Source organism: Streptomyces sp. NPDC021012 (assembly GCF_044333355.1).
GTDB lineage: Bacteria > Actinomycetota > Actinomycetes > Streptomycetales > Streptomycetaceae > Streptomyces.
The window spans coordinates 123326-180039 of the sequence record NZ_JBIRQU010000003.1; the positions used below are offsets into that span (position 1 = coordinate 123326).

Annotated in this window: 49 protein-coding genes and 2 pseudogenes (2 of these 51 running past the window's edge); 33 read left to right on the top strand and 18 right to left on the bottom strand. The window is 70.3% G+C overall.

Annotation, left to right across the window (positions count from 1 at the left end):
* Together ACH4TP_RS10350 and ACH4TP_RS10355 are read right to left on the bottom strand one after the other, a co-directional pair.
* Nucleotides 1-1383, bottom strand: the 5' portion of a protein-coding gene (locus ACH4TP_RS10350) for an APC family permease (protein ID WP_398436978.1). 573 nt of this gene lie to the left of the window's left edge; the window shows 1383 of its 1956 coding nt (coding positions 1-1383); the start codon lies at nucleotides 1381-1383; its stop codon lies off the left edge, out of view.
* A 177-nt stretch (nucleotides 1384-1560) separates the two neighbouring features.
* Complete coding sequence (locus tag ACH4TP_RS10355) at nucleotides 1561-3276, bottom strand: sigma-70 family RNA polymerase sigma factor (protein WP_398436980.1); 1716 nt, start codon at nucleotides 3274-3276, stop codon at nucleotides 1561-1563.
* Between the two features lie 245 nt (nucleotides 3277-3521).
* On the opposite strand from ACH4TP_RS10355, the gene ACH4TP_RS10360 reads away from it, so the two are divergent.
* From ACH4TP_RS10360 to ACH4TP_RS10370, 3 genes are all read left to right on the top strand, one after another.
* Nucleotides 3522-4262: a class I SAM-dependent methyltransferase gene (locus tag ACH4TP_RS10360; protein ID WP_398436983.1), complete on the top strand. Its 741-nt coding sequence runs from the start codon at nucleotides 3522-3524 to the stop codon at nucleotides 4260-4262.
* 94 nt (nucleotides 4263-4356) lie between these two features.
* A complete protein-coding gene (locus ACH4TP_RS10365) occupies nucleotides 4357-4506 on the top strand; it encodes a hypothetical protein (protein WP_389232636.1) in 150 nt (49 codons plus the stop codon).
* A 242-nt stretch (nucleotides 4507-4748) separates the two neighbouring features.
* Entirely contained in the window at nucleotides 4749-6089 is a 1341-nt protein-coding gene (locus tag ACH4TP_RS10370; protein WP_398436985.1) for a diacylglycerol/lipid kinase family protein, read from the top strand.
* A 54-nt stretch (nucleotides 6090-6143) separates the two neighbouring features.
* Here the strand turns inward: ACH4TP_RS10370 and ACH4TP_RS10375 are convergent, their stop codons facing one another.
* From ACH4TP_RS10375 to ACH4TP_RS10385, 3 genes are all read right to left on the bottom strand, one after another.
* Nucleotides 6144-6749 (bottom strand): histidine phosphatase family protein, encoded by a 606-nt coding sequence (locus tag ACH4TP_RS10375; protein ID WP_398436987.1) that lies wholly within the window; start codon nucleotides 6747-6749, stop codon nucleotides 6144-6146.
* A 26-nt stretch (nucleotides 6750-6775) separates the two neighbouring features.
* Nucleotides 6776-7936, bottom strand: coding sequence for an agmatine/peptidylarginine deiminase (locus ACH4TP_RS10380; RefSeq protein ID WP_398436989.1), 1161 nt, complete (start codon nucleotides 7934-7936; stop codon nucleotides 6776-6778).
* A gap of 212 nt (nucleotides 7937-8148) precedes the next feature.
* Nucleotides 8149-8757: a TetR/AcrR family transcriptional regulator gene (locus ACH4TP_RS10385; protein ID WP_398436991.1), complete on the bottom strand. Its 609-nt coding sequence runs from the start codon at nucleotides 8755-8757 to the stop codon at nucleotides 8149-8151.
* 139 nt (nucleotides 8758-8896) lie between these two features.
* Here ACH4TP_RS10385 and ACH4TP_RS10390 point away from each other — a divergent pair, with 139 nt between their 5' ends.
* The 22 genes from ACH4TP_RS10390 to ACH4TP_RS10495 all read left to right on the top strand — a co-directional run bounded on the left by ACH4TP_RS10390 (nucleotide 8897) and on the right by ACH4TP_RS10495 (nucleotide 36939).
* Nucleotides 8897-10534 carry a serine/threonine-protein kinase gene (locus ACH4TP_RS10390; protein WP_398436993.1) on the top strand — a complete coding sequence of 546 codons (1638 nt, stop codon included), beginning with the start codon at nucleotides 8897-8899 and terminating at the stop codon, nucleotides 10532-10534.
* A 90-nt stretch (nucleotides 10535-10624) separates the two neighbouring features.
* The gene (locus ACH4TP_RS10395; RefSeq protein ID WP_398436995.1) at nucleotides 10625-11788 is read left to right on the top strand and encodes an agmatine deiminase family protein; all 1164 of its coding nucleotides are present in this window, start codon (nucleotides 10625-10627) and stop codon (nucleotides 11786-11788) included.
* A gap of 117 nt (nucleotides 11789-11905) precedes the next feature.
* Nucleotides 11906-12487 (top strand): TetR/AcrR family transcriptional regulator, encoded by a 582-nt coding sequence (locus ACH4TP_RS10400; protein ID WP_389232653.1) that lies wholly within the window; start codon nucleotides 11906-11908, stop codon nucleotides 12485-12487.
* A gap of 216 nt (nucleotides 12488-12703) precedes the next feature.
* Complete coding sequence (ureA, locus tag ACH4TP_RS10405) at nucleotides 12704-13399, top strand: urease subunit gamma (protein WP_389232656.1); 696 nt, start codon at nucleotides 12704-12706, stop codon at nucleotides 13397-13399.
* Entirely contained in the window at nucleotides 13396-15147 is a 1752-nt protein-coding gene (locus ACH4TP_RS10410) for an urease subunit alpha (protein ID WP_398436997.1), read from the top strand. The genes ureA and ACH4TP_RS10410 overlap by 4 nt, the downstream gene beginning before the upstream one ends.
* Nucleotides 15148-15352: 205 nt before the next feature.
* A complete protein-coding gene (locus ACH4TP_RS10415) occupies nucleotides 15353-16354 on the top strand; it encodes an agmatine/peptidylarginine deiminase (RefSeq protein WP_389233248.1) in 1002 nt (333 codons plus the stop codon).
* Nucleotides 16355-16488: 134 nt separating this feature from the next.
* Nucleotides 16489-18168 (top strand): ABC transporter substrate-binding protein, encoded by a 1680-nt coding sequence (locus ACH4TP_RS10420; protein ID WP_398436999.1) that lies wholly within the window; start codon nucleotides 16489-16491, stop codon nucleotides 18166-18168.
* Nucleotides 18165-19124, top strand: a complete 960-nt coding sequence (locus tag ACH4TP_RS10425; protein ID WP_389232665.1) for an ABC transporter permease — start codon at nucleotides 18165-18167, stop codon at nucleotides 19122-19124. The genes ACH4TP_RS10420 and ACH4TP_RS10425 overlap by 4 nt, the downstream gene beginning before the upstream one ends.
* Nucleotides 19121-19975, top strand: coding sequence for an ABC transporter permease (locus ACH4TP_RS10430; RefSeq protein ID WP_398437002.1), 855 nt, complete (start codon nucleotides 19121-19123; stop codon nucleotides 19973-19975). The genes ACH4TP_RS10425 and ACH4TP_RS10430 overlap by 4 nt, the downstream gene beginning before the upstream one ends.
* Nucleotides 19972-20958 (top strand): ABC transporter ATP-binding protein, encoded by a 987-nt coding sequence (locus tag ACH4TP_RS10435; RefSeq protein ID WP_398437004.1) that lies wholly within the window; start codon nucleotides 19972-19974, stop codon nucleotides 20956-20958. The genes ACH4TP_RS10430 and ACH4TP_RS10435 overlap by 4 nt, the downstream gene beginning before the upstream one ends.
* A complete protein-coding gene (locus ACH4TP_RS10440) occupies nucleotides 20951-21748 on the top strand; it encodes an ABC transporter ATP-binding protein (protein WP_389232674.1) in 798 nt (265 codons plus the stop codon). Before ACH4TP_RS10435 ends, ACH4TP_RS10440 begins: the two co-directional genes overlap by 8 nt.
* Nucleotides 21749-21826: 78 nt before the next feature.
* Nucleotides 21827-22966, top strand: coding sequence for an agmatine/peptidylarginine deiminase (locus tag ACH4TP_RS10445; protein WP_398437006.1), 1140 nt, complete (start codon nucleotides 21827-21829; stop codon nucleotides 22964-22966).
* Between the two features lie 126 nt (nucleotides 22967-23092).
* Nucleotides 23093-24544 (top strand): purine-cytosine permease family protein, encoded by a 1452-nt coding sequence (locus ACH4TP_RS10450; protein WP_398437008.1) that lies wholly within the window; start codon nucleotides 23093-23095, stop codon nucleotides 24542-24544.
* A gap of 68 nt (nucleotides 24545-24612) precedes the next feature.
* Nucleotides 24613-25782, top strand: coding sequence for an agmatine/peptidylarginine deiminase (locus ACH4TP_RS10455; RefSeq protein ID WP_398437010.1), 1170 nt, complete (start codon nucleotides 24613-24615; stop codon nucleotides 25780-25782).
* A gap of 541 nt (nucleotides 25783-26323) precedes the next feature.
* Entirely contained in the window at nucleotides 26324-30802 is a 4479-nt protein-coding gene (locus tag ACH4TP_RS10460) for an NACHT domain-containing protein (protein WP_398437012.1), read from the top strand.
* 148 nt (nucleotides 30803-30950) lie between these two features.
* Nucleotides 30951-31658 (top strand): Crp/Fnr family transcriptional regulator, encoded by a 708-nt coding sequence (locus ACH4TP_RS10465; protein ID WP_398437826.1) that lies wholly within the window; start codon nucleotides 30951-30953, stop codon nucleotides 31656-31658.
* Between the two features lie 88 nt (nucleotides 31659-31746).
* A complete protein-coding gene (locus ACH4TP_RS10470) occupies nucleotides 31747-32532 on the top strand; it encodes a hypothetical protein (RefSeq protein ID WP_398437014.1) in 786 nt (261 codons plus the stop codon).
* 62 nt (nucleotides 32533-32594) lie between these two features.
* Nucleotides 32595-32822: a hypothetical protein gene (locus ACH4TP_RS10475; RefSeq protein WP_398437016.1), complete on the top strand. Its 228-nt coding sequence runs from the start codon at nucleotides 32595-32597 to the stop codon at nucleotides 32820-32822.
* A complete protein-coding gene (locus ACH4TP_RS10480; protein WP_398437018.1) occupies nucleotides 32809-33564 on the top strand; it encodes a hypothetical protein in 756 nt (251 codons plus the stop codon). Before ACH4TP_RS10475 ends, ACH4TP_RS10480 begins: the two co-directional genes overlap by 14 nt.
* Nucleotides 33561-33869, top strand: a complete 309-nt coding sequence (locus tag ACH4TP_RS10485; RefSeq protein WP_398437020.1) for a helix-turn-helix domain-containing protein — start codon at nucleotides 33561-33563, stop codon at nucleotides 33867-33869. Before ACH4TP_RS10480 ends, ACH4TP_RS10485 begins: the two co-directional genes overlap by 4 nt.
* On the top strand, nucleotides 33866-35002 hold the full coding sequence (locus tag ACH4TP_RS10490; protein ID WP_398437021.1) for a hypothetical protein: 1137 nt from the start codon (nucleotides 33866-33868) through the stop codon (nucleotides 35000-35002). The genes ACH4TP_RS10485 and ACH4TP_RS10490 overlap by 4 nt, the downstream gene beginning before the upstream one ends.
* Nucleotides 35003-35280: 278 nt before the next feature.
* The gene (locus tag ACH4TP_RS10495; protein ID WP_398437023.1) at nucleotides 35281-36939 is read left to right on the top strand and encodes a Shedu anti-phage system protein SduA domain-containing protein; all 1659 of its coding nucleotides are present in this window, start codon (nucleotides 35281-35283) and stop codon (nucleotides 36937-36939) included.
* A gap of 693 nt (nucleotides 36940-37632) precedes the next feature.
* Here the strand turns inward: ACH4TP_RS10495 and ACH4TP_RS10500 are convergent.
* The 3 genes and pseudogenes from ACH4TP_RS10500 to ACH4TP_RS10510 form a co-directional block, all read right to left on the bottom strand.
* Nucleotides 37633-37812, bottom strand: a pseudogene (locus ACH4TP_RS10500) (CorA family divalent cation transporter); the annotation flags it as partial.
* Between the two features lie 81 nt (nucleotides 37813-37893).
* Nucleotides 37894-38664 (bottom strand): IS3 family transposase, encoded by a 771-nt coding sequence (locus tag ACH4TP_RS10505; RefSeq protein WP_398437024.1) that lies wholly within the window; start codon nucleotides 38662-38664, stop codon nucleotides 37894-37896.
* On the bottom strand, nucleotides 38661-39002 hold the full coding sequence (locus ACH4TP_RS10510) for a transposase (protein ID WP_398437827.1): 342 nt from the start codon (nucleotides 39000-39002) through the stop codon (nucleotides 38661-38663). The genes ACH4TP_RS10505 and ACH4TP_RS10510 overlap by 4 nt, the downstream gene beginning before the upstream one ends.
* Before the next feature lie 350 nt (nucleotides 39003-39352).
* Here ACH4TP_RS10510 and ACH4TP_RS10515 point away from each other — a divergent pair, with 350 nt between their 5' ends.
* The 5 genes from ACH4TP_RS10515 to ACH4TP_RS10535 all read left to right on the top strand — a co-directional run bounded on the left by ACH4TP_RS10515 (nucleotide 39353) and on the right by ACH4TP_RS10535 (nucleotide 44551).
* Nucleotides 39353-39994, top strand: coding sequence for a Crp/Fnr family transcriptional regulator (locus ACH4TP_RS10515; protein WP_398437026.1), 642 nt, complete (start codon nucleotides 39353-39355; stop codon nucleotides 39992-39994).
* 129 nt (nucleotides 39995-40123) lie between these two features.
* Nucleotides 40124-41023 (top strand): hypothetical protein, encoded by a 900-nt coding sequence (locus ACH4TP_RS10520; RefSeq protein ID WP_398437028.1) that lies wholly within the window; start codon nucleotides 40124-40126, stop codon nucleotides 41021-41023.
* Nucleotides 41020-43092 carry a hypothetical protein gene (locus ACH4TP_RS10525; protein WP_398437030.1) on the top strand — a complete coding sequence of 691 codons (2073 nt, stop codon included), beginning with the start codon at nucleotides 41020-41022 and terminating at the stop codon, nucleotides 43090-43092. Before ACH4TP_RS10520 ends, ACH4TP_RS10525 begins: the two co-directional genes overlap by 4 nt.
* A 470-nt stretch (nucleotides 43093-43562) precedes the next feature.
* Nucleotides 43563-44012, top strand: coding sequence for a hypothetical protein (locus tag ACH4TP_RS10530; RefSeq protein ID WP_398437032.1), 450 nt, complete (start codon nucleotides 43563-43565; stop codon nucleotides 44010-44012).
* A 71-nt stretch (nucleotides 44013-44083) separates the two neighbouring features.
* A complete protein-coding gene (locus ACH4TP_RS10535) occupies nucleotides 44084-44551 on the top strand; it encodes a Pycsar system effector family protein (protein WP_398437034.1) in 468 nt (155 codons plus the stop codon).
* Between the two features lie 246 nt (nucleotides 44552-44797).
* Here ACH4TP_RS10535 and ACH4TP_RS10540 read toward each other — a convergent pair whose 3' ends face one another.
* The 4 genes and pseudogenes from ACH4TP_RS10540 to ACH4TP_RS10555 form a co-directional block, all read right to left on the bottom strand.
* Nucleotides 44798-44968 carry a hypothetical protein gene (locus ACH4TP_RS10540; protein ID WP_398437036.1) on the bottom strand — a complete coding sequence of 57 codons (171 nt, stop codon included), beginning with the start codon at nucleotides 44966-44968 and terminating at the stop codon, nucleotides 44798-44800.
* 176 nt (nucleotides 44969-45144) lie between these two features.
* A pseudogene (locus tag ACH4TP_RS10545) lies at nucleotides 45145-45330 on the bottom strand (CorA family divalent cation transporter); the annotation flags it as partial.
* Between the two features lie 398 nt (nucleotides 45331-45728).
* On the bottom strand, nucleotides 45729-46385 hold the full coding sequence (locus ACH4TP_RS10550; RefSeq protein WP_398437037.1) for a pyridoxal phosphate-dependent decarboxylase family protein: 657 nt from the start codon (nucleotides 46383-46385) through the stop codon (nucleotides 45729-45731).
* 572 nt (nucleotides 46386-46957) lie between these two features.
* Nucleotides 46958-47734, bottom strand: a complete 777-nt coding sequence (locus ACH4TP_RS10555) for a hypothetical protein (RefSeq protein WP_398437856.1) — start codon at nucleotides 47732-47734, stop codon at nucleotides 46958-46960.
* Between the two features lie 796 nt (nucleotides 47735-48530).
* Between ACH4TP_RS10555 and ACH4TP_RS10560 the strand changes: the two genes are divergently transcribed.
* Complete coding sequence (locus ACH4TP_RS10560) at nucleotides 48531-49052, top strand: hypothetical protein (protein WP_398437039.1); 522 nt, start codon at nucleotides 48531-48533, stop codon at nucleotides 49050-49052.
* On the opposite strand, the gene ACH4TP_RS10565 is transcribed toward ACH4TP_RS10560, so the two are convergent.
* Nucleotides 49025-49324, bottom strand: coding sequence for a hypothetical protein (locus ACH4TP_RS10565; RefSeq protein ID WP_398437041.1), 300 nt, complete (start codon nucleotides 49322-49324; stop codon nucleotides 49025-49027). The genes ACH4TP_RS10560 and ACH4TP_RS10565 overlap by 28 nt on opposite strands.
* Nucleotides 49325-49957: 633 nt before the next feature.
* A complete protein-coding gene (locus ACH4TP_RS10570) occupies nucleotides 49958-50119 on the bottom strand; it encodes a pyridoxal-dependent decarboxylase (RefSeq protein WP_398437829.1) in 162 nt (53 codons plus the stop codon).
* A 380-nt stretch (nucleotides 50120-50499) separates the two neighbouring features.
* On the opposite strand from ACH4TP_RS10570, the gene ACH4TP_RS10575 reads away from it, so the two are divergent.
* Nucleotides 50500-52335, top strand: coding sequence for an APC family permease (locus tag ACH4TP_RS10575; RefSeq protein ID WP_398437043.1), 1836 nt, complete (start codon nucleotides 50500-50502; stop codon nucleotides 52333-52335).
* Nucleotides 52336-52355: 20 nt separating this feature from the next.
* On the opposite strand, the gene ACH4TP_RS10580 is transcribed toward ACH4TP_RS10575, so the two are convergent.
* Entirely contained in the window at nucleotides 52356-54311 is a 1956-nt protein-coding gene (locus ACH4TP_RS10580; protein ID WP_398437045.1) for an amino acid transporter, read from the bottom strand.
* Between the two features lie 184 nt (nucleotides 54312-54495).
* Between ACH4TP_RS10580 and ACH4TP_RS10585 the strand changes: the two genes are divergently transcribed.
* On the top strand, nucleotides 54496-55254 hold the full coding sequence (locus tag ACH4TP_RS10585; RefSeq protein WP_398437047.1) for a DUF4118 domain-containing protein: 759 nt from the start codon (nucleotides 54496-54498) through the stop codon (nucleotides 55252-55254).
* Here the strand turns inward: ACH4TP_RS10585 and ACH4TP_RS10590 are convergent.
* The 3 genes from ACH4TP_RS10590 to ACH4TP_RS10600 all read right to left on the bottom strand — a co-directional run.
* Nucleotides 55240-55737 carry a hypothetical protein gene (locus ACH4TP_RS10590; protein ID WP_398437049.1) on the bottom strand — a complete coding sequence of 166 codons (498 nt, stop codon included), beginning with the start codon at nucleotides 55735-55737 and terminating at the stop codon, nucleotides 55240-55242. The two genes, ACH4TP_RS10585 and ACH4TP_RS10590, sit on opposite strands and share 15 nt — an antisense overlap.
* Nucleotides 55738-55842: 105 nt before the next feature.
* On the bottom strand, nucleotides 55843-56628 hold the full coding sequence (locus ACH4TP_RS10595) for a GNAT family N-acetyltransferase (RefSeq protein WP_398437051.1): 786 nt from the start codon (nucleotides 56626-56628) through the stop codon (nucleotides 55843-55845).
* A gap of 61 nt (nucleotides 56629-56689) precedes the next feature.
* Nucleotides 56690-56714 carry the 3' end of a 50S ribosomal protein bL37 gene (locus tag ACH4TP_RS10600; protein WP_371637667.1) on the bottom strand. Its footprint extends 53 nt past the window's final position, so the window shows 25 of its 78 coding nt (coding positions 54-78); the start codon falls outside the window, past its right edge; it ends in the stop codon at nucleotides 56690-56692.

The following is a 56714-nucleotide window of genomic DNA, read 5'->3' on the forward strand; positions in this document are numbered from 1 at the left end:
GCCGTCCGGGCGTTCGATGACGTTGACGACGGTGGTGTAGAGGAAGACGGCGGAGATGACGCCGAAGCCGATCGTCCAGCCGCGCTGGCCGGCCTTGCGGGCGGCGATGGTCACCGCGATGGCGGCGGAGCAGATAAGGACGAGGACGCCGGTGGCGTAGGCGCCGCCCTGGGCGTCGACGTCGGCGTCGAAGATCCAGGTCACGAGGAAGGCGACCAGGGTGAAGACGATGACCATGGGGCGCACGGCGCGGGCCCAGTGCGGGGCCATGCCGTACTTGGGCAGGTAGCGCGGCATCAGGTTGAGCAGACCGGCCATGGCGGAGGCGCCGGCGAACCACAGGATGGCGATGGTGGCGACGTCGTAGACGGTGCCGAAGGTGTTGCCGAGGTACTCGTGCGCCAGGTAGGCGAGCGCGCGGCCGTTGGCGTTGCCGCCGGACTCGAACTCCTTGGCGGGGATGAGGACGGTGGTGATGAAGCTGGTGCAGATCAGGAAGACGCTCATGATCAGCGCCGCGGTCGTGAGCAGCTTCTTGGTGTCGCGGATGCGGCCGGTGGGCTTGTCCTCGGTGTCGCCCTCGTCGCCCTTCACGTGCGGCATGACGGCGACGCCGGTCTCGAAGCCGGACAGGCCGAGCGCGAGCTTGGGGAAGACGATCAGGGCGACGCCGACCATGGCGAAGACGTTGCCGTGCTCGGCCGTCAGCGCGGCGGTCCAGTCGGTGACGACGTGGCCCTCGGTCAGGACGTGCCACAGGCCGGTGATCACGACGACCACGTTGAGCGCGAGGTAGACGCCGACGAGGACGACGGCGACGCCGATGGCCTCCAGGAAGCCCTTGAGGAACACCGCGCCGAGCAGCGCGATCAGCACCAGCGTGATGATCATCTGCTTGTCGTGCAGCGCCGCTTCCAGGTGCGGGTTCTCCACCAGGTGGGTGGAGGCGTCGGCCGCCGACAGGGTGATGGTGATCAGGAAGTCGGTGGCGGCGAAGCCCAGCAGGGTGAGAACGAAGAGCTTGCCCTTCCAGAAGGACAGCAGACGCGACAACATCGCGATCGAGCCCTCGCCGCGTGGGCTCTCTTCGGCCACGCGGCGATAGACGGGCAGGGCGCCGGCCAGGGTGACGATGACGAGGACGATCGTGGCGACGGGGGAGAGCAGCCCGGCGGCCAGGGCGGCGATGCCGGGCTGGTAGCCGAGGGTGGAGAAGTAGTCGACACCGGTCAGGCACATCACCCGCCACCAGCGCTGACCCTGGTGCCCGGCGTCCGGCGCCGTCTCCTTGGGCCGGGAGGGCTTGCCCTTGCCCATGTCGGACAGCCCTTCCAGCATCCACGCGCGCAATCGGGCGGAGCGGGCGTCGCTTGTGGTGGCCATCGGGTGTCCCTGGGGTGCTGTAGGTGTCGACTTTCGGCCATCAGTACGGATGGCCGGGCAAGCCTAAGCAGACGTCGGGCCGCCGATGGGGGGTCACGCGTCAGGGAAGCGTCAAGATCCCCCTGTCGGACGTCGTACTTGTCACACCGGAGGCCCTCGCCGGCCCCGGCCCCGGCCTCAGCGGCTGCCGAAGGCCTGCGTCCAGTAGGGGCCGCCGGAGGTGTGGAGGCCGATGCCGATCTCCTTGAACCCGCAGTTCAGGATGTTCGCCCGGTGGCCGGGACTGTTCATCCAGGAATCCATCACCTGCGCCGCGGTGGTCTGGCCCTTCGCGATGTTCTCGCCGTACGACGCCCACGCGTAGCCGGCGGCCGTGATCCGCTCGCCGGGGCCGTCGCCGTCGGGGTTGGTGTGGTCGAAGAAGTCCCGCGCGGCCATGTCGTCGGAATGCCCCTGGGCGGCCTTGGTCAGCAGGGGGTGCTCGGTCAGCGGCCCGCAGCCCGCTTTGGCCCGTTCCTGGTTGACCAGGCCGATCACCTGCTGCGCGGTCGAACCGGAACCGGAACCGGAACCGGTCGTCGCCTGCGTGCGGGTGGGGGTGGGCGCGGCCTTGGGGGCGGTCGTACGCGTCGGCCGGGGCGGCGGCGAGGTGCGGGAGGTGGCCGGCGTGGGGCGCGAAGGTCCGGGGGTCCTGTGGGCGGACGTGGACGCCGTCGGTGAAGGCGTGGCCGGGGAACGGGTGGCCGAGGGGGAGGCGGTCGCCGAGGGCGCGGCGGTCGTATGCGAGGCGGGCAGGCCGGCGTCGGCGGTCGCGGCGAGGGTCGTGCCGCCGGCCTCCGCACCCTTCCCCTCGTCAGGGCCGGTGGTCAGCAGGAAGGTGCCGCCTGTGACGGCCACCACGGCCAGGCCCGCCGCGAGGACGGCGCGCCTGCGGCCCTGCCGCCGCTGCCGGCGCCGCCGGCGGGCGGCACGGGAGCTCCGGGCACCGGGACCGGCGGCTGACCCGGCCCCGCCGCCGGCACCGTGTCGCGCGACGGGGGCCCCGGCGTTCACGGGCGCTGTGGCTGTCGCTGTGCCTGCCGGCGCGACGGCGTCGAAGCCGGCCCGCTCCCGGAGGTTCGCGAGGAGCAGCGCGGCCGGGGGCACCAGGAGCAGCCCGGCGAGCAGGCCCTCCGCCGGTACGAGCCCGCTCCACAGGCCGGCGCAGTGGGCGCACGCGCGCGCGTGCCGGGCTATGCGCTTGCGCCAGAGGGCGGACGGGCGGCCGTCCCAGGTCCCGGTCTCGTACCGCAGGGTGGGGCACGGCGGGTTCTGCGACAGGGCCCGCACGACGACCCGGGCGGCCTCCAGCCGGTCCTTCATCCGCTGGACCCGCACGGCGGTGTGCTGCGGCGACAGCTGGAGGGCGGAGGCCACCTCGTGGCGGCTCAGCTCACCGGCGCATTCCAGCCACCAGAGGGAGAGCAGCTCCCGGTCGTCCGGCTCCATCCAGCGGCTCGCCTCGGCGGTCTCGCGCCGCTGCCCCGACAGGTTCAGCCGGACCACGGCGAGCTCCGCGAAGTCGGCGCCCGGCTGCGCGATCTCACGGGCGTCGTCGAGGCCGCCCGCGGGGAGGCCGGCCCGCTGCTGCCGGTGCCAGTGGCCGCGGACGCCGTTCATGGTGATGGCGACCAGCCAGGACCTGAAGCTGTCCGGGGAACGCAGGTCGCCGAGCCCCGCGAGCGCCCGCAGCATCGTCTCCTGGACCACGTCGTCGACGTCGTGGTGACCGTTCATCGCCCGCCCCACGATGTTGTAGACGAGGGGCAGGTGGAGCGCGAGGAGCCGGTCCTGCGCCCGCGGGTCTCCGCTCTGTGCCGCCCTGACCAGTTCCGTACCGTGCTGTGCGCCCATGCTCCGTGTCACCCTGCCCGTTTCCGCTGTCGTCGACCGCTGACAGAGGGGAGATCACGGGGAGGGGGCCGGATAACAGGAATCCGCGGGGGAGATCCGGGAACCTCCGGTCCTCCGTAGAGGAGGCCAGGGCGCCGTCCCGCTCTTCGTGGCTTCCGCCAGTACGAGGTTCCGTGCCGCTCCGGCAAGACTGCCGGGGCATGACGGATCACCAGGCACGACCGAGCACTGGGGAGGACCGCGCGATGAGCGTGCAGCAGTACGACGAGATCGGTGAGGCGTTCGAGGGGTTCAAGTCCCTGCCGTTGACCCGGTACGGGGAGGTGCCCAGCTTCCTGGGCCTCGTCGGCGACGTGAAGGGCAGGTCGGTCCTCGACCTCGCCTCCGGCACCGGCTTCTACAGCCGGGAGTTCATGCGGCGCGGCGCCTCCGAGGTGCTCGGCATCGACATCTCGGGCGAGATGGTCGCGGCGGCACGGGGCTTCGAGGAGCGCGAGCCGCTGGGCGTGCGGTACGAGGTGGGCGACGTGTCCGAGCTGCGCGAGCTCGACCGGCGCTTCGACATCGCGCTGGGGGTCCAGCTGCTCAACTACGCGCCGGACATCGCCGCCATGGAGCGGATGTGCCGCCATGTGCACCGGAGCCTGAACCCCGGCGGCGAGTTCTTCGTGCTCGCACAGAAGCCCGACTACCGCTTCGACGGGCCGTCCCTGGCCAAGTACGGCTTCCTCTGCGAGGCGACCGGGGAGGAGATCGAGACGGGACCGCGCGTCCGGATCACGGCGCTGCTCGACCCGCCGATCTCCTTCGTCGGCGCCTGCCCTCGACGCGAGGTCTACGAGGACTCGCTGCGGGCGGCCGGATTCGGCGAGCTGGCCTGGGTCCCCCTGGAGGTGTCCGAGGCCGGCGTCCGCGAGTTCGGCGCGGACTTCTGGGCGGACTGCCTCGCCAACCCGCCCTTCGAACTGCTGCGCTGCCGCGCCTGACGCCCGCCCCCTGACGCCCGCCCCCTGACACCTGAGGTCCGGCCCCGGACGTCCGGCTCCCGAGCCCGACGTCCGGCGCCGGACGCGCACCCTGGTGACCCGATCTCCCGCACCCGCCCCTACGGTGGTCGGGTCCTGCCGCTCCCGTCCGCTCGGCGCCGACGCGGACGACTACGTGCTCGGCGCCAACGTGGCGGGCTTCCTGAAGGTGGCGGAGGCCATGCAGGCGCAGGGCGTCATCTGACACCTGCGGGGAGGTAGCGGCGAGGGTCCCCCCGTGACACGTGCGGGGAGGGCGCGGCGCGGGTCCCCGTGACACGTGCGGGAAGGGCGCGGCGCGGGTCCCCTTGACACCTGCGGGGAGGTAGCGGCGCCGGTCCCCGTCGCGTCACCCGTGCGGCCCGGCCGGGATGCCCTTCCGGCCGGGCCGTGCGCAGGGTGGTACCCCGGACTGTGCTCGCGGCCGGACACCACGAAGGGGGCCCCATGGGCAGGACGCACGGAGGCGGGGCCGCGCGGCTGCTCGCGCGGCTGGCCCTGCTCGCGGCGGCCGGTTCGCTGGTCGCCCTCCTGTTCGCGCTGGGCGACGGCGGCCTGGTGGTGGTCGGGGCGGGGTTCCTCGGTCTTGTCCTCTGCGCCGTCGGCATCTGGTGGTTCGTCGCGCACCGGGGCGCGGTGCGCCTCCTCGGGGCGCTCCTCGCGGTCGCCGCCCCCGTCGGCGTCCTCGTCCTCTTCGTCCACGAAGGCCTGTGGCCGATGGCGCTGGCCCTCTGCCTGTGCTGGGCCGCGACGCTGGCCTGCGCGCGGGCGGCGCTGCGCCGATCGCGGCCGCCCCGGCCGACGCGGGCGGTCGCGGCGCGCCGGCCGGAGCGACCGGTCCTGATCATGAACCCGAAGTCCGGGGGCGGGAAGGTCGGCCGCTTCGGCCTCGTCGACCGGGCGGAGGAGCTCGGCGCCCGGGTGATCCTGCTCGACCCGTCCGCCCCGGCCGACGTCGCCGCCCTGGCCCGCGACGCCGTGGCCGAGGGCGCCGACCTGCTCGGCGTCGCGGGCGGCGACGGCACCCAGGCGCTGGTCGCGGCGGTCGCCGCCGAGCACGACCTGCCGTTCCTCGTGATCTCCGCCGGCACCCGCAACCACTTCGCCATGGACCTCGGTCTCGACCGCTCCGACCCGACGCGGTGCCTCGACGCGCTGACCGACGGCGAGGAGCTCCGGATCGACCTCGGCGACGTCGACGGCCGGCCCTTCGTCAACACCGTCTCCTTCGGCGTCTACGCCGATGTCGTGCAGCGCCCCGAGTACCGCGACGACAAGGCGGGCACGGCCCTGGCCCTCATGCCGGACCTGCTGCTCGGCGACGGCGTACCACGGCTCGACGCGCGGATCGACGGCACGCCGCTCTCGTCCCAGCAGGCCCTGCTCGTCAGCAACAACCCGTACGTCTCGCCCGACGAGCTGAGCGGCGGCGGCCGCCGGTCCAGCCTCGACGACGGCGAACTGGGGGTGCTCGGGATCCGGGTGGAGGACGCGGCACAGGCCGCCGACCTGGCCGTACGGGGTTCCCAGTCCACGGGCCTCACCGTCCTGACCGCACACCGCGTCGAGGTGACGGTCGCCGACGCGGAGGACATCCCGGTGGCGGTCGACGGCGAGGCGCTGCGGATGCCCACCCCGGTCGTGTGCACGCTGCGCCCGCGAGTCCTGCGGGTCCTGGTGCCGCGCGACCGCCCGGGTGTCCCCGCACCGGTGCCGCCCGTGCGGTGGCGGCGGATCCTCGACCTCGCGTTCGGCCGTGCGGACCGGCCGGCGGAGGCGTCGCCGTAGGGCCTGTCCGGCGGATCACGGCCGGGCCGGGCCCGCTGAGCCCGGCCCCCGGCGTCAGGCGCGGGGGAGGGGGCGCTGGTTCCAGCCCGCGACCACCGGCAGCCCGTGCTCCGTCGACAGCCGGCCGACCGTCGCCGTCATCAGCAGGAACAGCCGCCCGTCGGACGCCGGCAGGCCCAGGTACCGGGCGGTGAGGACCCGCAGCAGATGCGCGTGCGCCACCACCACACCGTCCTCCCCGGAGCCCGCGAGGAGCGGCGCGACGCGCGCCAGGACCCGGTCGGCCCGCCGCCCCACGTCCTCGACGGACTCACCCGGCCGCCCGTCGGGGTGCGGGGGCACGCCGTCGCGCCAGAGCGACCAGTCCGGCCGGGACTCGTGGATCCGGGCCGTGGTCAGCCCCTCGTACCCGCCGTAGTCCCACTCGCGCAGGTCCTCGTCCGTCTCGACGTCCCGCAGCCCGGCCAGCTCGGCCGTGCGCCGGGCCCGTCGCAGCGGACTGCTCAGCACGAAGGCGAACGACCGGCCCGCGAAGGACGGCGCGAGCGTCCGAGCCTCCGCCTCGCCGTCCGGCGTGAGCGGCAGATCGGTACGGCCGGTGTGCCGCCCGGAGGCGCTCCACTCCGTCTCGCCGTGACGGACGACAAGGAGGTCTCCCATGTCCCGCTGCTCCTTCCGGATCGTGGCTACTCGACCGGCTTGCCGGGCTGGTCGTGGGTGGAGCAGTGGATCCCGCCGCCTCCGGTGGCGATGGTGTCGATGTTCAGCTGCACGACGTCCCGCTTGGGGAAGTGCTCCTGGAGGATGCCCCGGGCGCGGTCGTCGGCCTTCCTGTCACCGAACTTCGGCATGTAGACGGCGTCGTTGCCGACGTAGAAGTTGGCGTAGGTGGACAGGAAGTCGTCGGTGTAGCCGGTGATCAGGTCGGGGTCGGGCTGCGGGAGGTCGATGACCTCGAAGCTGCGGCCCTGGGCGTCGGTCGCCTCGCTGAGCACGGCCTCGGCCTGGTCCGAGGAGCGCGACCAGGAGTCCGCCGGCATGCCAGGGAACGCCCGGTCGAGCAGGATCACGCCGGGCGCGGTGAAGCGGACGAGGCTGTCGACGTGGGCGTCGGTGATGTCCTCGCCGCGGACGCCCTTCAGCCAGATCACCTTGTCCATGCCGAGGAGCTCCTTGAGCTCGGCCTCGATCTGGGCGCGGGACTTGCCCGGGTTGCGGTTGTCGTTGACGATCGAGCTCTCGGTGATCAGGAGCGTGCCCTCGCCGTCCGTCTCGAAGGAGCCGCCCTCGGCGACGATCGACGTCTGGATGCGGGGGATCCCGTACTTCGACAGCAGCTTCCGTCCGACCAGGGCGTCGTTGTTGTGTACCTGCTTGTTGCCCCAGCCGCTGAAGTTGAAGTCGACTCCGGCGACCTTGCCGCCCTCCTCGACGAACACGGGCACGGTGTCGCGGGCCCACAGGTCGTCGACGGGGAGGGGGATGACCTCGACGCCCTTGCCGCAGGCCTTCTGTGCGGCGGCCAGCTGGTCGGGCCGGGCCATCATCACGACGTACTCGTACTCCGAGACGGCCCGTGCGACCCGGGCGATGTCCTGACGCACGTAGGGGAGGTCGTCCTCCCACACGGACTCCAGGGCGGGCCACGACATGAAGGTGCGGGCGTGGCTCTCCCACTCGGCGGGCATGCGGATCTCCTCGTCGCTTCCCGTGGTCGGGTCGGTGGTGCCCCCGGCCCCGGACGGGCCGGATTCGCCGGGGCCGCAGGCGGCGGCGCCGAGGGTGAGCGCGCCGATCCCGGCGAGCACGCGCAGGGCCGAGCGGCGGGAGGGGAGGAAGTCGGACATCGGGGTCTCCGATCGTGAGGGGCGCGGACCGCGGCTCCGTGCCCCTCAACAGGGTGCACGCACGGTCCTCTGAATCGCTGGTTACGCCTGGCCGGATATGACCTTCGTGTCGCCACTCTGACACTGACTGAAAATTCAGTCAAACTGGATGGCGAGGTCGTTCTGGATGGCGGGGTCGTTTCCTCCGCGGGGCCCGCGCCGGGCGTCCGGTGTCAGCGGCCGAGTCGCTCGACCTCGGTGGAGACCGCCTCCTTCACCAGCTCGCGGGCGTGGTCCAGCGGCAGCGCGCCGCTGAGCCAGCGGGTGCTGAGCCCTTCGAGAAGGCCGGTGAGCCTCTCCGCGGCCGCCGTGAGGGCCGGTGCGGGGGTCGACGGACGGATGCGGCCCAGGAGGTCCGCGACGTCGTATATCCAGGTCAGTGTGGCCCTGGCCAGATCTTCGCGCAGCTCGGGCTCGAAGATCGCGCTGGCGCGCAGCTCGCCCCAGGCCGTGCTGTTCTCGCGGACCTCGGGGAGGTCCTGGAACTCCAGCAGCAGGGACTGCTCCAGCTCCTGCAGGGCGTCGCGCGGGCCGTCGGGACCGTCGTGTCCGTCGGGGTGGCCGGGTCCGCTCGCGTCGGACGTGTACCGGTCGGCCCGGTCGCTGATGAACTCCAGGGTGTGGCGCAGGACGCCGGCCCGGTCCTTGAAGTGGTAGTAGATCAGCGCGGTGGACACCCCGGCCTCGGTCGCCAGCTCCTCCATGCGCAGCCCGCGCACTCCCCGGCGGGCTATGACCCGGGCGGCACCTTCCAGGATGGCCCTTCGGCGGTCCGTCGACACGTGATCCCCCTCTTGAGTGGTCTGAACCAACAGTGTCGCATATTGACTGAATCTTTAGTTAGAGCCAGTATGCGTCCGTCGGATCGGTCGCATCGTTCGACACGCGTCCTTCGTTCCGCCTCGCCGAAAGAGCCACCGCATGTCCGCTCAGCTTCCCGACGCACAGCCCGCTCCCGCCCACGCGGCTCTGACGGCCGACGACCCCCGGGAGATCGGCGGCTACCGCCTCCAGGCCCGGCTGGGCTCCGGCGGCATGGGCGTGGTGTACCTGGCCCACACCCCCGGCGGCCGTCCGATCGCCCTGAAGGCGGTACGGGAGGAGTTCGCGGGAGATCCCGAGTTCCGCCTGCGCTTCGCCCAGGAGGTGGCCAGCGCCGAGCGCATCCACGGCCTGTTCACCGCGCAGGTGGTCGCGTCGGGCGTGGACGCCCCGACCCCGTGGCTCGCCACCGCCTACATCCCCGGTCCGTCCCTGCACCAGGTGGTCCAGCGCCACGGACCGCTCCCGGCGCGGACGGTGCTGCTGCTCATGGCGGGCATCGCCGAGGCCCTCCAGGCGATCCACGGCGCGGGCGTCGTCCACCGCGACCTCAAGCCCGCCAACGTGCTGATAGCGGAGGACGGGCCCCGCGTCATCGACTTCGGCATCGCGCGCGCGGCCGACGCCGTCGCGCTGACCGGGGTGGGCCTGAGCATCGGCACGGCGGCGTTCATGGCCCCCGAGCAGGCGCTCGGCCGGCCGGTGTCCCCGGCCACCGACGTCTTCGCGCTCGGCGCGCTCATCGCGTACGTGGCGAGCGGCGAGACCCCCTTCGGGGAGGGGCCGGAGTCGGCCGCCCTGTACCGGGTGGTCCACGAGCGGCCGGACCTCGCCCGCGTACCGCACGACCTGCGCGATCTGCTGGCCTGGTGCCTCGCCAAGCGGCCGGAGGACCGCCCCGCGACGGTGGATCTGATCGCCGCCGTCCACGCCCACCCCCTGGTGGGGGGCCGCCCGGAGTTCGCCGAGGGCTGGCTGCCCCAGTCGGTCAGCAGCGAGGTGGTGGGCCGGGCGGCGCGCCCGGCACCCGTCCACGCGCAACCCACCCTCGCGGCCCCGGCCCCGACCCTGGCCCCGGACGTGTCGCCGTCCCCGGCCCCAGGTCCGCCCCCGGCTCCGACCCCGGTCCCGGGCCTGGCCCCGACCCCGCCCCCGGCGTTTCCGTCTCCGAGGTCCGGTGCCGCGGGCGCTCCGGTCGTGGAGCCCTCCCGGCGGCGGGCGCGGAAGGGTCGGCGGCGCCTGGTCGTGGCGGCTCTCGCCGTGCTCGCGGTCCTCGTGGCTGCCGGGGGCGTCGTCCGTCTCCTCGACGCCCGGTCAGGGGGAGGGGACGCGGGCTACGGCCCGTCGTATCCCCCGGCGGACTCCTACGCGCCCGGCGGCAAGGAGGTGGAGCTGACCCTGCCCGACGCCACGTACGAGTTCGACCTGAAGTCCGGGAAGGTCGTTCCCGCGGACACCGCCGCCTGGTACCTGGCGCGCGACCGCTCGGAGTTCGTCCTGCCCGAGGACAGCGACGCCTTCGTCTCGCCGGGGGAGGAGCTCACCCCCGCCGACTGCGTGCGGGGCATCGACACGGAGCCGGCCACCCGGATCGCCTTCGCGGACCTGGCCGACGAGCGGCCCTTCTGCGTCCGCAGCTCCGACGGGCGGGACATCGTCGTCGTACGGCTGCTGGAAGCCAAGGTCGACGGCGGTCCGGTCATGGCGGCCTTCGAGCGCTACCGCAGCGAGCGGTAGAGGGCATAGTCCCGAAGTGATCATTGACTGAATTTTCAGTCTGCGGAACGATGCGTGGAACACCCGCCCCTCCCTCAGGCAAGGAGTCCCATGGACACGCCCACGACCTCCCGACGCCGGCTGCTCCAGTTCGGTGCCGCGGCCCTCCCGCTCGCGGCCCTCGGGTCGGCGCTTCCCTCGGCCGCCCACGCCGCCACCGCTCCCTCGGGCGCCACGCTGCGGATGCCCGCGGAGCACGACGCGCACGTGCGGACCTTCATGGCCTGGCCCGCGCTGTCCTCGGTCTGGTACCCGTACCTCAGCGGCGTGCGCGGTGACATCGCGCGCGTGGCCGACGCGATCTCCCGCTACGAGCCCGTCGTGGTGCTCGCCCGCCCCGAGCAGGCGGCCGACGCGCGGTACCAGTGCGGAGCCGGTGCCTACTACGGCATCGAGGTGGTCGAGATGGCCAACGACGACCTGTGGATCCGGGACTTCGGCCCCACCTTCGTGGTCGCCCCCGGCGCCGTCGCGGGCGTGGACACCAACTTCAACGGCTGGGGCAAGACCGGCACGAGCTACTACCAGCCCTACGCCAACGACGCCGCGGCGGCCGCGACCCTGCTCGGCCGGTACGGCGTCCCGCGCGTCCAGGCCGGGTTCGTCGGGGAGGGCGGCTCGCTGGAGACCGACGGCCAGGGCACCCTGCTCGCCACGGTCAGCTCGCTCGTCAACGCCAACCGCAACCCGGGCATGACCCAGGACCAGGTCGAGCAGGCGCTGAGGTCGGCGCTCGGCATCGACAAGGTGATCTGGGTGCCCGGACTCGCCGGCCAGGACATCACCGACTGCCACATCGACTGCCTGGCCCGCTTCGTCGCACCGGGACAGGTCATCCTCGACCAGCCCGGCCCCGGCACCGACCCCAAGTGGGTCGCCGTCTACAACGAGACCAAGCGGATCCTGCTGGGCGCGACCGACGCGCAGGGCCGCCGCCTGACCGTCACCGAACTCCCCGGCCCCGACCGGCGGTACATCCGCGGCAAGAACAGGGGCCCCGCCTTCCTGTCCAGCTACACGAACTACTACACCGCCAACGGCGCCGTCCTCGTCCCCCAGTTCGGCGACAGCTACGCCGACGGCGTCGCCTACAACATCCTCGCGGCCGCCTACCCCGGCCGGACCGTCGTCCAGCTCGACATCGACAACATCGCGACCGGCGGTGGCGGCATCCACTGCGCCACCCAGTCGCAGCCGGTCGCGCCTCCCGCGTAGCACCCGACCGGCCCGAGGGGGCGACGAAAGGCACCCGTTCCTCACCCCCGGCCCCGGCCCGCCCCCTCGTCAGGGCCGTGATTCCGCCGACCGGGCGAGCCCGGTAAGGTTCGGGCCATGGCGTCTCGCAGCACTCAGATCCTCGAAGCCGCCGCCCGGGTGATCGCCCGGCGCGGGGTCCGCGGCCTGCGCGTGGAGGAGCTCGCCGCCGAGGCGGGGGTGTCCACGGCGCTGATCTACTACCACTTCAAGGACCGCGCCGGGATCCTGAGCAAGACGCTGGAGTTCATCAGCGACCGCGCCGAGCGCTACACGACCGACCGCGATCCGGAGGCCGAACCGCTCGGCCCGCGCGAGGAACTGGAGCAGACGCTCCTCCTCGAACTCCAGGACACGACCGAGGTCAGGGAGAACAGCACCGCCTGGGGCGAGCTGCGGGCCAGCGCCGTCTTCGACGACCTCCTGCGCGAGGACCTCGCGCGATCCACCCTCGTCTGGGTGCAGGAGGTGGCTGCCCTCCTCGGCCAGGTCAGGCCGATGGCCCCGGCCGTCGCCCTCACGGCGTCCGCCGAGCGGCTCACCGCCCTCCTGGAGGGCCTCAGCATGCGCTGGCTCAGCGGCACGCTCCAGATCTCCCACGCCCGGACCCTGATGAACGAGGCCATCGACGCGGAGATCGAGCGCCTCGGCCGCCCGTGACGCGGCGCCTCCCGACACACCTCCCCACCAGGTGACCTGACAGGTCGTACGGCTCATGGCCGACCGAGTCGGCACCGGGCGGCACAAGCACGTCCGCAATCTTGACTGATATTTCAGTCAGTGTGAGAGTGGGTGCCCTGCACCCACATCCCTCTCCCCTCCATGGAAAGGACGGGACCCCTTGCGTGTGACCAGGCTCTTCCCCCAGGGGGCGACATGCCCCTGACCCCCACCGAACGGGACCGGCTGCTGCTCTTCACGGCCGCCGAACTCGCGCGGACGCGCCTGGGGCGCGGACTGCGGCTCAACGTGCCGGAGGCGACCGCGCTGATCGCCGACACGGTGTGCGAGGCCGCGCGGGACGGCCTCCACCTGGCCGAGGCCCTCGACCGGGGCCGCGGCGTGCTCGGCCCGGACGACGTGCTCCCCGGCGTGACCGACGTCGTGACGGAGATCCAGGTCGAGGCGGTGTTCGACGACGGCACCCGGCTGGCCGTCATCAGCGCCCCCTTCGGCGACGTGGAGCACGACGACGGCGCCCCCGGGGCCGTCCTGCCCCACACGGACACCCTGCCTGAGCCGGAACCGGCGCTCACCCTGCGGGTGCGCAACACGGCCTCGGTCCCGGTCAGCGTGACCTCGCACTTCCACTTCTTCGAGGCGAACCCGCGCCTCGACTTCGACCGGGCCGCCGCCTACGGCATGCGGCTCGCCGCCCCGGCCGGATCGTCCACCCGCTTCGACCCCGGCGCCGTCGTCGAGGTCGGACTCGTACCGATGGGCGGGGACCGGATCGCCATCGGATTCGCGGGCCTGGTCGACGGGCCGCTGGACGCGCCCGGCGCGAAGAGCGAGGCCCTGAAGCGCGCCGCCGCCTGCGGCTACCTCGGAGCGGAAGGGGCGGAGCGATGAGCAGGCCCACCAGGCACGGCGACCACTGCTCGCCCGGCGCCAGCCGACACATCGACCCGCACGAGTACGCCACCGTGCACGGCCCCCGCGCCGGCGACCGGGTCCGGCTCGGCGACTCCGGGCTCGTCGTCCGCGTCGAGTCGGACGCGCAGGCGTACGGCGACGAGTTCCTGGCCGGCTTCGGCAAGACCGCCCGCGACGGCATGCACCTCAAGGCCGCGGCCGTCCGGGACACCTGCGACGTCGTGATCACCAACGTGCTGGTCATCGACGCCGTGCAGGGCATCCGCAAGGTGTCCATCGGCATCCGCGAGGGCCGGATCCACGCGATCGGGCGGGCCGGCAACCCCGACACCCTCGACGGCGTCGACGTCGTCGTCGGCACCGGCACCACCATGATTCCGGGCGAAGGCCTGATCGCCACCGCCGGAGCGATCGACACCCACGTCCACCTGCTCTCCCCGCGCATCATGGAGGCGTCCCTGGCCTCCGGCGTCACCACGATCATCGGCCAGGAGATCGGGCCGAGCTGGGGTGTCGGCGTCAACTCGCCCTGGGCCCTCAAGCTCGGGTTCAGCGCCTTCGACGCCTGGCCGGTCAACATCGGCTTCCTGGCCCGTGGCTCCGCCTCCGACGAAGCGCCCCTGGTGGAAGCCCTCGCGGAGGGCGGCGCCTGCGGCTTCAAGGTCCACGAGGACATGGGCGCCCACACCCGGGCCCTCGACACGGCCCTGCGGGTCGCCGAGGAGCACGACGTCCAGGTCGCCCTGCACAGCGACGGCCTGAACGAGTGCCTCTCCGTCGAGGACACCCTCCGCGTCCTGGACGGCCGTACGATCCACGCCTTCCACATCGAGGGCTGCGGCGGCGGACACGTCCCCAACGTCCTGAAGATGGCGGGCGTGCCGAACGTCATCGGCTCCTCCACCAACCCCACCCTGCCCTTCGGCCGCGACGCGGTCGCCGAGCACTACGGGATGATCGTCTCCGTCCACGCGCTCAAGACCGACCTCCCGGGCGACGCGGCCATGGCGCGCGACCGGATCCGGGCCGGGACGATGGGCGCGGAGGACGTCCTGCACGACCTCGGCGCGATCGGGATCACCTCCTCCGACGCGCAGGGCATGGGCCGCGCGGGGGAGACCGTACGGCGTACGTTCGCCATGGCCGGGAAGATGAAGGCCGAGCTGGGCCCGATGGAGGGCGACGGCGCGCACGACGACAACGCGCGCGTGCTGCGCTACATCGCCAAGCTCACCCTCAACCCGGCGATCGCCCACGGCCTCGCGCACGAGGTCGGCTCCATCGAGGTCGGCAAGATGGCGGACATCGTGCTGTGGCGCCCGCCCTTCTTCGGCGCGAAACCGCAGATGGTCATCAAGAACGGCTTCCCCGCCTACGGGGTCACCGGCGATCCGAACGCGGCCACCGACACCTGTGAGCCGCTCGTGCTCGGGCCGCTGTTCGGCGCCCACGGGGCCGCCCCCGCCGAGCTGTCCGTCGCCTTCGTCAGCCGCGCCGCCGCCGAGTCGGGCTCGTCCGGCTCGCCGTACGACACCCTGGGCACCCGGCGCAGGCGTGTGGCCGTACGGAACACCCGCGGCATCGGCCCGGCCGACCTGGTGCGCAACACCCGCCTCGGACAGGTGGACGTCGATCCGCGCAGCGGTCTCGTGACCCTGGACGGCGCTCCGATGCGCTCCGAGCCCGCGCAGCAGGTCTCGCTGAGCCGCCTGTACTTCCTCTGACCCCGGCCGACCGACCCTCTGGTCCCAGCCGACCGGCCGAAACTCCAAAACCATGTCACTTCTCTTGACTGAATTTTCAGTCGAGTGAAGGATGATGTTCACACCGCGTACCCGTCCCCCCCCGCGCTTCCGCCCGGCCGAGCCGGCCGCCGCCGACGGGTACTTCTGGCGAAACGAAGAGAGACCCGTGATGACTGCATTCCGTATGCCTGCCGAGTGGTCCGAACACGAGGGATGCCTCATGGCCTGGCCCGTCCGTGAGGACCTGTGGGGCAGCGTGCTGGACGACGTCAAGGAGGAGTACGCGAACGTCGCCCGCGCGATCGCCGAGTTCGAGCCCGTGACCATGGTCGCCCCGCCCGGCCACGGGGAGGACGCCCGTACGAGGTGCGGCGACGGGATCACCGTGGTGGAGCTGGCGCAGGACGACTCCTGGTTCCGCGACTCCGCCCCGCTCTTCGTGCTCGACGGCGAGGGCAACCGCGCCGGAGTGGACTTCCGCTTCAACGCCTGGGGCCGCAAGCACAGCCCGTACGACTCCGACGACCGGGTCGGCGCCCTCCTCCTGGAGCACCTGGGCGTCGAGCGCATCCCCTCCTCCATGATCCTGGAGGGCGGGGCGATCACGGTCGACGGCGAGGGCACCCTGATCACGACCGAGCAGTGTCTCCTGCATCCCAACCGGAATCCCGGCATGAACCGGGACGAGATCGAGGCCGAGCTGACATCGCAGCTCGGCGTCAGCAAGGTTGTATGGCTGCCGTACGGCGGCCTGCTGGACACCGAGACCGACGGCCACGTCGACGGTGTCTGCGCCTTCGCCGCTCCGGGTACCGTGGTCGTCTCCCTCCCGGACGACCCCGAGCACCCGGACTACGCCCGGATGCGGGCCAACCGCGCCGTCCTGGAGGCGACCCGGGACGCCCGCGGCCGCCGACTGGAGATCATCGACGTCCCCCAGACCGCGTTCGTCGAGATGCCGGACGGAGCCGTCGAGGTGTCGTACCTGAACTACTACGTCGCCAACGGCGGCGTCGTCGTCCCGGTGGCCGGGCTGCCCCAGGACGAGGCGGCGCTCGCCGTGATCGCCTCGGCGTACCCGGGCCGCAAGGTCGTCCCGGTGCAGGCGGTCGCGATCGCGTTCGGCGGGGGCGGGGTGCACTGCATCACGCAGCAGATCCCCGTCGCACGCCCCTCCGTCGCGTAGACGCACGGACCCGTAGACGCACGGACCCGTAGACGCACGGACCCGTGGACGCGTAGAGCGACCCGCCGCTCCTGACGGGCCGGCCCCGCGGCCCGTCACTCCCTCCGCACCCCTCACGGAAAGACAGCGCGACGATGACGACTCCCCCTGTCCAGGGCCTCAGACGGCCCTCCCACCGTCGCGGCCGGACCGCCGCCGCGACCGCCGTCCTGTCCTCGTTCGCCCTGCTCGCGGCCTGCGCCGGTCCGCCCGGGACCGGCACGGGCGGCGCCGGCGCGGGGGTGAAGCTCTCCGCCTCCACGCCCCCGGCCCGCGGCGGGATCGACTCCTTCACCTGGGCCGTCTACGCGGAGCCGCCCACCCTCGACTACACGGCCGCGTTCGACTACCCGCAGAACACGATCCTGTCCAACGTGTGCGAGAGCCTGATGCGCTGGACGCCGGGGCTCACCACGGAGCCCGGCCTCGCGCGGAGGGCCTCGAACCCGGACCCCACCACCTGGGTCTACGACCTGCGCGCGGGCGTGCGCTTCCACGACGGCAAGGTGATGACCGCCGACGACGTGGTCTACAGCCTCGGCCGGCAGCGGGACCCGAACAACGCCGCCGCCTGGGCGCAGACCTTCCAGAACGTCTCCTCGATACGGAAGACCGGCCCGCTCCAGGTCACCGTCAAGCTCAAGAAGCCGGACTCGCAGTTCCCCCAGTACATGGCGACCGCCGCCGGCGTCGTCGCCTCCGAGGCGGGCGTCCGGGCGGCCGGCAAGGACTACGGCACCTCCGGCGGCCTCGCCTGCACCGGCCCGTTCAAGCTCGGCACCTGGAGCAAGGGCCAGTCGATCGAGCTGGACCGCTTCGACGGCTACTGGGGTACGAAGGCCAAGGCGAAGAAGGCCGTCTTCAAGATCCTGACCGACCCCTCGGCCCGCACCAACGCCATGCTCAGCGGCGAGATCGACGGTGGCTACCTGATCCCCACCGAGAGCTACGGCCGGCTGCGCGACAGCGGCGTCGGCACCCTGTACTTCGGCGAGGGCCTGAGCACGGTCAACATCGACATCACCGACATGCACGGCCCGCTCGGCGACCTCCGCGTCCGCAAGGCGCTCTCCCTCGCGCTCGACCGCTCCGGGTTCGTCCGGGCCGGACTCGGCGGCGCGGGCACCGTCACCACCTCGCCCACCACCCGCGCCGTCTGGGCCGGGGCCTCGGAGCAGACCCGGAAGGACGCCTTCGGCGCGCTGCCGCCCGCCGCCCAGGACATCGAGAAGGCCAAGGCGCTGATCAAGGAGGCCGGCGCCACCGGGAAGGCGCTGACCGTGGCCACCAGCCCCATCGGCCAGGACGTCTCCCTCCTCGCCACCGCGATCCAGGCCGCCGGGACCCGGATCGGGCTGAAGATCAACCTCAGGACGATCGCCCCCAACGCCTTCACGGCGCTGTTCACCGACCCGAAGGCGCGCGAGGGCATCGACATGTTCCCGCTCACCTACTACGACTCGGTCACCGACCCGCTGGACCTGCTGCAGAACTTCAAGACCGGCGCCTACATGAACTTCGCCGACTACAGCGACAAGGCCTACGACGCCCTCGTCGACCAGGCCACCGGCGTGTACGAGCCGGACCAGCGGATGAGGATCGAGGTCGAGCTGCAGAAGCGGGTCGCCGAGCAGCTGCCGTGGATCCCGGTCGCCGAGTGGCCCACCGCCGTCTTCCTCAACAAGAGGATCACCGGCGCCCCCACCACCATCTCCTACATGTACCACCCGTGGGCCGCCGGCATCGGCGCGGCGGACGCGGGAGCCGCGAAGTGAACTTCCTGAGATTCGCCGCACGCCGGGTGGCGGAGATGGCCGCCACCCTGCTCGGCGCGTCGTTCGTGGTCTTCGGCGCCATGTACCTGGCGCCGGGCGACCCGGCCAGCTTCCTGCTCTCCGGCCGCTCCGCCTCGCCCGAGGCCCTCGCCGCGATCAACGCCCAGTACCACCTGGACGACCCCTTCTTCGTCCGCTACCTCCGCTGGCTCGGCGACCTCGCGCACGGCGACTTCGGGCGGTCCATCACCTACCGCACCGACGTCTCCCGGCTCCTGTCCGACCGCCTCCCCACCACGCTGCTGCTCGTCGTGATGGCGCTGCTCGTGGTCGTCGTGGTCGGCCTCGTCCTGGGCTGGATCTCCGCCGTGCGCGGCGGCGGCACCGACGCGGCCGTCCTCGTCGGGACCACGCTCGCCGTCGGCACCCCCTCCTTCGTCGCCGCCGTCCTCCTCCAGGGCCTGTTCGCCGTGAACCTCGGATGGTTCCCCAGCAGCGGGTCCGGCGACGGCCTCCTCGACCAGGTCTGGCACCTCACCCTGCCGGCGATCGCGCTCGCCCTGTACCTGATCGGCATGCTCGCGCGGGTCACCCGCTCGGCCATGCTGGAGGCCCTCGACAGCGAGCACGTCACCGTGGCGCGCAGCCGGGGCGTCCCCGAGCGCCAGGTCATCCGCCGCCACGTGTTCCGCAACTCCCTGGGCACCGTCCTCACCACCGGCGGCCTCATCGTCTCGACGCTGCTGGTCTGCACGATCCTCGTGGAGACCGCCTTCAGCATCGGCGGCATCGGCCAGCTGCTCGAACTGTCCACCTCGACCAAGGACTTCCCGACGGTCCAGGCCATCTCCCTGATCATCGTCGCCCTGTTCATGATCGTGAACCTCATCGTCGACCTGCTGCTGCCGCTGGTCGACCCGCGGATCACCCTCGGAGCGAGGAGTTCCTCCGCATGACCGCCGTCCTGACCCGCCGGCCCGGCCTCGCGAAGATCCGCGCCGCCCGGTCCCCGCTGTACCTGGCCTGCCTCGGCCTCGTCGCCCTCGTCACCGCCGCCGCGCTCCTCGCGCCGTGGCTCGTCCCGTACGACCCCAACGCCGTCGACCTCGGCAACGCGCTGGCCGGACCCTCCGCGGAGCACCTGCTCGGGGCCGACGCCGCCGGGCGCGACACCCTCTCCCGGCTGCTCCTCGGCGCCCGCACCTCGCTCCTGGGGCCCCTCGGGGTCGTGGTCTTCTCCACCCTCGCCGGAATCGCGGTCGGCATGACCGCGGGCTGGCGGGGCGGCTGGCTCGACTCCGCCCTGTCGCGCAGCACCGAACTGGTCTTCGCGTTCCCCGGCATGCTGCTGGCGATCCTGATCATCTCGATCTACGGCGAAGGGCTGCTCGCCCCCGTCATCGCGCTCTCCGTCGCCTACCTGCCGTACGTCAGCCGACTCACCCGCTCCCTCGTCCTGGCCGAACGCAGACGCCCGTACGTCAGCGCCCACCAGGTCCAGGGGCACTCGGCCCTCCAGATCTGCCTGCGCCACATCCTGCCCAACATCGCCCCCGTCGTCCTCGCCCAGTCCACCATCAACTTCGGCTACGCGCTGATGGACCTCGCCGGCCTGTCCTTCCTCGGCCTCGGCGTCCCCGCCCTCACCCCCGACTGGGGCCGCATGGTCTTCGACGGCCAGACCGCCATCCAGCAGGGCTACCCGCTCTCGGCGGTCCTGCCCAGCGTGTTCATCGTGCTCACCGTCGTCGCCTTCAACGTCGTGGGAGAACGCTGGGCCGACCGCGTCGCCAGGAGAGACCGATGACTTCCCCGTACACGCTCCACGTCCAGGGGCTGCGCGTCACGCTCCCCGGCACCGCCCGCCCCGTCCTCGACGGCGTCGACCTCCACGTCGCCGCCGGCGAGACCGTCGCCCTCGTCGGCGAGTCCGGCTCCGGCAAGACCCTCACCTCGCGCGGCGCGCTCGGCCTGCTGCCCCCCGGGGCCGTCGTCGAGGGCCGGATCCGCGTCCTCGGACAGGACGTGCTCGCCATGAAGGGCGAGCAGCTGCGGGCGCTGCGCACCGACACCGTCGCCATGATCTACCAGGACCCCCGCGCCGCGCTCAACCCCCTGCGCCGCATCGGCGACTTCCTCACCGAGAGCGTCACCCTGACCGGCCGGATGTCCCGGGCGGACGCCGGCGCCCGAGCCGCCGAACTCCTCGAAGCGGTCGGCCTGGACGGCTCCGCGCTGGACAAGTACCCCGGCCAGGTCTCCGGCGGCATGCTGCAACGCGTCGTGATCGCCGCCGCGCTCATGGGAGACCCCGAGCTCCTCCTCGCGGACGAGCCCACCACGGCGCTCGACGTCACCACGCAGGCCGAGGTCATCGCCCTCCTGGCCGAACTGCGCGCCCGCTTCCGCACCGGACTGCTCTTCGTCACCCACGACCTCGACCTCGCCGCCGCCATCAGCGACCGCGTCTACGTCATGTACGCCGGCCGGATCGCCGAGAGCGGCCCCGCCGAAGCCCTCTTCGCGCGGCCCCGGCACCCGTACACGGCCGCCCTGCTCGCCTCCACCCCCCGCCTGGAAGCCCCGCGGGGAAGGCTCGCCGCCATCGACGGGCAGCCCCCCGACCTGCGCCGCGAACTGCCCGGCTGCCCGTTCGCCGCCCGCTGCCCCCTCGCCACGGAGGTCTGCGAGCGGCAGAGGCCCGAGCCGGCCACCGCGCCGGACCTGCCCGCGCACCGGGCCGCGTGCCACCACAGCGACCGACTCCTGGAGAGCCCCGCCGATGCCTGAGAACGTCCTGGAGGCCGTCGGCCTCCACCGCGCCTTCGGGAGCGTCCGCGCCGTCGACGACGTGTCCTTCGCCCTCCCCGAGGGCGGCTCCCTGGGCATCGTGGGCGAGTCCGGCTCCGGCAAGACCACCACGGCCCGGATCGTCGTCGGTCTCGAAGGGGCCGACGCCGGGGAGATCCGGGTACGCGGCCGGGCGCGCGGCGCGCGACACCGCGGCCGGGCCCGGCGCCTGGCACGCGCGCGCGAGGTCCAGATGGTCTTCCAGGACCCGTACCTCTCCCTCGACCCGAGGACCAGCGTCGAACAGGTCCTGCGCGAGACCCTGCGCCTGCACTTCCCCGGCACCGACCACGACCGGCGCGTCCGCGAGCTCCTCGACCAGGTCGGACTGGGCACCCGCGCCGCCGACGCCCGGCCCCGGCAGCTCTCCGGCGGCCAGCGCCAGCGCGTCGCCATCGCCCGCGCCCTCGCCGTGGAACCGGCCGTCCTCGTCCTGGACGAGGCGGTCGCCGCCCTCGACGTCTCCGTCCAGGCGCAGATCCTCAACCTCCTCGCCGACATCCGGGAGGAGACCCGGATCGGCTACCTCTTCATCACCCACGACCTCGGCGTGGTCCGGTGCGTCACCGACGACGTCATCGTCATGCGCAAGGGGCGCGTCGTCGAGGCGGGCCCCACGGCCGAGGTGCTCGCCGCGCCCCGACACCCCTACACGCGGCTCCTGCTGGAATCCGTACCCCGCCCCGGCTGGGACCCCCAGGCGATCGCCGCCGCCCGCCGGGCGCTCTGACGGCCCCGGCCGTCCCGCCCCCGCTCCCGGCGTCCGAAGCACGCGGCCACGAAGGCCCGTCGACACAGGAGGTCAACCATGAACGAACACACCGCCGGCCGGCACGCCAGCCGGGGCCTGAACCGGCGGGGCTTCCTCGTCACCGCCGGAGCGGCCGCCGCCGGGGCCGCGCTCGCGACGACCCTCCCCGAACGGGCGGGCGCCGCAGCGGGGCCCTTCCGGGTCCCGATCGAGGACGTCCGCCACACCCGCACCTGGATGGCCTGGCCGGACAGCACCGCCATCTGGGGCGGAAAACTGGGCGGCGTCCAGGCGGACATCGCGCTCATCGCCCGTACGATCGCGCAGTACGAGCCGGTCGTCCTGTGCGCCAACTCCGGCAGCGCGGCGAAGGCCCGCCTGATGTGCGGCCCCACCGTCACCGTCATCGGCTCCATCCCCGTCGACGACTGCTGGATGCGGGACACGGGCCCCGTCTTCCGCACCGACGGCCACGGCGGTCTCGACGCCGTGGGACTCAACTTCAACGGCTGGGGCGGCAAGCAGACCCACGCCAGGGACGCCCTCGTCGCCGAGCGGATCGCCTCCTACGCGGGCGTCCCCTTCACCTACGCCGACCTGGTCGGCGAGGGCGGCGCCATCGAGCAGGACGGCGCCGGCACGCTGATGGCGACCCGCAGCAGCCTGGTGAACCGCAACCGGAACCCCGGGATGTCGGAACGCCGACTGGAGGCGGCGATGTGCGAGGCGTACGGCGCGTCGAAGGTCATCTGGTTCGACGGCGTCTACGGGCAGGACATCACCGACGACCACGTCGACGCCACGTCCCGCTTCCTCGCCCCCGGCGAGGCCCTCGTCCAGATGCCGCCGTCCACCGACACCGACGCCTACGCCCGCGACGCCCGCCGGCAGTACGGCACCCTGTCCGCCGCGACGACCGCCACCGGCCGCCCCATCGACACGATGCGCCTCCAGGGCCCCGACTACAACCGGATCCGCTCCACCAACCGGGACTTCCTCGCCTCCTTCGCCAACTTCTACCTCTGCAACGGCGCCGTCATCAGCGGTCAGTTCGGGGACCGGCGGGCGGACGAGGCGGCCAGGGCGACGCTCGCCCGGCTCTACCCGGACCGCGTCGTCGAGCAGCTGGACATCGACCGCCTGGGCACGGGCGGCGGAGGCATCCACTGCGTCACCCAGCAGCAGCCCGCCGCCTGAGGGCTGTCCAAACCATTGACTGAAATTTAAGTCAATCTCTAAGGTGGGCGCACCGTACGGCGCCGACGGGCCACCGGGCGCCGTACGGATTCTCCGATGCCCTTCTGAACCTGAACGGGAGCCCACATGGGGCCTGTCGACTCACCCACGCCTGATTCCGCGCCGCACGCGGGCATCGAACGGCACTCGATCGACTGGGTGCCCCTCTCGGAACGGCACGGAAAACCGTCGAGCGTGGGGGCCATCTGGTTCGTCGGCAGCCTCAACCTCACCGGCCTGGCGACCGGCGTCGTGACCCTGTCCATGGGCGCCTCGCTCGTGTGGACGGTGGTCGCCACCGTCCTCGGCTCGCTCTTCGGCACCTTCTTCATGGCGTTCCACTCGGCCCAGGGGCCCCAGCTCGGACTGCCCCAACTCGTCCAGTCCAGACCCCAGTTCGGCTACCTGGGCGCCGCGCTCACGGTGTGGGTCTTCGCCCTGGTCAACTACGTGGCCTTCAACACCTCCGACGCCCTGCTGTCCGGCCAGGCCATGAACCTGCTCACCGGTGTCCCCAACACCCTCGGCTACCTCCTCGCCGCCGCGGTGGCGACCGTGATCGCCCTCTTCGGGTACGAGTGGATCCACAAGATCAACAAGTGGCTCACCTGGCCCTTCGTCGTGATCACCGCGGCCGTCACCGCGTCCGCCCTGTTCGGCGGCGGGCTGCCGGACGGCGTCTGGAACGCGGGCCCGTTCGAACTCGCCCCGTTCATGCTGGTGTTCGTCTTCGTCGCCGGCTTCCAGCTGGGCTGGGCCCCGTACGTCTCGGACTACTCGCGCTACCTCAGACCCGACGTCTCCGTGCGCAGCACCTTCTGGTGGACCTATCTGCCGAGCGCGGTCTCCGGGATCTGGGTGTTCGTCCTCGGCGCCGTGGTCTCGGCCGCCGCTCCCGAGGGCACGGACCCGGTCACCGCCCTGAAGCTGTCGGCCGACCGGCTGTTCGGCGGGTTCGGCACGGTCGCGGTCGTCGTCCTGCTGGTCGGGCTGCTCTCCATCATGGCGATCAACCAGTACGGCGGCAGCCTCACCATGATCTCGATCGTCGACTCGTTCCGGCCGGTCGAGCCGACCCGGACCATCAGGATCGTCACGATCGGCATCATGCTGACCGCCGTCGGGACGGTCTCCACGCTCGTCGGCATCGACCAGTTCAACTGGTTCTTCGCCAACGTGGTGGTGGTCCTGACGTACCTGTTCATCCCGTGGACGGCCATCAACCTGGTCGACTTCTTCTTCGTCCGGCGCGGCCAGTACGTCGTGAAGGAGATCTTCAACCCGCGCGGAATCTACGGCCGATGGGGCTGGCGCGGAAACCTCGCCTATGTGATCGGCCTGGCCTGCATGGCCCCGTTCATGGTCATCACGGGCCTGTTCGTCGGGCCCGTCGCGGAGCGCCTCGGCGGCGTCGACTGCTCGGTCCTCGTCGGCCTGCCGGTGGCCGGAGGCCTCTACTGGGCCTTCGCCCGGAGTCTCGATCTGGCCACCGAACGCCGGATGGTCAGGGAGGAGGGCCTGCTGGACCGACTCCACTGAACATCCCACCGCACCACCCGCGCCTGCACGTACAGAACCTTCGAAACCCTTGAGAGAAGGAGCACCACGTGAAGACAGAGCACGACGGCGACCGTCCCGCCCTCAGCCGCAGAACCCTCCTGGCCCGCACCGGAGCGGCCGCGGCCGCCCTCGCGGTCGGACCCGTCCTCGGCGGGATCCAGCCCGCCATGGCCGCGTCCTGGCGCGTCCCCGGCGAGGACGAGTCGCACAAGCGGACCTGGATGGCCTGGCCGTCCAGCTCCACGATCTGGGGCAACCTGCTGTCCAAGATCCAGGCGGACATCGCCAAGCTCGCCAAGGAGATCGCGAAGTACGAGCCGGTCGTCATGTGCGCGGACGGCTCCTCGGCCGCCTCGCAGGCCAGGACCGCGTGCGGTTCCACCGTCACGGTCATCAGCTCCATCCCCGTCTCGGACTGCTGGATGCGGGACACCGGCCCGCTGTTCCGCGTCGACGACGCGGGCGGCCTCGACGCCTTCGGCCTCAACTTCAACGCCTGGGGCGAGAACGCCACGACCTTCTACGGCCTCCCCGCCTCCGCCTACTCCAAGGACCGCACGGTCGCGCCGAAGATCGCCGCCTACGACGCCGTCCCGTTCGCGAACGCGTCCGTGGTCGGCGAGGGCGGCGGCATCGAGTACGACGGCGACGGCACCCTGATGGCCACCGAGAGCTGCTGGCTGAACGGCAACCGCAACCCCGGCAAGACGCGCGCCCAGATCGAGGCGGAGCTCCTGTCCCGCTTCGGCGCCTCCAAGATGATCTGGCTCCCCGGCGTCACCGGCCAGGACGTCACCGACGGCCACATCGACGGAACCGCCCGCTACATCCGTCCCGGCGTGGTCATGGTCCAACTGGCCGGCGCCGTACGCCCCGACGTCTGGACCGCCAACGCCCAGGCCATCCGCGACACCCTGGTCAACGCGACCGACGCCAGAGGCCGCCGCCTCCAGGTCCTCACCATCGAAGGCCCCGACACCCTGCCCCGCGTCCAGGCGGGCAAACAGGCCGACTTCCTCAGCTCCTACATGAACTGGACGGTCACCAACCAGGCCATCATCACCACCCAGTTCGGCGACACCACCAAGGACGCCGCCGCCAAATCGGCCATCTCCGCCGCCTACGGCCGCCCCGTCGTCCAACTCAACCTCGACAACCTCTACGGCAACGGCGGCGGCGGCGCCCACTGCGTCACCATGCAGGAACCCAACCGCTGACCCACCGGCCGACCCGACGGCCCGGGTCCCGCCCTCGGGACCCGGGCCGTCCGGGGACCCGGTCCATGTCGGTCTTCTGTGCCCGTCCGAGCGCGGTGTTCTCCTTGTTTCGGCCCGGGGACGGTTCCCCGGTGCGTCTGCCTGGGGGTCCAGGCGGCTCCACGAAGCAGGGCGTCATGACCGGCCGGGCCGGCGAGAGCGCCGCTCTGTTCACCCCGCGTGGTGCGCGGGATGCGATGGGCACGAGATGCCACCGCATCCCGACGGTCGCCACGGTGGTGGCGAGTCCGGTGAGGACGAAGTGATCGCCCAGACGGAGACCTTCTTGAAGTCGTCGCCCTTAACGCGCTGACCTGGGGGGTAGTTGTATGAGCTGTGCTGACCTGTGGCTTCGCCCACTCCTTCATCTGGCAGAGGCGGCGGCCGGTTGTGGAGCAGGCAGGATTGCGTGTGACGGCCCTTGCTGCCCCTGGCACGTGCGGTAGCGTCCGCGCAGGCGCGCGGCTGACGCGGTCGCCTGGGCGACTGTTAGGGAGCAGCGATGACACCGCGGCCAGGGGGCGAGACGGACAAGTTCGGCAACCGCTACGAGGGGGCCTGGACGATCAGACACGCACTGTACGTGCTGCTGGGCGCGGGAACGTCGATCACCCTGGAGCCGGGCTCTCCGCTGGGGGACGGCGTGGAGTTCGTCTACCGCCATGATGGTGGGACTCAGGTGCACCAGGTCAAGCGGCAGAACCGGAACGCGAACAGCTGGAACGTCGCTTCCCTCCGCGACAAGGGCGTGTGGAGCAGCCTGCAGTCCCACGTGGACGCGGGCCGCGCGTTCCACTTCGTCTCTCTGGTCCCCGCGCGTGCACTCGACGAGCTCGCCGACCGTGCCCGCCGCTCCGACACCTTTGCCGCCTTCGAGGTTGAGTGGCTCACCGACGGACTTCAGGGTTCCTTCGACGCCCTTGCCGCGGCCGGCGTCTTCGGCTCGGCCGCGACGGCCTGGCGCATGCTGCGAGGACTGTGGGTGGAGTGGCACAACGAGCGGGACCTCGTGCACACCAACGCGGTTCTGGCCGAACAGGTCCTTGCAGGGGCCCCGGGGCGCCTGGCGGCTCTCGGGCTCGGTGATCTCCTGCTGAACAGTCTGGGGACCACGCTCGACGTCCGGGCCATCAGCGCCCGGTTGGGAGAGTACGGGCTGAGGCGTATCAACCGGACGGACGGCGCCGAGGCGACGGATGCGGTGGGCGAGGCGACGCGTCGGTGGGCATCGAGCGTCGAACGCGCTTTGTTCCGCCCGGCCATTCCCCGCGAGACGACCGATCAGCTGGTGGAGCAGGTCCTGGGCGACGCGCAGCAGGTCACCGTTCTGACGGGTGCGGCCGGCGGCGGGAAGAGCGCGGTGCTGCATCAGGCCCTGGACGCCCTCACCAAGCTGGACACCCCGGTGCTCGCCTTCCGTCTCGACCGGTTGGCGCCCTTCACCTCCACCCATGAGCTGGGTCTGCGAATCGGGCTGACCGGGTCGCCGGTCAGCGCGCTCGCAGCCGCGGCGAAAGGGCGCCGCTGTGTGCTGATCGTGGACCAGCTCGACGCGATCAGCATGGCATCGGGCCGCATCCCGGAAACCTTCGACGCGGTGGCCGACCTGATGGACGAGGCGATGGCGTACTCGGCCATGCGCATCGTCCTCGTGTGCCGGAAGTTCGATGCCCAGGCGGATCCACGGATCCGTCGGCTCACCGCATCAGACCGCTGTGCGCACATCACGGTCGGGGTCCTCACCGATGCCCAGGTCGATGCCGCGCTCGCGAGCATGGGCCTGGCTGCCTCACGCGTCACATCGTCGCAGCGCGTTCTGCTGCGGTCACCGCTGCACCTGGTCCTTCTGGCCGAGGTCGCGGACCAGGAGGAAGCCCTCTCCTTCCGCACGACTCGGCAGCTCTTCGACGCCTTCTGGGACACCAAACGAAAGGACTGCGCACACCGCCAGCCTTCCGTACGCTTCCACGAGGCCGTCTCGGCCGTCGTGGCGGCCATGAGCGCACGGCAAAGACTCTCCGTTCCTGACAGCCTGCTCGACGCGGACGCCCTCGCATCGAGTGCGGACGTGCTGGTGTCGGAGCACGTCCTCGTACGCGAAGGCCGGCAACTTGCCTTCTTCCACGAGAGCTTCTTCGACTACGCCTTCGCGCGCGACTGGCACCGGCGGGACGAGAGTCTGGTCACCTTTCTCGCCGGTGGGGAGCAGGAGCTCTTCCGACGTGGACAGGTACGGCAGGTCCTCGACCATCTGCGGGACCTCGACCCGGAGCGGTTCGTCCAAGAGGTCGAGGGACTGCTCACCAGCCCGGAGATCCGCTACCACCTGAAAGACGTCACCTTGGCCGTGCTGCGCGGCCTGGAGGCCCCCACCGCCGGTGAGTGGGAGGCTGTCGCGCGCGTGCTGGACACCCGTCCCCTCTTCCGGGACCAGCTCGCGAGCGCGGTCGGCAACGCGGCGTGGTTCCGGCGCGCGGATGACGAGGCAGCGCTCGACGACTGGCTGACCAGCGCCGACGAAAGGGAACAGGAGTGGGCGGTACGAATGATGGCCGCCAGCGCCGATACCTTTCCCGACCGGGTGGCCCGCCTCCTGGAACCGCACACCTCGGACCCTCGGTGGGGATCCTGGCTGGCGCGGATCGTCCGCTTCGCGGATCTCGCCGGCAGCAGAAGCCTCTTCGACCTGTTGCTGGACGGGGCGCGATCGGGACTCCTCACTGGACGCGAACACCTCGTCTGGAGCTCGGTGCAGGACCTTGCGGGTAAACAGCCTTCCTGGGCAGTCGAGTTGATCGAAGCGACGGTCTCGGATCGCCCGGACGCGCTCCGGCTCGAAGACGACGGCAGGGTCGGCGTTCTACTCACCCGGGACGACTCGGCCCTGCGTTTCGTCGCGGCTGCCGCAGTGGGTGCTCCGGAGGAATTCTGCGCCCGGATCCTGCCGTTTCTCCTGGCCGCCATGGCCGCGACCGCGCTCCCACCGAAGGATGGCTGCCCGGTCTACGACAGGCACTTCGCGTTTCGCTATCCCGACGACCGGCCCAGTAACTTGGGTGATGCCTTGCTCCAAGGCGCGGCCAAGGCGCTGCGGACCGTGGCGAGCCAGGACCCCGCCCGCGCGCGTGGCCTGGTGACAGGGCTCGCGAGCGTGCCGTACGAGGCGGCTCAGTGGCTCCTCTACCAGGTCTTGATCGAGGCGGGGCCCGCTCTCGCCCCTTGGTCCGTGGAGATCCTTCTGCAGGGCCGACACCGCCTCCTGTCCGGCTACGGATCCAACGTCGTGTGGGGGGCCCGCGAGGTTCTGCGTGCCGTTGGGAATGCCCTGCCCGACGACACACTCCGGCAGGTGGCCGACACGCTTCTCCACTTGCGCCTTCCTCCGGACGACGAGCTCTCGCCCTGGCATGAGTTCACGCTGCTGACGGCGCTCCCCGAAGACCGGCTGTCCGAGCGAGCACTGCGCCGGCTCGGAGAACTCCGACGGCGTCACGACGACATGCGGGAACCGGACGAGCCGGAAGGGGTGACCGGCGGGTTCATCGGACCGCCCATTTCGTCGGAGGCGGCCCAGTACATGAGTGACGACCAGTGGCTGGGCGCCATGAGGAAGCACAGTCGGGACCGCACCGACTGGGAGACCTTCACCGGAGGGGCCCGGGAACTGTCCCACGTGCTGAGGAGCATGACGGCGGCGGCGCCCGGCCGCTTCTCGCGACTCGCCGTCCAGATGGACTCGGGGATGCACCCCGCCTACGGAGCATCGCTCCTTCTGGGCCTTGGAGACGCGGAGCCCTACGGCGACCCGGATACCGTCTTCGCGGCGGTCCGTCACTTCTCGGCTCAGCGCAAGCCTGCTCATGACCGATGGCTCGGCTGGGCGATGCGGAAGTACCTCGCCTCAGTGCCGCTCGACCTCGTGGAGACGCTCCTGGATCGCGCGCTCGGCGTCGACGGCACCGGTGACCGGGCCGACTCCGGTGACGTGATCGGTGGGGGTGAAGGGGACCTGGGAAGCGAACCGGGCGCCGAGTACGACCTCCTTACCGCAGGGATCAACACCGTCCGCGGCAGCGCCGTCGAGAGCCTGGGCGACCTGCTCGTCCACGCCTCCGATGGCTCCCGGGCCGCCCTGGTCGTACCTCACCTGCGGAGAATCGCCGCCGACCCTTCGCTTCCCGTCCGGGCGTGCGCGGCTCATCTGCTGCATGCGGCGCTGCGGTACGACCGCCCCGCAGTGGCCGAGGCCTTCGCCGTGCTCGTCCGGGCTCCCGACCGGCTCCTGGCTTCACGGACGGTGTTTCGCCTGCTCGTGGCCCTCTGCCACGGGGACCCGGTGGGGTACGGACCGGTGAGAGAGCGGATGCTGCGTTCCCCGGTGACAGCGGTGCGCCGGAATGGTGGACGGGTGGCGGCGCTGGCGGCGATGGAGTGGGAGACGACGGACCTGCTGGCGGAGGTGCTCGCAGGGGAAGACGGAGCACAGCGGCAGGGCGCCGCGGACGTGTGTGCCCAGCGTCTCGTGAACACCGGGGACCAGGCCTTGGCGCATCACGCACTCGTCCAGTTCTTCCACGACCCGGAAGAAGGCGTGCGAGAAGCCGCCGCCGTGGTGGCCGTCGTGTTGAGGGGCCGACGGCTGGGGCCCGTGCGTCGCACGGTGACCGCACTGATCGATTCCAATGCCTTCGCGCCGGCTCTGCCGCAGTTGCTGATCACTCTTGAAGAGGCCCCCGACCGGATCGACGATCTGGTACTCGCCTGCGTACGACGGTTCCTCACCGTGTTCGGTGCCGCCTCGGCCGATCTGGCCACTCGCGCCGCTGCCGATGCCCACCACATCGGGGAGCTACTGGTCCGGGCCCATGCCCAGGCAGCCTCGGCTGCCCGCCGGTCCGAGATCCTCGATCTGCTGGATCAACTGCTGCTCCGTGGGTCCTATGGTGTGGCCGAAGCGATCGGTAGTGTCGACCGAGGCTGAGGCACCCCGAGAAGAGACCGGCAGGTGCTTCAGGGCATGCGCCGTCGTGCGCCCCGAAGTGCACTCGTGACACCGTCCGTTCGGGTGGAAGTCGCGGATCGCCGCACCGGGCGCGTGCTGTGCTGTGCGCATGATTCGTGGCTTGGACATGGATGGTCACGCGCCGTTTCTCGACACGCTGACGGAGGGGGCCCGCAAGGCCTTCGCACGGCTCGGGACGCAGTGCAGCTTTGCCGTGGGGGACGTGCTGATCCATGAGGGTGATCACGCACGGGAGCTGATGGTGCTCCACCAAGGAGTGGTGAAGGTGACCGGCGGACTGGACGGAGACCGGTCGGCGCTCATGGACGTGAAGAACGAAGGGGACGTGGTGGGCGAGGTGGCGGCGATGGGCCTCGGGCCCAGGTCGGCGACCGTCACCGCCGACCGAGAGGTCACCGCCACCGTCGTTCCGAGTCACGAACTGCTGCCCTTCCTACGCGCCAACCCCGAAGCGGAGTTGGCCCTCAAGCTGATGATCGGCCGCCGGCTCCGCCGTTCCGAGCGCTGGCCACTGGACTACGGCAGGCATTCGGTCTCGGTCCGGGTGGCGCGCCTGCTGGTCGAGCTGGCGCAGTCGCACGGGAAGCCGGGCAGGAACTCGGTGCGCATCGATGTGAGGCTGTCCCAACCCGAACTCGCCGACCTCGTCGGATCCACCACGGACACCGTGCAGAAGGCGCTTGCTCAGCTACGGAGCAAAGGACTCATCTCCGCCACGTGCGAACGGCAGACCTATGTAAGTGACATGGCCGGACTGCGGCGGGCGGCTCGGCTCGGCCCGGTGTCATGTGTCGACCTGTCAAGAAATCCGTAAAAACGCGGGATTCTGGCACCTAGCTCCTCCTTCCTCGGACAGTTGGCGTGCAACGCACCCGACAAACACTGGAAGGTGACGAGCTGTCATGAGTGAACCCGTCTTTCCCCTGCCCTCCGGCAGCACCCCGCGCCGCCGGCTGTGCCTGGCGGTGGACATGGAGCAGTACAGCCTCCTCGACACCCGGACCCAATCTGCCGTGCAGTCCGACCTGGTCCGGGTGCTGGACGAAGCGGCGACACTGACCGGACTGGACCGCGGAGCCTGGGCTCGCCAGCCGCAGGGCGACATGGAGTTCGCAGTCCTCCCCGAGACCACCCCGGAAGCTGTGGTCCTGGGGCCTTTCGTGCACCACCTGGCGGTCCGCCTGGGCGCCCTCAACGCGCGTTCCGCAGCCCCCCGTGTCAGGCTCCGGCTGGCCGTCGACACCGGTGTCGCTCCGGACGCCGCCCTCGGCCACGCCGGCCCCGCGCCCGTCGCCGTGGCGCGCTACGTGAACGCGCCCCAGGTGAAGGCCGTGCTGGCCGTCCTCACTTCGGCGGATCTCGCCGTCATCGTGTCGGACCGCCTGTACCAGGACGTCGTACGGTCCGGACAACTCGGCCTCGATCCGGCGCAGTACGTTCGCGCCCACGTACAGGTCAAGGAGTTCGGAGGGTACGGCTGGATCCGCGTGCCGGGCCATGAACCGGACGACATGCGAGCGGCCGTCGACGGCGGGCGCGAGCCGCTGCCGAACGCTCCCGTGGAGAAGCGGGCGAACCTCTCCCAGCACGTTCGCCATGGCGTCGCCGTAGGCCGGGACGTCCGCGGCGACCTCAATCTCGGCCTGCCTGCGATGCCCACAGCGGACGGTCCCGGGCACGCGCGGTGACGGCCCCTCACAAAGCCGGGTTTCGGTTCGAAGGGGACAGAACCCAATGGGCGGACTACGGGGTGAACATCGGCAACAACCTGTACGGCGACATCTGCATCCACCCGCCCACCCTTGTGGCCACCCCGTCGTGGTTCCGGCCCGGAACGGCGATCCCGATCTCGGTCGAGAGCCTCGTCGCCGTGCGGTCGGCGCTGAACGCCCTTGCGAGCGCCTGCGAGCGGGCTGCCGAAGAGCTGTCGTACCCGGGCCTGATGGGACCGGAAAGGAGAAGTGATGAGAAGGACTGACCCCGACGGCGTGTTCGCGCTGATCACAGCGACGCTTTTCAGGGCTCCCGGAGGCATGCGGCGCCTCCTCGTGGTGAATGACGGCCACCGCCCTGTACGACTGTCCCCGGAGGACTGCCGGAAAGCTCTGTACGGGTCGCAGCGCGACGAGGGCCTGCGGACGGCGATCTGGCGACAGGCAGTGACGGAGGCCCAGCAGGAGCCTCCGGGCGGCGACGCCGAGGGGAGACTGCTGGTCATCTGGCTGGCGATGCCCGGCTTGCACCGCAACCTGTACCGGATCCTGCGCTGCTTGAGGGTCGAGCGCGCCGACTTGGAGGCGGAGGCCGTACTGGCCCTACTCTCTGCCCTCGACACCGCGGATCCGGATGATCCGGACATGGGCGGACGTCTGATCAAGGAGGCGGTGAACCGGATGTGGGCCTACGCCGACCGCATCAGGAGGGAGGTCCCCGTCGTGGACATCGCGCGCTTCGCGGCCGCCCGCATCGCCACGGTTCCCGAGGAGGAGCAGCAGCGGTCGGCCGAGACGTGGGAACTGCACCTCGAACCCCCGCCCCGTGCCGACGGCCTGTGCGCGACGATTCGCTTCGCCGAGTCGCGCATGCGGAGGGAAGGCGAGCGGCTCGGGGCACTCGCCCACTCCGCGGGCTTGCGCGACGTGGTGTTCCGGGCCCGGCGGCATGAGGAAGCGACTCTTGTCGGCACGCTCGTGCTGCGCCCTGCGGGAGCCCGGCGGTGAGCCCCCGGTCCGGCCCGCCGCTGAGCTTCGCGGAGGCGTTCGATCTGCCCCTGAGCGTCGACCTGCGGACCGCTGCCCGCGCGTTCGGAGTGTGTCCCGACACGGCGTACAAACTGATCCGCAGCGGCTCCTTCCCCTGTCCGGTGCTACGCATCGGGCGGCGCTACCGCATCCCGACCGCGTACCTGTTGCGCTCGCTCGGCATCGAGGAGCGTCCCGTGTACGCCGTTGACCTGGAAGCCGGCGCCTCGTACGCGGCCACGCTCGACGCCACCGACATCCCTGGAACGGAGGATCCCTCATGAACGTGTCGCCGACCTATCGGCGGGTACCCGAACGGTGCCGGACGTGCTTCGTCATCGGTCCCATCGGTGATGCGTACGCCGCTCACGGCACCCCCGAGCGCGAGTCCTACGAGCACCACCTCGAGATCTTCGAGCAGGTGATCGCGCCGGCCTGCGCGAAGTACGAGATCGATGCCGTACGTGCGGACGGCATCGCGCACGCCGGTGACATCAACGAGCAGATCTGCCGGCACGTCATCGACTCCGACCTGGTCATCGCGGACGTCAGCGGTGGCAACCCCAACGTGATGTACGAGTTGGGGCTGCGTCACGTCACCGGCAAGCCGACCATCCACATCGGGGAGGCCGGACAGTTGCCCTTCGACATCGCGTCGATCAGAACGATCCGGTACGAACGGGCACGCAGCCGCCAGGCCGGAGCGCGCCGGGAGATCGAGACCGCCTTGGAAGCCGGGCTCAGGGACGGATTCGAAACCCTCACCCCGGCGCGGGTCGTGAGAGCGCTCCAACCGGCCGAGGAACCGGCGTCCTCCGCGGGGAGCACGGACGCAGACGCCACGGCCGACGAGGATCCCCCTGGCCTGCTGGACGACTTCGCCGCGATCGAAGACGGGATGGACGAGATGACTGCTCACCTGGTGGCCATCACGAAGGTGATGGAGACGATCCGGACGCTGACCGAACAGAGCACCGGCGAGATTCTCGACCTCACCCAGGCGGGCGCCCCCGCGAGCGCCCGGCTCGCGGCGGCGACCCGCTACGCGGAGTCGCTGAGCGCACCTGCCGGGGAGATGAGGACCGTCGCCACGGCCTTCGCGGAGCGGATGACGACGGTGGACAGCGGAGTGAGGGCCGCGTTGAGCCTGATCGAGGCGACACCGCCCGACGAGCGAGGCGAGGGGACGGACGCGTTCCTGGAGCAGCTCATCAACTTGGACGAGGTGGCCCGCACGGGACTGTCGCAGTTCGGTTTTCTCGGTACCTCCGCGAGCGGCCTGGTTCGTTGGAGTCGACACCTCCGCAAGCCGGTGAAGGACATCTCCAGCGCGGTGCAGGAGATGACCTCCGCCGTCACGTGCATGGGTGAGTGGGCCGGCAAGGCCCGAGAACTGGCGCAGGGCGCCACAGGGTGAATCTGCACGGCAGGGACCCGGGCCCCAGAAGTCCGGTTCCCTGCCGCGTTATTTGGCTGTTCATGGATGGTAATGATCTTGCCTCGCCGGTCCTCGCCGGTCCTTGCCGATACGCCGGAGTAGTCGGTGAAGCCCCTGCCTGGCCTGGTCGAGAAGGTCGGCAGGCGGGCGCGGAAGCCGGACGGGGCATCTCGTGGAACCATCGGGCACTGCGCCTCAGGCGGCCTGTCAGTACCGATCGGCAGTATGGAGACAGAAGCGGAAAGCCGGAGGGGCTCGTGAAGTACTGGCTGATGGTCACCGGGGACAAGTCGGCTCCCTCCGGGGCAGCACACAACCTGGAGGCATGGGACTCCTCCTTGTCCACGGTCACCGGTAGCGAAGTTGAGGAGGGTGATCCCGTCCTGGTGTGGCGTGGTGGCCGCGGCGGCGGGGCGGTTGCGGTGGGTGAGATCGCCAGCACCAGCACGGTTCCCTCAGACGACTTGCTGAGTCTGGTCAGATCGAGGCGAGACGAAGACGGTTCGGTTCCAGCCCTCGGGCGAGCCGTACTGCGTCTTGGCAAGCTTATGTTGGCCACGCCGATCTCAGCTGACAAGCTGCGCGCAGCGGGCCTCGCACGAGTGGCGCAGCGGGCACGATCGGCCGGAGGTGACCATAAACTTGTGCCTCTCGAGCTTCCTGAGAAGCAGTGGCGTGAGGTACTCCGGCTTGCTGAGGACGCAGAGCCGCCCACCAGTTGGCCGGCCGCGTGGAATATCTCCCCTGGTTCTGTCGTACGACGCGCAAAGCTGCATGAGGTCTACGGGGGCAACCCGAGGTGCATTGTTGGCTCCAGCGCGAAGACGCCGAACGTACTCCTCTTTGTCGACCGCAGTCGTTCGGGTGAGCTGGCTTCGCAATGGAATGGGTCGGTACTGCTGGCACCCGGGCAGAGTCAATGGGCCGACGGAATATCGCTGGAGAATCGAGCGGTGCTCGCACATCTGCAGCGTGGCGTACCGGTACGCCTCTTCTTGGTGAGAGGAGCCGAATGTCTGTACGTCGGCGAGGTCGGAATCGATATCGAGCAGCCGGTAGAGCGCTGGGTAGTAACCGGCCAGCGGGAAAGGAAAATTTTTGACCGCGTGATCCGTTGGGACGTTCGGACGCCGATTTTCCGGCTTCGCCTCCTCAACGGCGCACGCGCTCTCCTGGATGACGCAGACCCGTTTCGGCAAGCTCCTCGGATGAGTCTCAGCCTGCACCCAATGGGTGATCAGCCGGTTGTCGCCGCGCTTCGCGAGCTGCTGGTTTTGGTGTCGAGTGATCCCACTGTCGCAGCCTCGTTGAGCGAGCTCAGCGAGGTACAGATGCTCGCAGTATTGGCTCAACGCGCTAGGCGGCAGGCGGATCTGGTCGAGCTCCGTGAAGCGGCCGACGACCCTGGTACCAGCGAGCGCGACCTGCAGAGGCTTGTCCAGCGCATGACTTGGATCTTCGGCGGCGAATTCCTGCCGGGCACCGCCCGTCGAAACCTCACTCTGAGGGATCAGCTTGACCTGACTCTGGTCCGTCCTGACGGCACTCTTCATGGTGTCGAGCTCAAGAAGGCCAACATCGACCGTCTCGTGACCGGGCAGCGCAATCACTTGATCGTGGGACACGAGATCAACAAGGCCGTGGGGCAGGCTATGAATTATCTTCGGGAACTTGACGAGAAGCGCTCCCAGCTCTTGGTCGATCTGGGCATCGACGCCCGCCGCGCCTCGATGACTGTGGTAATCGGGAATAGCGCGTTCGTCACCAATGGCGCTACTTCAGCGCAGGTCGACGAGACCCTACGCACGTACAACTCCCACCTCACCCGGGTGAGCGTAACCACGTATGACCGTCTGATCGGGAATGCACAGCGAATGCTTGACCTGACGGCGGCGTCCAGCGTCTATGGGTCGTGACAGCGCTGGTAGGCCCTCGATCGGTTGCCAGACAGGAGGTACACGCCCGATCGCACCACCACCTGTGTCACGGTAGAGCCGAGTGAGCCTCCCTTGACGATGCCGAGCCACATCAGCTCGTCGGGATGGGTCGGGCCGAGGAGGCCAACAACTCCGGACGCCTTCCTGAGCTACCCGATGGGCGGGGTGGCGAGCGTCATCATGCTCCGATGGCAGCGAGACAACCGGCCTTGGGCAAGACGCCGCGGGTGGAGGCGAGCCGTCTGCCGAGCTCGGCGAGGGCGACAGTGGTGCTGTTCAGAAGGAAACGGGCCGCGTTGGCAACGCCGGCCGCGCGGGCGGGGGCCGAGGCTGGTGCGGTGCGGTCGAAACTAGTCCATGTCCAAGCAGGGCGAGCCGTGCTCGGGGCTGATGCGGCACGGCGGCAGTGAGACCTCCCGCAACGGCCGAACGTCCTCACGCATGCGGCTGCTCGCCCGCGCGCCGCAAGGGAGAAATGCGGTGTGCGTCAAATGACCTGTTCCCGTGGAATGCGGTCAGCGGCCACTATGCCCGGCGCCGCCGCCCCGGTGAGGCGGAGACGTCGTGCTCGACTGGCCGTCTCCCGCCCATTCTCCTCGGGATGTCTCTGAGGGCGATCTCTAAGATTTGCTCATGCTAAGTGAATCAAGGTGTCGGGGTAGGTGATCGCAGTCAGCCTATCCGCTTGAAGACCACGTACAGACTCGTGCACACCACCGCCATCAGTGCCACTGTGGAGGGGTGCCCCCCCCGCCTAGTGCGGCTCCGGCGTATTGTCGAAGTTCATTCCGTAAGTTGTTCCCACCAGCGTGGGTGCAATAGAATGGCGGCCCACAAGGAGATTTTCTTGGAGTCGTCACCCTCGGACTGCTGACATGCGCAGATATCCGCATGAGGTGTACTGGTCTGCGACTTCGCTCGTTTCCAGCGATTTCACGATGATGCCGATTCGCGCGGCCGATTATCCCCAAACGCCCACAGGCCTTGGCCCCGAATCTTGAACACGTCTCTGTGGCTTGGGCCAGGGTAGTTGTTGTCGACGGCAAGGCGTTCTCGTAGGCGATCGGAGATCGTTGGCCGAACCCCTGCTGACCTGCTGACCTCAGCGAAGGCCCTGCTCGTGCACTGCGATCCGTGATCGGTGTGCATGACCGCTCCGGTGAGACTGCCGCGGGTTCGCTCAGCGGCCGCCAGGGCATCGGTGGCGATGGCCCACCCGGCCGGCCGGCGTGAGGACAGGTCGATGACGGTGGCCGGACAGAGCGGCTTCGCGCCGCTGACCGGCAGGTACGTGATGCCGCCGACGTACTTCGTGTCCACCGCGTCGGCGGTGAAGTCACGACCCATCAGATCCGGCGCCTTCGCCGCGGCCTGGTCCGCGACGGGGGTGCGGTGTCGGCGGCGCGGACGCACGCCCTCGAGCCCGACGGTCCGCGTGGTCCTGGCGACACGCTTGTGGTTGATCCGTGTCCCCTCGTCGCGGAGCTCGACGGTGGCCCTGGGGGCTTTGCAGGTGCCGTCGGAGTCCTGGTGGACCTCGCGTATCCGATCAGCGAGCTCTGGCTCGGCAGCCTGGCGGACCGTCCGCGCGGCCGCGGTGCGGCGCCAGTAGCAGAAGCCGGAGCGGGAGAGGCCGAAAATGACGCGGAGCCGCTTCACGCCGGACCGGCGCTGGTGATCTTCGGCGAACGGGCAGCGGTTCACCAGCGCGTCTCCGCCGCGAAATGCCGGGCCGCCTTGCGGAGGATGTCGCGCTTCTCCTCCAGGTCGCGGATCCTCTTGCGGGCTGCGCCCAGCTCCGCCTGAACGCAGTCGTCACCCGACTTCGCCGCGGTCGTCGGCGCGGCCTTCTTCGAGGAGCCGGAGCGCCGCCCGTCGGCAGCCCGGACCCAGTTCCGCAGTGTCTCGGTGTTCACTTCCGGACCGGTGGCGACAGACTTGATCGTCGCGCCCGGCCTCGACCGGTACAACGCGACCGCGTCCGCCTTGGACCCGGCGGGGTAGTACTGCCTCCCCACAGGGACTCCGTTCCCCTGGACCATCAAGATCCAAGTCTCTCCGGCGTCCAAAATCCGGGGTCAAGGCCCGTCCGTCATGAACAGACTTGCCTGGCTGCCGCGCCGGCAGTGTGGTGCGAGGCTTGAGTGGTGCAGATTCGGCGCATGGGCGAAGCTCCCCCTCGAAAAGCACGGTGGGTCGCCGATGGGCTACGACGAGCCGTTTCGGCCTTAACAAGAGCAGGTGCCGGCACTCGCGGCCGAGCAGCGAGCTGAGCTGGACCGCCACGATTGCTTTTGGTCAACGTCATCTGATCGTCGATGCCGCCCGCGACATCGGCGTACAACTCGTGGGTCCGATGTGCACCGGGGTGGACGTGATGGGAAGGCGACACGTGCTGTCCGATGAAGTCTGGCGCGACCTGCGCAGTCAAGGTGTGACAAGGATGTACTCCGAGCGCAGCGTGATGCTGCGGCAGGGATCCCCGGGGACGCACCTCCTCGCCCTCACCTCTGGGTTGGCCAAGGTGGTTTGCCGAGAACCGAATGGCGCCAGGACGTGGCTCGCGTTTCGAGGGCCGGGGGACCTCCTTGGAGAAGTCTCGGTCTTCAACGGAACCTCACGTACGGCGGACGTCATTGCCCTGACGCCTTGCACCGCTGTCGTTCTGGACGCACAACGCTTCGTCCGGTTCGTCGAGGAGCGCGGACTGGTCATGCATTTGATGCGTCAGGCACTCGCCAGGATGCGCGAGTCCGACATCTACCGAGCCGAACTGCAGACCTTGCCCTTGGTCGTGCGACTGGCGCGCACGCTGCTGAGGCTGGCCGTGCTCACTGATCAGATGCCTGGGAGCAGCCCCGTCCGGCTAACGGGGCTGAACCAGGAAGAGGTCGCGCAGGCGATCGGCGTGACACGCAATGCGGTTATCAGCGGGTTGGGACAGCTGCGGGCCGTCGGGCTGGTCGAGACAGCGCGGCGGGTGATCGTCATCAGGGACGTGGAAGCCCTGCAGCGCTGGGCGGCGACCGACTGAGGGCGGCAGTCTGTGACCCGGGACACATCCCGTGCGCCCAGTGCTGTGCACTCGGCGGAGCGGCGCGGATGGAACCTCGAAGCAGCCCGACTACGGCTACTTGCCGGACTGTCCGTGAGGAGACCCCGTATGTCTGTACCCGTGCCTGTTCCGTACGCCGAAAGCCGACCGCTCCCGCCCTACCGCGCCCTGTTCGCTGTTGACGCGAAGGACTTCACCGGCCTGCCGGCCGCTCAACACGGCCCGGTCAGCCAGCTCATTCCTCAGTTGGTGGACCAGGCCCTTGAGCGGGCCGACCTGCACCAGCTGCGCGATGCCCAGCGTTTTCCCGCCAATACGGGGGACGGCGTCGTCTTCGGGTTCGATCCGGTGCACCTGCCCTTCGTGCTCTGGCCGTTCCTGGGCGTCCTCGACGACGTGCTCGGTTCGTACAACCGGCAGGCCGTCGGTCCGCGGATCAGGCTCCGGGCCAGCATCCACGTTGGCCCGCTGCCCGATGGGGGTGAGCCCGGGGACGGCAACGGCACGGCCCGCAACGACATGCACCGGCTCCTGGATTCGCGTCCGGTCAAGGCCATCCTCGCCGCAGCGAGCGAGGAGGTGACCCACCTCGCCGCAATCGTCTCGGAGCGAGTCTACGAAGACGTCGTGTTGGGCGCCTACACGGGGCTCCACCCCGACCGGTGCGTCGAAGTGTCGGCCACCGTCGAAGGCAAGAACTTCTCGCAGCGGGCCTGGCTGTACGTTCCTTCGCCCTCCGGGAACCTTGTGCGGGCGGGTATCCGGCCGCGTGAGGAACCCGTAGCTGCGGTGCCGACGGCGCTCGCCGTGGCACCGGACAAGGGTTCCGGAACGGAGTACAGCGGAAACTTCCAGCATGTCGGGGAAGGAGCCGCAGTGATGGGCAACGTCGGTCGTGACTTCACCTATACCGCACCCGCGACCACGTACCGCGGAACCAACCAGCACTGGGGCAGCGGAGACAACGTCGCGGGTGACAAGCGAACCGGCGACGGGAGCGACCGGTGAACGCCGGGCCCGGCCCGGCCGCCGAACCGGACATCCAACCGGACACCGTCCAGCCTGATCCGTCGGTTGTCTCGGGAGTTGGTCAGCGCAGTGCCATCCATGAGGGCCGCCAACGGGTGGACAGCGGAGTCGCGTTGATGGGGAATATCGGCGGCGACTTCACGTACTTGAACATCAGTGCGTGGAGCGACGAAGCCACCGAGCGAATCCTCAAGCCGCGCCTGCGCGAGGGGCCTTATCCGGCGGAAGAGGTACGCGACAGGCTGTACGGATTCGTCGAGCCGCCGTCGTATGCACGCTGCCGGAAGGTGCTGGACAGTCGGATCGTGCTGCTCAAGGCGAGGGCTGGAACGGGCGCCGACACGGCGGCGTTCGCCCTTCTCGCTGAAAGGCACGGAGAGGGTGGTGTCACGGGCCTGGATGCGATGGCGGACTTGTCGACGTGGCGGCCGAAGGCCGGCCGCGGGTACCTCCTACAGGGTTTGCCGGCGGCATCCGCCCGCTCTCTCGACGGCGTGCGACTGGCGGGCCTGGCCGGGGCCTTGCACGACGCCGGGGCGCACTTGGTCGTCACGATGGCACAGGACGCCCGGTTGCCATCAGGCACCAGCCGGTGGGAAGAGGTACATGCCGCGCCCGGACCGCATGAGGTAGCTGAGAGGCGACTGCGGCTCGTGGCCGCTGAAGGAAGGCTCGACAGCTCACAACTGGATGCCGCACTGGGGCACCTGGCCTCACCTGAGTGCACCGACTACCTCTCGGCACATCCGCTGCCTGGCGACGCAGTCGACCTGTCGGACGGGCTGCGGCAGTGTGCGGAGACGTCGGCACCGATCGGGTCCGTGCTCGAGGAACTCCTGACCGGCACCGAGGCCGCCGCCCGTTCCGCGCTCGCCAAGGCCCGACACAGTGCCGCCGAGGTCTCGTTGATGGCGGCCGTCGCTCTGCTCGCGGGACAGGACCGCACGGTGATCGAACAGTTCGCCACAGCAATGCGCCCTCTGCTCAGTGCGCGTCCTGCCAAGCCGGGGCAGAAGGAGGTCCTGGAGGATCAGCCGTCGGATGTCCTCGGCCCCTCGTTCGGGGATCGGCTCGAAGCCATCGGCGCACGTGCACTGGCACCTCGTAGTTCTCCCGCCGACCGGTACCGCTACCCCGTGCAGCAGATCGTCTTCTCCGGCAGGCACCGCTCCGCGACACTCCTGCGCCATCTTTGGCTGGACTTCGAGGGCATGCCAGACGTGCTGTGGGGGGCGCTGGAGCAACTGCGCTATCAGCCGGGTCTGGATGTGGCCGCCGGAGAAGCGATCGGCCGGGTGCTCGCACATGCCACCGGCCCCGGCGCGCTGACGCAGCTGCACCGCTTCGCCTCCTCGGGCGACCGCTGGCGCCGACGTCTGGTCGCAGTCGCGCTGGGAGAGATCGTCCAGCACCCCCTGGTGTCCGGTGCGGTCAAGGAGCAGATGCGCCGGTGGAGCCGGTCATCTGCCGTTCTCCGCTGCACGGTCGCCGAGACATGTGCGGGTAGCTACGGTCTCGCCCGGCCGACCGCAGCCCTCAAACTTCTGGACACCGTCCTCGACGGCTCCTCTCCGGAGTTGGACGCGAAACTGCGTTCCACCGTCTCCTTCGCGCTGGGCGCCCTCCTCACCGAGGAGGCGAACCACATCGAGGTCCTGGAGACGGTGACGAGGTGGTTGGAAGCCGGCCGAGGAACCCCCCGTCATTCGCTGGCGGTGCACGTGATCCACTCCATGTCGCTCTCGACGTTCCCCCAGCCGGGCACACCGGGTGCCGTACGCATGAGTCTGGCCCGGACTCTGGAGCGCCACCCCGCGCAGGGCTTCGCGCTCGTCGTGCTGGGTCTTGACGACCCGGCCACGTACGACGCGGTGGCCCAAGGACTTGGGCGGGTCGAAGCCGACCCCGACATGTTCCAGAGGACGGCCTTCGACCACTTGCTGAGCGAGCTCTCCCGTACCGCTCGCCAGCGGCGGGGAGTCATCCGTTTCCTACTGGCGCGCCATCGAGACCACACGAATGCATCGCGAAGGAGGAGTGCGTCATGAGCAGGCCACTGCTTACGCCAGTCCGGTCATCCCCCGTTCGGAAGCTGCTGCGGCAACGGTTCGGATCGTCTTCAGAGCGCGCGCTCGTCTTCCTCTCGGATGAGGAGGGGGACCGCCTCGAGCCACCCCGAGGTGGAGACATCTGGGGATACCCCCGACCGTCGATCGGGGCGACCTTCCGCCAGGAGTTCGATTTGATCGGGTGGGTCTCGCTCTCGGAACGCCGGATCGTGGTGGAGGTGTCACGCCGGGGCCCCGTGACATCAACGCCTGCGCGAGCGCGCTACGAAGTCGCCTGGAACGTCAGCAACCCAGTGCTCGCGGCACGGAGTGGTCTCACGGAGGACGCCGCGCGTCGGCTTATCGACCATGCCATCCGTGGAAAATCCGGACTGCCGGGTGCTTCAGACCCTCTTCGACAGCCGCCGACCCTGTACGGGACCGCTCAGGTCGAGCCTCCCGGTCAGCCAATGAGTATCGACGGGACGGGCCTGACCTACTGGTTCCTGGACCCCCCAGCCGGCCTTCTGCCGGCTTCGAGCCATCCTGCCGAACTCCTCCTTCCACCGGGCTTCGGCGAGGCCCACCGCGAGGCGTACCGCTTCTACCGCGAGGTGGTGGCCGGCGGGCCGGTCGGTCTGGCGGCGCTCTGGCTGCTCCACCATCCCGACCAGGCCAGGGAGGTACTCGACTGGACGGTCGCACACGACAAGCTGCTCACCGAGCGGGACGGATGGGAGCGGACGTTGGCCGCAACGCTCCAGGGACTGACGAAGGAGGACCGGGGCTTCGTCGGGGTGAACCTGGCGCGCCTCCTCAGCGAAGTCGGCGTACCCCAGGGCGATGAGGTATTGCGCAGGATGGGGGACGCGGGCGAACCGCGCAGCGGCATGAACGGCTTCCACGGAGGGGCGCCGTGATGCGGGCTCCACTGTCTCGCCTCGCCCATTTGAGAGCCCGGCCCGAACACCATTCCTCGGACGCGGACCACGTGGTGGTTCTGTCGCGAGAACTCATCGCACAGAACTATTTGGAGATCGGCCGGGCTGACGGCAAGGCGGCCATTCTTCTGGCTACTGGAGGGACACTCTTCGGGCTCCTTCTCGTACGGCGTCCCCTCGATGTCTTGTGGGCCGTCCCTTTGTGGTGGACGGCAGCGGCCACCACGACCGGGGCGCTGGTCTTCCTGCTCCTGGCTCTCGCCCCGCGCCGTGGGGCGAGAGCCGACGAGAGGCGCGGCCTCCTCGCATACTACGAAGACGTGGTGCGTGCAGAGATGCGCGCCGACTTGTCGACTGGGCTCAGGCGGGACGGCGCGGATCCACAGCCCCGGCTACTCCGTGCGCTGAGGGAGACCAGCAGAATCGCCCGAGCCAAGAACCGCTGCGTGCGGTACGCCATCGTCATGTTGCTACCGGCGATCACCGCGGCCTTCCTGGCCGTTGTGCTCGGTCGCTGACCAGCCTCGAGTGGGGGGTTCGGTGCTGCTGTACCTGGGCCCGCAAGGCCTTGCTCGGCTACGTCGTTCGGCATCGTCGTGACTACGTTGCGGGGAAAAAACCGTAGCGCGGCGCGCCAAGGGACTTGGCTAGGCGAACAGAGTGGCTCTGAACCTGGTCCGGATCTCGGTCAAGGGTCCGCGGTCGCGGGTGAAGTGGACCTTGTTGGTGAACAGGACAGCCCAGCAGCTCTGGGCTGGGCTGATTCACATGCCCGTGCCGACGAAGCCGTAGTTGACCCAGACGTCCTCGGCCGGGTTGGTGCCATGGGCGGGGTGCCAGAAAAGGCTTTGGGTGGGAGTGAGGGAGCCGGTCCGGAGGTGGAGGGAGCCCTTGATCCAGGCGGGGCGGAAGGCCGTTTGGGTAGGGGTGAGCATGTGGCGGAGGAAGAGGATGAGGTCGTCGAGGACGGAGAAGGTACCGGCGATGCCCCGGACGACGCCGAGAAGGCGGGCGGCTAACTGGGTGTTTCGTCCCTGGATTTGGTCTTCACGTGCCTCGCCAGGTGGGTGTGTTTTCCTCGGCGAGGCGATCAAGCGTGCGAGGCAGTTCGTTACAGCCAATCCCGCTTCTTGAAGATCACGTACAGGCTCGTACACACCACCGCCATCAGCAGGATCGCGAACGGATACCCTGCCGCCCAGTGCAGCTCCGGCATGGTCTCGAAGTTCATGCCGTAGACCGTTCCCACGAGGGTGGGGGCGAAGAGGATGGCGGCCCACGAGGAGATCTTCTTGAAGTCGTCGCCCTCAATGCGCTGACCTGCGTGGATCGTTGCATGAGCTGTGCTGACCTGCGAGTTTGCAGCTTTCCGGGGCTTTCACGTTGACGCTGTCTTATGCGGTCGATTCTCCCCAGCCGCTCCCCAGGGCGGCTCGTTCTCCCCAGATTCTCCCCAGCGGCAGCTGCCTTGAGGGGCGGATCCGTGCTGGCCAGGGGCGGGATTCGCGTGCCGCTCGCGTCGCGCAGCGTAGCCGAGTCAGGGGTCTGTAGCCGGTGGCCCTTGCTCGTTCCGACGCGACTATTCGTGGTCGCCGTGTGGCCCTTCATCGAAGAGGTCGGTCAATCCATGCCGCGGGGGCTGATCGGTCCCGGCGACGGAGTGCTCGGCGTCGGCGGCGTGGAGGACTTCACGGATCAGCAGGTCGAGGTCGTCCGTGGTGGTGCGGTAGTTGCACAGACAGGCGCGCAGGACGGTGCGGCCCTGGACGGTGACGTGGCGAGGTAGACGCGTCCCTTGTCCTGGAGTCGGCGGGCGATGCGGGTGTGTAGGGCATCCGGCTCACCTCCGTCCGGGTCGGTGATCCGGAAGCAGGCGACCGGCCACGGGCCGCCTTCCAGGAGTTGCAGCCGGGGTTCGGCGGCGATCCGCTCACGCAGCCCGTCGGCGAGGGTCAGGTAGTACTCGATCAAGCCGGTGACGCCGTCGCGGCCCAAGTGGTGCAGGGTGGCCCACAGGCCAAGGGCCCGGGTGCCGGGACGGGTCAGCTCGATCGTGGCATGGGACAGCCAGGGCAGCGCATCCGGTTCCCCGGCGGTGAGGCAGGAGGCCTGGTGGGCGAAGGCGGTGTGCAGGTGCTCGGGATCCGGGAGGAGCAATGCCCCGCATCCCACCGGCACGCTGAGGGTTTTGTGCGGGTCCACGGTCAGCGAATCGACGCCGCCGACGCCCACGTATCTGGGTGCCAGGGCTGGCACGGCGGCGCCGAGTCCGCCCCAGGCCCCGTCCGCGTGGTTGACCTGCTCCGCACGCGCCGGCTCGCCCCGTCTGAACCGCGTCGTCGCTCGGGGCATCGAGAACCTCTACGTCATCGGCATGGACGAACTGTTCGCCAAGGACGCCGAGTTCTCGCTTGACAACTTCGTGGGATCGCTGACCAAGCGGGTGCTGAGCTTCGATGCCCGGAGCGAGAAGCTGCGGACCCACCGGCGGCGCGCCCACTCGGCCTCAAGCCGGGCGAGCGCACCTGACGACACACCTATCCGGAAGGTGTACCGGGCATGCCCGGCCTTCGTCTCGGCTGTCGCCGTCATGATTCAGAACCCAAGAGCCCCGGATGACAACGGAAGAGAGCGAGGGTCAGAACGGGTGCGCGGAGAACTCCGCCGCTGCGTGCTCCGGTCCGAGGACCCATTCCGCCCCGGCCTGAAGGCCGGGGCGTCTGGGGAGAAGCCAGGTGAACTCACCGAGTTCAGCCCGACCGGCACCTTCGAGAACACCGTCCCCCATCGAAGCCGTCATCGACACCAGGCCGTAGCCGTCCGCCCGCTTGAAACACCGCCGGCCTGCCCCGCCGCCCCCTGCGGCACACGACTCGGCAGGCCGGCTCGCGGCGAGGTGCCAACGAGACGGGCGACGGGATGTGTCAGTAGGTCAGGACGACGCAACCGTTCGCGCCGGGGAGGCTTTCGGTGTGCTGGTGGGCAAGTCCGTTTGCGGAGCCCGATCCGCCCGCTCCGCCGCTGCCCGCACCGGCTCCGCAGCTGCTGGGTGGAACGGCCCCGGGTGCGCCGCCGGTGCCTCCCGCGCGGGTATCGGCATTCGCTGCGGCGCCTGCCTGGCCCGTGTAGAGGTCGGCGAAGCTGCCGACGCACCAGCTCATTCCGCGATCGCCTCCTGCGCCTCCGGTGCCGGGAAAGGCGTTCGCGCTGTGGTGCCCGCCGGCGCCGCCCTGCGCACTGGCGCCGCCGGTTGTGCCGTTGACCGTGACGGCGGAGTTCCCACCGGATGCGCCGTCTCGGTCCAATCCACTGGCCGGCCCGCCGGCGCCGCCCGCGGCGACGGTGATGGTGATCCTGTCGCCGGGCTTGACGGGCAGGAAACAGGAGGAATTCGCGCCTCCGCCTCCGCCACCGCCGCCTGGCTGGGCCGTGCCGTCCCCGAACGCGGGGCCGGATCCAACGCCGCCGCCCCCGCCGCCCCCGCCGGTCAGGCTCACCGCGATATAGGTCACGTCGCTGGGCACCGTGACGGTGTAGGTTCCCGGCGTGCTGTAGGTCCGCGTCTCAAGGGCGTGGGCGGGAGCGGCGGTGGCCAGGGACTGCAGTGCCCCGGCCATCACCATGAGACCGACGACCCCCGCTCGCGTACGGCAGATGGAACGAAGGCGGGACCGGCGCCGCGCGCCGGGGATGGTGTCCATATGCAGTACGTCTCCTTTTGTCCGTCCTGTCAGCCGAGGCCACACCGTAGGGCTTCAGGGCTCGGCCGGGCGGAGTTGAAGGACCGGTTCACCCGTACGAGCTCCCAGCGGGGGTGCCCCTATGCGTTTGGTCAAGGTCGAAGGTCAACAGGTACGTCTGGTCGAGGGCCGGCCGAGCCGGGCTGGCTCGGTGCCAGACAACACTCCAAAGCCCTCACCGGCCTCGTCCCCATGGGCGCCCGCTTCTACAACCCCACGACCGGATGCTTCCTGTCCACCGACCCTGTCCACGGTGGTGGAGACTGCGCCTCCACCACCTAATCGGCCGGCTCTTCGACGCCGGGCGCCGCCCGATCCGCCAGCCTCATGTCGTCCACAACGCCGCGCGCGGCCGAAGGGATACCACCGCACTGCGCCCGGCGCTGTTCATCGGCGCGGCGGAGGAGACAATGAAGGTGATGGTTCCCCTGGACGGCCACACCCTGGACCCCGCTCCTGCGATCCTCTGATGGCCTACACCCTGAACGTGGCGGGCCTGACGGCCTGACGCATACAGGGCGGCATCTATCCCCCTGATAGTGATCACGGAGTTCTCGGCGGCGAGGCCGCATCCCGAACCGCCATTCCATCGGATGACACGGTTCGGCCAGACGAGTGGCAGCCGCCGCCGCAAGCCCCCGCCGGCGGAACCGGTGTTCCAGGATCAGTGCCGCCGCCGTCTCCGGCGGCGGCTGCTTTCCACCGCGTCTGTGCCGTGTGATCGGATCGACCACGGCTGCTCGAGGAGTCTCACCCCATGCGTTCACGCGTCATCGCCGTCACGGCCGCCGCGCTCGCGGCCACCGCGGCCCTCGCGCAACCCGCCCACGCTGCTCCGCTCGTCGACGGGGTCTACCGGTTCGCGGCTCTCACGGACGGCAAGTGTCTGGTCTGGCCCAAGTCACACGCGAGTATCGGCGTGGTGTCGCTGGGCGACTGTGCGGAGACCGCGTCCACCTCGGCGAACTGGCAGGTGCTGCGACGCTCCGACGGAATGATGGAAGTCTCCCCGTCGGGCTCGGACCCGCGCACCTGCCTGAAGGTGACGTCGTACCACAGCGTGTCGGTCACCAACTGCGGTGACAGGTACGCCGAGTGGACCGTCTCCTACGGCTCCGACGGGCCCGGCAGCGTGGTGTGGGCCGACATCGAGCACACACCCGGCGACTTCTCACCCTCGTACGGAAAGGTCGTGGACGATCCCGGCGTCACCGGCCGAATCGTGGTGAGGCAGGCCCCCATCGAACCGCACTACTGGGCATTGCAGCCGGCCGGATAGCAGTCGTTCGGGCCGATCGCGGTCTCGGTCAGGCGTGCGGCAAGCTCGTTTCCGACCACGCGCGTCCGCAAGCCCGCTCCGTGGCCGATGCTGCCGGTGTGCTGCTGCTGGAGCCGGTAGAAGCAGGCGCCGACGATGCAGGCGCCGATGCCGTACGCGGCGCCTCTCAGGGCGCTGGAGAGTACGGCGCTGCGTCGACGGGAGATCCACCGGCGGGCACGGTGGATGCGCGAGGTGCTGTTCCGCGGGGTGGGGTGGCGGTTACTGTTCATGGGGCGTGCTCCGTTCTGCGGGGTGCGCGATGGAGGCGTTCCCGTTCGTCGACGCGTCCGGTCCACGGCTCGTGTTGATCGCGCTGGCCTTCGGCGGCACCGCGATCGCCATCCCCCTCCACTACATGACGACCGCCGAGGTCGTCCCCCCTGCCCAGCGCGGCGCCGTCTTCGGCGTTGTCGCCGGTATCGGCACCCTGTCGGGCCTCGTGGCGCCGTTCCTGACCGGCCATCCGCCCAGAGCGGGACACACGACGCCTGGGGCCCGACATCGGGGCCCAGCCCTGAAGTGCGTTGCGGAAGGGGCGTGTCCGGGCAGGTCGGGAGCGCTTTGGGGGCGGCTCGCTGTCCATGCTCACGAATGAGCCCGCGCCTCCGGAGAGGTTGCTGCGTATCCCGGGGTTGTCGAACCCCAGGCCCGTCCGTCGCCCTCCTTTGCGCGGAGCCCCCGCTTCGTCCTTTGCCGATCTCACTGTCCGTGATGTGGTCCGACGCCGTCCGGTTCCGCAGACGCCGCCAAGGGGTAACCCGCGTTGCTCCGACGTGCGGCTGACAGACCCGCGAGCCCGGTCGTTTCTCCCCGGATTCTCCCCAGCGCTCGTTTGGATGCCAAAACCGCTGGTCAGGGACTTGTCAGGGGTGCGGGTCCACGGTCAGCGAATCGACGCCGCCGAGTCCGCCCCGGGCCCCGTCCGCGTGGTGCCACATCCCTAGGCTCCGGCACGGGTCCGTGACCGGTTCGAGCGGGTCGACGGCCCCAGTGACGGTAGTGCCCAGCGTGGTGACGGTGCAGATGGCAGCAGACCCGCGTCAAGGTCGGCGGCGACCGCGGCGTGCAGCGCGGTGGTGTCCAGCCGGTTGTACGCATCGGTGGCGACGAGGCGCGACCGGTGGGCAGGCAGACCGATGCAGGCGGCTGCCTTGACGACGGACATGCGCGCCTGGGCGCTGTAGTAGAGGGTGAGGCGGGCGTGGTCGCGGTCGAATGCGGGGCCGTCGCCGGAACCGCGCCGGGTGAGGAACCAGGTTCGGGCGGGTCCGGCGGATCAGCCGTGCGGCGTCAAGGAGCTGTCAGGAGAGGCGCGGGCAGCGCCAAGAACGCGCCAGGAAGGGCAGACATGCCCAAGGCGGGAGCGGACGCTGAGCGGAGCTCAATTCCGAAGGAGTCCGTCCGCATGACCACCTTGACCGCCGAGAAGGACGCCGTACCCGGTGCCGAGGAACCGCCTGATACCGGGGCGCGACACAAGCTGACCGCCGTCACCGGGCTGGCGGCGCTGTCGCTGGACGCGATGGCGTCGGTGGCGTACGGGCCCGAGGCCGTCGTGCTGGTGCTGGCAGCTGCCGGCGGGTATGGGCTCGGGTTCACCATGCCGGTGACGCTGGCGATCGCGGTTCTGCTGGCCGTGCTGGTCGCCTCGTACCGGCAGGTGATCGCCGCGTTCCCGGACGGCGGCGGTTCGTACGCGGTGGCCAAGGCGCACCTTGGCAGGCGGACCAGCCTGGTCGCGGCGGGCTCGCTGGTCCTCGATTACGTGCTGAACGTGGCCGTGGCCGTCACCGCCGGTGTGGCCGCGCTGACGTCCGCCTTCCCCGGCCTGTACGACGACCGGCTGGTCATCTGCCTGGGCGTGCTCGTGCTGATCACCGCCGTGAACCTGCGCGGGATCGTCGACTCTGCCCGCGCCTTCATCGTCCCGACCGCCGTCTTCGTCTGCGCGATCCTCGTCATCATCGCCATCGGTCTCTTCCGCGACGCACCGGCCTCCACCGAGGCGTCCGCAGGGCACGCGTCCGTCCTGGCGGACAACGCCACCACCGTCGGCGCGCTCCTGCTCCTGAAGGCCTTCGCCTCCGGCTGCTCGGCGCTGACCGGGGTGGAGGCCATAGCCAACGCGGTGCCGTCCTTCCGCGCCCCGGCCGCCCGGCGAGCCATGCGTGCGGAGGTGGCCCTCGGTGCCCTGCTCGGTGTGATGTTGATCGGTCTTTCGGTGCTGATCTCCCGTTTCGGTCTTCAGCCGGTGGAAGGCGTCACGGTGCTCGCCCAGCTCGCGGATGCCTCCCTCGGCCACAACTGGGCCTTCTACGTGGTCCAGTTCGCCACCATGGTGCTGCTCGCGCTGTCCGCGAACACCTCGTTCGGCGGTCTGCCCGTCCTGCTGAAGCTGCTGGCTCGTGACAACTACGTGCCGCATGTCTTCGGGCTCAAGGCGGACCGGCAGGTGCACCGGCACGGCGTCGTCTGGCTTGCCCTCGTCTCCGCGGCGCTGCTTGTGTTCTCCGGCGGCGACACGAACACGCTCGTCCCGCTCTTCGCGATCGGCGTCTTCGTCGGCTTCACGATCGCGCAGACCGGGATGGTGCTGCACTGGCGCGCCACCCGGCAGTGGGGCAAGGCCCTGCTCAACGGCCTGGGAGCGCTGCTCACGGGCGTGTCCGCGGTGGTCGTCACCGCCGCCAAGTTCCATGACGGCGCCTGGCTGATCGTGCTTGCCCTGCCCCTGCTCGTCGCCCTCTTGGAGGGCGTCCACCGTGCCTACGGGAGGATCGGCGAGCGCCTGGGTGTCGGACGCATCCCCGAGCCGCCGCACCGTGACCACTCCTTGGTTCTGGTGCCGGTCTCGTCGCTGACGCGTCTCACCAGCGAGGCCCTGACCGCTGCTGTGTCGCTCGGCGACGAGGTCCGTGCGGTCACCGTCTGCCACCCGGACCCGGAGGACCAGGCCCAGACCGAGGCCCTGGAGCGGGACTGGGCGCTGTGGAATCCGGGCGTCGAGCTTGTGCGCCTGCCCTCCGAGCGGCGCTCCCTCGGTCGGCCGATCACCGCGTACGTACGGGAACTTGCCTCCGCTCGCCCGGACACCCGGGTGACCGTGCTCATCCCGGAGGCGGAGCCGGAGCGGCTGTGGCAGCGGCTCCTGCAGAACCAGCGGGGCGCGGTCGTCGCCCACGCGGTCCGCAGGGACACGGACGCGGCGATCTGCCGGCTCCGGTTCCGCCTCGGGGAGTGATCCTCGCGGAGTGAACGGCGTCAGCCGACGTGGACCCGCGGGCGGCGGTCCCGGTCGGACTCGGCCTCGCGCAGGATCTCGCGGGTCACGGGGGCGATCTCGCCCTGGCCGAAGAGGAAGAAGCGGAGGAAGTTGGCGAAGGGGTTGCCCTCGGTCCACTCGAAGTAGATGTGCGGGCGGACGCCGGTGAGGTCGCGGGCGTGGAGGAGGAGGGCGGCGAGGGCGTTGGGGACCGAGGAGCTCTCCACCGTCAGGACCCGGAAGCGGTCGTGCAGCACCTCGCCCCGGACGGTGAGTCCCGCCTCGAACTCGGACGGGTCGGTGACCGTCACCTCGACGAAGACGAAGTCCTCGGTGCTCGGGAGGTCGTTGTCGGCACGGATCTGGTCCTTCTTGGACCGGTACTCCTCGGCGTCACGCTTGTCCGGCTCGTTGGCGATGAAGCGCGGCGTGCGGCGGGAGATGTCCTGGATGAAGCGCTCGGCCATCTCGTCCAGCTCGACATGCGTGACGCGCAGCTCGAAGGCGCGGCCGAGCCGGGAGAGCAGTGAGATGAGGACGATCCCGGCGATGAAGCAGGCGCCGATCTTCACGCCGTCCGGGCGCTCGATGACGTTGACGACCGTGGTGTAGAGGAAGACCACCGAGATCACGCCGAAGCCGATCGTCCAGCCCTTCTGCCCCGCCTTGCGCGCCGCGATGGTCACGGCGATGGCGGCCGAGCAGATGAGCACCAGGACGCCGGTGGCGTAGGCGCCGCCCTGGGCGTCGACGTCGGCGTCGAAGATCCAGGTCACGAGGAAGGCGACCAGGGTGAAGACGATGACCATGGGGCGCACGGCGCGGGCCCAGTGCGGGGCCATGCCGTACTTGGGCAGGTAGCGCGGCATCAGGTTGAGCAGACCGGCCATGGCGGACGCGCCGGCGAACCACAGGATGGCGATCGTGGCGACGTCGTAGACGGTGCCGAAGGTGTTGCCCAGGTACTCGTGGGCGAGATAGGCGAGCGCGCGGCCGTTGGCCTTGCCGCCCGACTCGAACTCGTCCTGGGGGATCAGCACGGTGGTGATGAAGCTGGTCGTGATCAGGAAGACGCTCATGATGAGCGCGGCCGTGGTGAGCAGCTGCTTCGTGCCGCGGATCCGCCCGGTGGGCTCGGCCTCGGTGTCGTCCGGGTCGCCCTTGACGTGCGGCATGACGGCCACGCCCGTCTCGAAGCCGGACAGGCCGAGCGCGAGCTTGGGGAAGACGATCAGCGCGACGCCGACCATGGCGAAGACGTTGCCGTGCTCCTGCGTCAGGGCGGCCGTCCAGTCGGTGACCACGTGGCCCTCGGTGATCACGTGCCACAGGCCGGTGACGACCACGACGACGTTGAGCCCGAGGTAGACGCCGACCAGCGCCACCGCGACCCCGATCGCCTCCAGGAAGCCCTTGAGGAAGACCGCGCCGAGCAGCGCGATCAGGATCATGGTGATCAGCACCTGCTTGTCGTGCAGGGCCGATTCCAGGTGCGGGTTCTCCACCAGGTGGGTGGAGGCGTCGGCGGCCGACAGGGTGATGGTGATCAGGAAGTCGGTCGCCGCGAATCCGAGCAGGGTGAGGACGAAGAGCTTGCCCTTCCAGAAGGACAGCAGCCGCGCCAGCATGGCGATGGAGCCCTCGCCGTGCGGGCTCTCTTCGGCGACCCGCCGGTAGACGGGCAGGGCGCCGGCGAGGGTGACGATCACCAGGACGATGGTGGCGACGGGGGAGAGGAGCCCGGCTGCTAGGGCGGCGATGCCCGGCTGGTAGCCGAGGGTCGAGAAGTAGTCGACACCGGTCAGACACATCACGCGCCACCAGGGCTGGCCCTTGTGGCCGGCGTCCGCGGCCGGTTCCTTGGGCCGGGAGGGCTTGCCCTTGCCCATGTCGGACAGCCCTTCCAGCATCCACGCGCGCAATCGTCCGGTGCGGGCGTTCTGTGTGGTGGCCATCTGATGTCCCCGGGTGTTCGTTGGCGATCGTTTTCAGCCGCCACGCGGGCGGCCGGGCAAGCCTAAGCAGGGCGCCCGTCGCCGACCTCGGTTCGCGCGTCAGGGAAGCGTCAAGATGGCCCGGTCGGGCGTCGGGTCCACCACACCGGAGGGAATCTGGAGTCGTACACGGAGGAGGCCGTACATGCGGACGTCACTCCGGGACGCGGTCGCGCTGGCGGCCGCGGTCCTCGCACCGTTTCTGATGGCACTGGCGCTGCTGCCGCTGCGTACGAGTCTCACGCACACCAACCTGGCGCTGTTGCTCGTGGTCGTGGTCGTGGCCGTGTCGGCCCTGGGTAACCGGTTCGCCGGGGGGCTCGCTGCCTTGTCGGCGGTCGCCTGGTTCGACTTCTTCCATACCGAGCCGTATCAGAGCTTCCACATCCAGGACCGCGCCGACGTCGAGACGGCGCTTCTGCTGCTGCTCGTCGGCCTGGCCGTGTCCCAGCTTTCGGCCCGTGCCCGGGTGCTGAGCAGGGCCGCGGTCTCGGACGCGCGGCATCTGGAGAGGATGCACGACCTGTCGAGGCTGGTGCGCTCGGGCGGATGCTCGGCGGACGAGCTCGTCGAGCGGATCCGGGCGGATCTCATCGAGGTCCTCGACCTGCGAGGCTGCCGCTTCGTCGATGGTTCGCCGCCTGCGGTCGGTCCGCTGCCCAGAATGGGGCCCGACGGATCGCTGCGCGTCGAAGGCTGGATCTGGGACTTCGAACGACAGGGCTGGCCGGACGGGGAGACCGAGCTGTGGGCCGTCGCGCACGGCCGCTGCCAAGGGGTCTTCGTGATGACGCCTGTGCCAGGCGCCGTGCCGCCGTCGCTGGAGGCCCGGCTGGTCGCGGTCGACCTGGCGGGCCTGGCCGCCCTCGCGCTCGACGGGCAGAAGGATCTAGTCCAGCCCTGACACCTTGAGGACAGAGCGGGCCGTCTCACGGTGGATATGGAGGGACAGCCGGGCCAGATCGCTGGTGGCGTGGCTCAGCGTGCCGCGCTGCAGGGAGGACCGGGCGCCGGCTTCGAGCCGGAGCCAGATCGCCGGGTTGGCTGTCAGGACACGCAGATCGACGTCGGCTCGCCCGCCTTCCGCATCCCTCAGGATCACGCGCTGCGCGGTGCCTCCGGTCGGCCAGGCGAGCGCCGCGAGCCGGTCGGTGCGGACCGTCCTGGTCACCCACAGGCCCCGGACGATCAGGAGGTCCGGCGCGGCGCTGACCCGCGCCGGCAACAGGACCACGAGCACCACCGAGGCGAGAGCGATGAATCCGGCAGTGCGGAGCAGGGTCAGGCCGTGCGTGCCGACGTCGACGGTCAGTGACGCCGTCAGCAGCAGGGCCGCGCATCCGACGGCGGAACGGGCCTCGGCCGGCCAGCCCACGTCGGACAGCACGTCGCCGGGAGAGCACGGTACGGGCCGGGCGAATCGACGGGGCGGCTTCATGGCGCTCACGCTAGGCCTGCGGTCGGGCCGGGCCACTGAGCCCCGACGCCGTCCTTACGCGGCGGCCCGCAGAATTGACGGGTTCCTGACGGCCACGGGTCCGGTCGTGTGGTGCACGTACTCGCGGAGGAGGCGGAAGCCGGCGGTCCAGGCCAGGAGGCGGTTGTCGCGGTTGTCGCGGGAGCAGCTCCAGGTGGCGGTTCTGCCGCGGGCGGTGATGTCGTCGGTCAAGCCCTGGACGCAGGCGAGGGCGAGGTGCTGTCGTCGCTCGGATGGGTCGGTGGCGCAGGCGACGTCCTCGTACCGGCTGCCGGTGAAGCGCGTGCACGCCACTGCCAGCACACGGCCCTTGCGGAAGGCGGCCCAGCCAAGTCCGGAGGCGGCGAGGCCGGCCGGACCGCCCCACGTGGCGTGGATCCAGCTCATGGAGGGGTCCATCGCGGCGAGCGCGGGACCGTCCTCGGGGCGGAGCCGCCGTACCGTCACCCCGCGGGGCACACGAGGCGGTACGCCGGCCGTGTGGTGCACGTACAGCATGCGGTCCCAGGGGTGCAGGCGGTCGAACGCGGCGCCGAGGACCGGCAGGAAGCGGTCGGAGGCCTCGACGCAGAGACCGGCCAGTGGGGTGAGGTCGGCAGGAGTGAGGGCGGTGGGGTCGCCGGCCAGGAGGGCGTGGTCGCCGCAGGTGACGGCGATGACGCGGGGCCGGACGGCGCGGTCGGTCCACCAGGAGCCGTGGCCCGTGGTGAGGACGTGTTCGGCGAGGGCGGCGGTTCCACGCGCTCCGACGGGGAACACGCGGGCGCAGGAAGGTGGCTGGTGGGCGGGGTGAGGGATCACGGGAGAACCTCCGGTACGGACAGGGGGCGGCCGGCCGGGTGGCGGGCCGCCCCGGTCGGGTTCAGCGGGCGCCGGCCCTGCGGCCG

Bases quoted from the DNA above. Each gene is read 5' to 3' on its own strand.
- ACH4TP_RS10510 (WP_398437827.1), bottom strand. From the start codon at position 39,002: ATGGTCCAGGGGAACGGAGTCCCTGTGGGGAGGCAGTACTACCCCGCC.
- ACH4TP_RS10460 (WP_398437012.1), top strand. From the start codon at position 26,324: ATGACACCGCGGCCAGGGGGCGAGACGGACAAGTTCGGCAACCGCTAC.
- ACH4TP_RS10355 (WP_398436980.1), bottom strand. From the start codon at position 3,276: ATGGGCGCACAGCACGGTACGGAACTGGTCAGGGCGGCACAGAGCGGA.
- ACH4TP_RS10550 (WP_398437037.1), bottom strand. From the start codon at position 46,385: ATGCCCCGAGCGACGACGCGGTTCAGACGGGGCGAGCCGGCGCGTGCG.
- ACH4TP_RS10410 (WP_398436997.1), top strand. From the start codon at position 13,396: ATGAGCAGGCCCACCAGGCACGGCGACCACTGCTCGCCCGGCGCCAGC.
- ureA (WP_389232656.1), top strand. From the start codon at position 12,704: ATGCCCCTGACCCCCACCGAACGGGACCGGCTGCTGCTCTTCACGGCC.
- ACH4TP_RS10450 (WP_398437008.1), top strand. From the start codon at position 23,093: ATGGGGCCTGTCGACTCACCCACGCCTGATTCCGCGCCGCACGCGGGC.
- ACH4TP_RS10540 (WP_398437036.1), bottom strand. From the start codon at position 44,968: ATGCTCACCCCTACCCAAACGGCCTTCCGCCCCGCCTGGATCAAGGGC.
- ACH4TP_RS10390 (WP_398436993.1), top strand. From the start codon at position 8,897: ATGTCCGCTCAGCTTCCCGACGCACAGCCCGCTCCCGCCCACGCGGCT.
- ACH4TP_RS10480 (WP_398437018.1), top strand. From the start codon at position 32,809: ATGAGAAGGACTGACCCCGACGGCGTGTTCGCGCTGATCACAGCGACG.
- ACH4TP_RS10445 (WP_398437006.1), top strand. From the start codon at position 21,827: ATGAACGAACACACCGCCGGCCGGCACGCCAGCCGGGGCCTGAACCGG.
- ACH4TP_RS10465 (WP_398437826.1), top strand. From the start codon at position 30,951: ATGGATGGTCACGCGCCGTTTCTCGACACGCTGACGGAGGGGGCCCGC.
- ACH4TP_RS10430 (WP_398437002.1), top strand. From the start codon at position 19,121: ATGACCGCCGTCCTGACCCGCCGGCCCGGCCTCGCGAAGATCCGCGCC.
- ACH4TP_RS10560 (WP_398437039.1), top strand. From the start codon at position 48,531: ATGCGTTCACGCGTCATCGCCGTCACGGCCGCCGCGCTCGCGGCCACC.
- ACH4TP_RS10575 (WP_398437043.1), top strand. From the start codon at position 50,500: ATGACCACCTTGACCGCCGAGAAGGACGCCGTACCCGGTGCCGAGGAA.
- ACH4TP_RS10370 (WP_398436985.1), top strand. From the start codon at position 4,749: ATGGGCAGGACGCACGGAGGCGGGGCCGCGCGGCTGCTCGCGCGGCTG.
- ACH4TP_RS10375 (WP_398436987.1), bottom strand. From the start codon at position 6,749: ATGGGAGACCTCCTTGTCGTCCGTCACGGCGAGACGGAGTGGAGCGCC.
- ACH4TP_RS10395 (WP_398436995.1), top strand. From the start codon at position 10,625: ATGGACACGCCCACGACCTCCCGACGCCGGCTGCTCCAGTTCGGTGCC.
- ACH4TP_RS10380 (WP_398436989.1), bottom strand. From the start codon at position 7,936: ATGTCCGACTTCCTCCCCTCCCGCCGCTCGGCCCTGCGCGTGCTCGCC.
- ACH4TP_RS10490 (WP_398437021.1), top strand. From the start codon at position 33,866: ATGAACGTGTCGCCGACCTATCGGCGGGTACCCGAACGGTGCCGGACG.
- ACH4TP_RS10565 (WP_398437041.1), bottom strand. From the start codon at position 49,324: ATGAACAGTAACCGCCACCCCACCCCGCGGAACAGCACCTCGCGCATC.
- ACH4TP_RS10585 (WP_398437047.1), top strand. From the start codon at position 54,496: ATGCGGACGTCACTCCGGGACGCGGTCGCGCTGGCGGCCGCGGTCCTC.
- ACH4TP_RS10360 (WP_398436983.1), top strand. From the start codon at position 3,522: ATGAGCGTGCAGCAGTACGACGAGATCGGTGAGGCGTTCGAGGGGTTC.
- ACH4TP_RS10400 (WP_389232653.1), top strand. From the start codon at position 11,906: ATGGCGTCTCGCAGCACTCAGATCCTCGAAGCCGCCGCCCGGGTGATC.
- ACH4TP_RS10420 (WP_398436999.1), top strand. From the start codon at position 16,489: ATGACGACTCCCCCTGTCCAGGGCCTCAGACGGCCCTCCCACCGTCGC.
- ACH4TP_RS10555 (WP_398437856.1), bottom strand. From the start codon at position 47,734: ATGGACACCATCCCCGGCGCGCGGCGCCGGTCCCGCCTTCGTTCCATC.
- ACH4TP_RS10435 (WP_398437004.1), top strand. From the start codon at position 19,972: ATGACTTCCCCGTACACGCTCCACGTCCAGGGGCTGCGCGTCACGCTC.
- ACH4TP_RS10530 (WP_398437032.1), top strand. From the start codon at position 43,563: ATGAGTATCGACGGGACGGGCCTGACCTACTGGTTCCTGGACCCCCCA.
- ACH4TP_RS10520 (WP_398437028.1), top strand. From the start codon at position 40,124: ATGTCTGTACCCGTGCCTGTTCCGTACGCCGAAAGCCGACCGCTCCCG.
- ACH4TP_RS10580 (WP_398437045.1), bottom strand. From the start codon at position 54,311: ATGGCCACCACACAGAACGCCCGCACCGGACGATTGCGCGCGTGGATG.
- ACH4TP_RS10440 (WP_389232674.1), top strand. From the start codon at position 20,951: ATGCCTGAGAACGTCCTGGAGGCCGTCGGCCTCCACCGCGCCTTCGGG.
- ACH4TP_RS10415 (WP_389233248.1), top strand. From the start codon at position 15,353: ATGCCTGCCGAGTGGTCCGAACACGAGGGATGCCTCATGGCCTGGCCC.
- ACH4TP_RS10470 (WP_398437014.1), top strand. From the start codon at position 31,747: ATGAGTGAACCCGTCTTTCCCCTGCCCTCCGGCAGCACCCCGCGCCGC.